General features: G+C 72.6%; 50 protein-coding genes (2 of these 50 running past the window's edge). 23 read left to right on the forward strand and 27 right to left on the reverse strand.

Annotated elements, in window-relative coordinates; genetic code table 11:
* Nucleotides 1-1945, forward strand: partial view of a BTAD domain-containing putative transcriptional regulator gene (locus ACFWBB_RS06180; protein WP_385267610.1) — the 3' portion only. Its footprint begins 1034 nt before the window's first position; 1945 of the gene's 2979 nt are visible here — the last part of the coding sequence; its start codon lies off the left edge, out of view; the stop codon is at nucleotides 1943-1945.
* Nucleotides 1946-2161: 216 nt separating this feature from the next.
* Entirely contained in the window at nucleotides 2162-2347 is a 186-nt protein-coding gene (locus tag ACFWBB_RS06185) for a hypothetical protein (protein ID WP_385267612.1), read from the forward strand.
* Between the two features lie 78 nt (nucleotides 2348-2425).
* On the opposite strand, the gene ACFWBB_RS06190 is transcribed toward ACFWBB_RS06185, so the two are convergent.
* Complete coding sequence (locus ACFWBB_RS06190) at nucleotides 2426-3994, reverse strand: FadD3 family acyl-CoA ligase (RefSeq protein ID WP_385267783.1); 1569 nt, start codon at nucleotides 3992-3994, stop codon at nucleotides 2426-2428.
* 119 nt (nucleotides 3995-4113) lie between these two features.
* Between ACFWBB_RS06190 and ACFWBB_RS06195 the strand changes: the two genes are divergently transcribed.
* From ACFWBB_RS06195 to ACFWBB_RS06205, 3 genes are read left to right on the forward strand one after another with little or no spacing between them, the layout of a single operon-like run.
* Complete coding sequence (locus ACFWBB_RS06195; RefSeq protein WP_385267614.1) at nucleotides 4114-5271, forward strand: lipid-transfer protein; 1158 nt, start codon at nucleotides 4114-4116, stop codon at nucleotides 5269-5271.
* Nucleotides 5272-5295: 24 nt separating this feature from the next.
* Nucleotides 5296-5712 carry a Zn-ribbon domain-containing OB-fold protein gene (locus tag ACFWBB_RS06200; RefSeq protein ID WP_385267616.1) on the forward strand — a complete coding sequence of 139 codons (417 nt, stop codon included), beginning with the start codon at nucleotides 5296-5298 and terminating at the stop codon, nucleotides 5710-5712.
* Nucleotides 5709-6482: an enoyl-CoA hydratase/isomerase family protein gene (locus ACFWBB_RS06205; RefSeq protein ID WP_385267618.1), complete on the forward strand. Its 774-nt coding sequence runs from the start codon at nucleotides 5709-5711 to the stop codon at nucleotides 6480-6482. Before ACFWBB_RS06200 ends, ACFWBB_RS06205 begins: the two co-directional genes overlap by 4 nt.
* A gap of 178 nt (nucleotides 6483-6660) precedes the next feature.
* On the opposite strand, the gene ACFWBB_RS06210 is transcribed toward ACFWBB_RS06205, so the two are convergent.
* The 3 genes from ACFWBB_RS06210 to ACFWBB_RS06220 all read right to left on the reverse strand — a co-directional run bounded on the left by ACFWBB_RS06210 (nucleotide 6661) and on the right by ACFWBB_RS06220 (nucleotide 10706).
* On the reverse strand, nucleotides 6661-7173 hold the full coding sequence (locus ACFWBB_RS06210; protein ID WP_385267620.1) for a hypothetical protein: 513 nt from the start codon (nucleotides 7171-7173) through the stop codon (nucleotides 6661-6663).
* Nucleotides 7174-7432: 259 nt separating this feature from the next.
* A complete protein-coding gene (locus tag ACFWBB_RS06215) occupies nucleotides 7433-9805 on the reverse strand; it encodes a PQQ-binding-like beta-propeller repeat protein (RefSeq protein WP_385267622.1) in 2373 nt (790 codons plus the stop codon).
* Nucleotides 9806-9983: 178 nt separating this feature from the next.
* The gene (locus tag ACFWBB_RS06220; RefSeq protein ID WP_385267624.1) at nucleotides 9984-10706 is read right to left on the reverse strand and encodes a VOC family protein; all 723 of its coding nucleotides are present in this window, start codon (nucleotides 10704-10706) and stop codon (nucleotides 9984-9986) included.
* Between the two features lie 134 nt (nucleotides 10707-10840).
* Here ACFWBB_RS06220 and ACFWBB_RS06225 point away from each other — a divergent pair, with 134 nt between their 5' ends.
* A complete protein-coding gene (locus tag ACFWBB_RS06225; protein WP_385267785.1) occupies nucleotides 10841-11476 on the forward strand; it encodes a TetR family transcriptional regulator in 636 nt (211 codons plus the stop codon).
* Between the two features lie 269 nt (nucleotides 11477-11745).
* Here the strand turns inward: ACFWBB_RS06225 and ACFWBB_RS06230 are convergent, their stop codons facing one another.
* Nucleotides 11746-12198 (reverse strand): Lrp/AsnC family transcriptional regulator, encoded by a 453-nt coding sequence (locus ACFWBB_RS06230; protein ID WP_385267626.1) that lies wholly within the window; start codon nucleotides 12196-12198, stop codon nucleotides 11746-11748.
* An 82-nt stretch (nucleotides 12199-12280) separates the two neighbouring features.
* On the opposite strand from ACFWBB_RS06230, the gene ACFWBB_RS06235 reads away from it, so the two are divergent.
* Nucleotides 12281-12895, forward strand: a complete 615-nt coding sequence (locus tag ACFWBB_RS06235; RefSeq protein WP_385267628.1) for a LysE family translocator — start codon at nucleotides 12281-12283, stop codon at nucleotides 12893-12895.
* Nucleotides 12896-13030: 135 nt separating this feature from the next.
* On the opposite strand, the gene ACFWBB_RS06240 is transcribed toward ACFWBB_RS06235, so the two are convergent.
* Together ACFWBB_RS06240 and ACFWBB_RS06245 are read right to left on the reverse strand one after the other, a co-directional pair.
* Complete coding sequence (locus ACFWBB_RS06240) at nucleotides 13031-13504, reverse strand: nitroreductase family deazaflavin-dependent oxidoreductase (protein WP_385267630.1); 474 nt, start codon at nucleotides 13502-13504, stop codon at nucleotides 13031-13033.
* A complete protein-coding gene (locus ACFWBB_RS06245) occupies nucleotides 13501-14736 on the reverse strand; it encodes an acyl-CoA dehydrogenase family protein (protein WP_385267632.1) in 1236 nt (411 codons plus the stop codon). Before ACFWBB_RS06245 ends, ACFWBB_RS06240 begins: the two co-directional genes overlap by 4 nt.
* A gap of 113 nt (nucleotides 14737-14849) precedes the next feature.
* Between ACFWBB_RS06245 and ACFWBB_RS06250 the strand changes: the two genes are divergently transcribed.
* The 3 genes from ACFWBB_RS06250 (at nucleotide 14850) to ACFWBB_RS06260 (ending at nucleotide 17961) form a co-directional block, all read left to right on the forward strand.
* Nucleotides 14850-16067 carry an acetyl-CoA acetyltransferase gene (locus ACFWBB_RS06250; RefSeq protein WP_385267634.1) on the forward strand — a complete coding sequence of 406 codons (1218 nt, stop codon included), beginning with the start codon at nucleotides 14850-14852 and terminating at the stop codon, nucleotides 16065-16067.
* A 201-nt stretch (nucleotides 16068-16268) separates the two neighbouring features.
* A complete protein-coding gene (locus ACFWBB_RS06255; protein ID WP_385267636.1) occupies nucleotides 16269-17270 on the forward strand; it encodes an expansin EXLX1 family cellulose-binding protein in 1002 nt (333 codons plus the stop codon).
* Nucleotides 17271-17295: 25 nt separating this feature from the next.
* Nucleotides 17296-17961: a pyridoxal 5'-phosphate synthase gene (locus ACFWBB_RS06260; protein ID WP_385267638.1), complete on the forward strand. Its 666-nt coding sequence runs from the start codon at nucleotides 17296-17298 to the stop codon at nucleotides 17959-17961.
* 18 nt (nucleotides 17962-17979) lie between these two features.
* Here the strand turns inward: ACFWBB_RS06260 and ACFWBB_RS06265 are convergent, their stop codons facing one another.
* From ACFWBB_RS06265 to ACFWBB_RS06280, 4 genes are all read right to left on the reverse strand, one after another.
* Nucleotides 17980-18330, reverse strand: a complete 351-nt coding sequence (locus ACFWBB_RS06265) for a helix-turn-helix domain-containing protein (protein WP_385267640.1) — start codon at nucleotides 18328-18330, stop codon at nucleotides 17980-17982.
* A 95-nt stretch (nucleotides 18331-18425) separates the two neighbouring features.
* Nucleotides 18426-19325 carry a GNAT family N-acetyltransferase gene (locus tag ACFWBB_RS06270; protein WP_385267642.1) on the reverse strand — a complete coding sequence of 300 codons (900 nt, stop codon included), beginning with the start codon at nucleotides 19323-19325 and terminating at the stop codon, nucleotides 18426-18428.
* Between the two features lie 60 nt (nucleotides 19326-19385).
* Nucleotides 19386-19985 (reverse strand): GNAT family N-acetyltransferase, encoded by a 600-nt coding sequence (locus tag ACFWBB_RS06275; protein WP_385267644.1) that lies wholly within the window; start codon nucleotides 19983-19985, stop codon nucleotides 19386-19388.
* Nucleotides 19986-20010: 25 nt separating this feature from the next.
* Nucleotides 20011-20496, reverse strand: coding sequence for a Zn-ribbon domain-containing OB-fold protein (locus ACFWBB_RS06280; RefSeq protein WP_385267646.1), 486 nt, complete (start codon nucleotides 20494-20496; stop codon nucleotides 20011-20013).
* Nucleotides 20497-20718: 222 nt separating this feature from the next.
* Between ACFWBB_RS06280 and ACFWBB_RS06285 the strand changes: the two genes are divergently transcribed.
* From ACFWBB_RS06285 to ACFWBB_RS06310, 6 genes are all read left to right on the forward strand, one after another.
* A complete protein-coding gene (locus ACFWBB_RS06285) occupies nucleotides 20719-22380 on the forward strand; it encodes a subtype B tannase (RefSeq protein WP_385267648.1) in 1662 nt (553 codons plus the stop codon).
* Between the two features lie 255 nt (nucleotides 22381-22635).
* Nucleotides 22636-23853 carry a flavin-containing monooxygenase gene (locus ACFWBB_RS06290; RefSeq protein ID WP_385267650.1) on the forward strand — a complete coding sequence of 406 codons (1218 nt, stop codon included), beginning with the start codon at nucleotides 22636-22638 and terminating at the stop codon, nucleotides 23851-23853.
* A 214-nt stretch (nucleotides 23854-24067) separates the two neighbouring features.
* Complete coding sequence (locus tag ACFWBB_RS06295) at nucleotides 24068-25543, forward strand: flavin monoamine oxidase family protein (protein WP_385267652.1); 1476 nt, start codon at nucleotides 24068-24070, stop codon at nucleotides 25541-25543.
* Between the two features lie 147 nt (nucleotides 25544-25690).
* The gene (locus tag ACFWBB_RS06300; protein ID WP_385267654.1) at nucleotides 25691-27916 is read left to right on the forward strand and encodes an acetate--CoA ligase family protein; all 2226 of its coding nucleotides are present in this window, start codon (nucleotides 25691-25693) and stop codon (nucleotides 27914-27916) included.
* Nucleotides 27917-27938: 22 nt separating this feature from the next.
* Entirely contained in the window at nucleotides 27939-28754 is an 816-nt protein-coding gene (locus ACFWBB_RS06305) for an enoyl-CoA hydratase/isomerase family protein (RefSeq protein ID WP_385267656.1), read from the forward strand.
* Nucleotides 28755-28807: 53 nt separating this feature from the next.
* Nucleotides 28808-29407, forward strand: a complete 600-nt coding sequence (locus ACFWBB_RS06310; protein ID WP_385267787.1) for a flavin reductase family protein — start codon at nucleotides 28808-28810, stop codon at nucleotides 29405-29407.
* Between the two features lie 20 nt (nucleotides 29408-29427).
* Here the strand turns inward: ACFWBB_RS06310 and ACFWBB_RS06315 are convergent, their stop codons facing one another.
* Both ACFWBB_RS06315 and ACFWBB_RS06320 read right to left on the reverse strand, forming a co-directional pair.
* A complete protein-coding gene (locus ACFWBB_RS06315; protein WP_385267658.1) occupies nucleotides 29428-30969 on the reverse strand; it encodes a multicopper oxidase family protein in 1542 nt (513 codons plus the stop codon).
* A 156-nt stretch (nucleotides 30970-31125) separates the two neighbouring features.
* Nucleotides 31126-32454 (reverse strand): MFS transporter, encoded by a 1329-nt coding sequence (locus ACFWBB_RS06320; RefSeq protein WP_385267660.1) that lies wholly within the window; start codon nucleotides 32452-32454, stop codon nucleotides 31126-31128.
* A gap of 446 nt (nucleotides 32455-32900) precedes the next feature.
* Here ACFWBB_RS06320 and ACFWBB_RS06325 point away from each other — a divergent pair, with 446 nt between their 5' ends.
* The gene (locus ACFWBB_RS06325; protein ID WP_385267789.1) at nucleotides 32901-33887 is read left to right on the forward strand and encodes a GlxA family transcriptional regulator; all 987 of its coding nucleotides are present in this window, start codon (nucleotides 32901-32903) and stop codon (nucleotides 33885-33887) included.
* Here the strand turns inward: ACFWBB_RS06325 and ACFWBB_RS06330 are convergent.
* From ACFWBB_RS06330 to ACFWBB_RS06345, 4 genes are all read right to left on the reverse strand, one after another.
* Entirely contained in the window at nucleotides 33771-35129 is a 1359-nt protein-coding gene (locus ACFWBB_RS06330; protein ID WP_385267662.1) for an MFS transporter, read from the reverse strand. The genes ACFWBB_RS06325 and ACFWBB_RS06330 overlap by 117 nt on opposite strands.
* A 48-nt stretch (nucleotides 35130-35177) precedes the next feature.
* Nucleotides 35178-36227, reverse strand: coding sequence for a Zn-dependent alcohol dehydrogenase (locus ACFWBB_RS06335; RefSeq protein WP_385267664.1), 1050 nt, complete (start codon nucleotides 36225-36227; stop codon nucleotides 35178-35180).
* Nucleotides 36228-36249: 22 nt separating this feature from the next.
* A complete protein-coding gene (locus tag ACFWBB_RS06340) occupies nucleotides 36250-37398 on the reverse strand; it encodes an acyl-CoA dehydrogenase family protein (RefSeq protein WP_385267666.1) in 1149 nt (382 codons plus the stop codon).
* A gap of 103 nt (nucleotides 37399-37501) precedes the next feature.
* On the reverse strand, nucleotides 37502-38413 hold the full coding sequence (locus ACFWBB_RS06345; RefSeq protein WP_385267668.1) for an SDR family oxidoreductase: 912 nt from the start codon (nucleotides 38411-38413) through the stop codon (nucleotides 37502-37504).
* Between the two features lie 102 nt (nucleotides 38414-38515).
* Here ACFWBB_RS06345 and ACFWBB_RS06350 point away from each other — a divergent pair, with 102 nt between their 5' ends.
* On the forward strand, nucleotides 38516-39442 hold the full coding sequence (locus ACFWBB_RS06350; protein ID WP_385267670.1) for a cyclase family protein: 927 nt from the start codon (nucleotides 38516-38518) through the stop codon (nucleotides 39440-39442).
* A gap of 520 nt (nucleotides 39443-39962) precedes the next feature.
* Here the strand turns inward: ACFWBB_RS06350 and ACFWBB_RS06355 are convergent.
* The 4 genes from ACFWBB_RS06355 to ACFWBB_RS06370 form a co-directional block, all read right to left on the reverse strand.
* Nucleotides 39963-40484 carry an ATP-binding protein gene (locus ACFWBB_RS06355; RefSeq protein WP_385267791.1) on the reverse strand — a complete coding sequence of 174 codons (522 nt, stop codon included), beginning with the start codon at nucleotides 40482-40484 and terminating at the stop codon, nucleotides 39963-39965.
* Nucleotides 40485-41034: 550 nt separating this feature from the next.
* Complete coding sequence (locus tag ACFWBB_RS06360) at nucleotides 41035-41919, reverse strand: acyl-CoA dehydrogenase family protein (RefSeq protein ID WP_385267672.1); 885 nt, start codon at nucleotides 41917-41919, stop codon at nucleotides 41035-41037.
* A 10-nt stretch (nucleotides 41920-41929) separates the two neighbouring features.
* On the reverse strand, nucleotides 41930-43063 hold the full coding sequence (locus tag ACFWBB_RS06365) for an acyl-CoA dehydrogenase family protein (protein ID WP_385267674.1): 1134 nt from the start codon (nucleotides 43061-43063) through the stop codon (nucleotides 41930-41932).
* A gap of 34 nt (nucleotides 43064-43097) precedes the next feature.
* A complete protein-coding gene (locus tag ACFWBB_RS06370) occupies nucleotides 43098-44294 on the reverse strand; it encodes an amidohydrolase family protein (RefSeq protein WP_385267676.1) in 1197 nt (398 codons plus the stop codon).
* A 260-nt stretch (nucleotides 44295-44554) separates the two neighbouring features.
* On the opposite strand from ACFWBB_RS06370, the gene ACFWBB_RS06375 reads away from it, so the two are divergent.
* Nucleotides 44555-46063, forward strand: a complete 1509-nt coding sequence (locus tag ACFWBB_RS06375; RefSeq protein WP_385267678.1) for a class I adenylate-forming enzyme family protein — start codon at nucleotides 44555-44557, stop codon at nucleotides 46061-46063.
* A 156-nt stretch (nucleotides 46064-46219) separates the two neighbouring features.
* On the opposite strand, the gene ACFWBB_RS06380 is transcribed toward ACFWBB_RS06375, so the two are convergent.
* Entirely contained in the window at nucleotides 46220-46732 is a 513-nt protein-coding gene (locus tag ACFWBB_RS06380) for an EF-hand domain-containing protein (protein ID WP_385267680.1), read from the reverse strand.
* A 271-nt stretch (nucleotides 46733-47003) separates the two neighbouring features.
* A complete protein-coding gene (locus ACFWBB_RS06385; protein WP_385267682.1) occupies nucleotides 47004-47384 on the reverse strand; it encodes an STAS domain-containing protein in 381 nt (126 codons plus the stop codon).
* Nucleotides 47385-47703: 319 nt separating this feature from the next.
* Between ACFWBB_RS06385 and ACFWBB_RS06390 the strand changes: the two genes are divergently transcribed.
* Complete coding sequence (locus ACFWBB_RS06390) at nucleotides 47704-48312, forward strand: sigma-70 family RNA polymerase sigma factor (RefSeq protein WP_385267684.1); 609 nt, start codon at nucleotides 47704-47706, stop codon at nucleotides 48310-48312.
* On the forward strand, nucleotides 48309-49691 hold the full coding sequence (locus ACFWBB_RS06395) for an anti-sigma factor family protein (RefSeq protein WP_385267686.1): 1383 nt from the start codon (nucleotides 48309-48311) through the stop codon (nucleotides 49689-49691). The genes ACFWBB_RS06390 and ACFWBB_RS06395 overlap by 4 nt, the downstream gene beginning before the upstream one ends.
* 338 nt (nucleotides 49692-50029) lie before the next feature.
* On the opposite strand, the gene purU is transcribed toward ACFWBB_RS06395, so the two are convergent.
* Together purU and ACFWBB_RS06405 are read right to left on the reverse strand one after the other, a co-directional pair.
* Entirely contained in the window at nucleotides 50030-50914 is an 885-nt protein-coding gene (purU, locus tag ACFWBB_RS06400) for a formyltetrahydrofolate deformylase (protein WP_385267688.1), read from the reverse strand.
* A gap of 115 nt (nucleotides 50915-51029) precedes the next feature.
* Nucleotides 51030-51530 (reverse strand): hypothetical protein, encoded by a 501-nt coding sequence (locus ACFWBB_RS06405; RefSeq protein ID WP_385267690.1) that lies wholly within the window; start codon nucleotides 51528-51530, stop codon nucleotides 51030-51032.
* A gap of 118 nt (nucleotides 51531-51648) precedes the next feature.
* Between ACFWBB_RS06405 and ACFWBB_RS06410 the strand changes: the two genes are divergently transcribed.
* A complete protein-coding gene (locus ACFWBB_RS06410) occupies nucleotides 51649-52977 on the forward strand; it encodes an ABC transporter substrate-binding protein (RefSeq protein WP_385267692.1) in 1329 nt (442 codons plus the stop codon).
* 99 nt (nucleotides 52978-53076) lie between these two features.
* On the opposite strand, the gene ACFWBB_RS06415 is transcribed toward ACFWBB_RS06410, so the two are convergent.
* Both ACFWBB_RS06415 and ACFWBB_RS06420 read right to left on the reverse strand, forming a co-directional pair.
* A complete protein-coding gene (locus tag ACFWBB_RS06415; RefSeq protein ID WP_385267694.1) occupies nucleotides 53077-54975 on the reverse strand; it encodes a hypothetical protein in 1899 nt (632 codons plus the stop codon).
* Nucleotides 54976-55187: 212 nt separating this feature from the next.
* A complete protein-coding gene (locus ACFWBB_RS06420) occupies nucleotides 55188-56573 on the reverse strand; it encodes a transcriptional regulator (protein ID WP_385267696.1) in 1386 nt (461 codons plus the stop codon).
* Nucleotides 56574-56907: 334 nt separating this feature from the next.
* Between ACFWBB_RS06420 and ACFWBB_RS06425 the strand changes: the two genes are divergently transcribed.
* A protein-coding gene (locus tag ACFWBB_RS06425) for a bifunctional DNA primase/polymerase (protein WP_385267698.1) crosses the window boundary here: on the forward strand, nucleotides 56908-57108 show its 5' end (the start). The gene runs 462 nt beyond the window's last position; only the first 201 of its 663 coding nucleotides appear in the window; it begins with the start codon at nucleotides 56908-56910; the stop codon falls past the right edge of the window.

Genomic DNA, 57108 nt, shown 5'->3' on the forward strand with positions numbered 1-57108 from the left:
CGTGGCCCATCAGGCACGGCCCGCCTTCCCCGACGGGCAGTTGTACGTCGACCTCCAGGGCGCGGGGCCGCGGTCGGCGGAGCCGGAGACGGTCCTCGGGTCGTTCCTGCGCGCCCTGGGCACCGCGGACTCGGCGATACCGGACTCCCTGGAGGAGCGGGCGGCGCTGTACCGCTCGGTGCTGGACGGCCGCCGGGTGCTGGTGCTGCTGGACAACGCGAAGGACGCGGCCCAGATCCGCCCCCTGCTGCCGGGCACGGAGGGCTGCGCGGCGCTGGTCACCTCGCGGGTGCGGATGGTGGACCTGGCGGGAGCGCATCTCGTCGACCTGGACGTGATGTCCCCCGAGGAGGCCCTCGCCCTCTTCACCCGGATCGTCGGCGAGGAGCGGGTGGCGTCGGAGCGCAAGGCCGCGCTGGACGTGGTGGCCGCGTGCGGATTCCTGCCGCTGGCGATCCGTATCGCGGCGTCCCGGCTGGCGGCCCGCCGCACCTGGACGGTCTCCGTCCTCGCCGCCAAACTGGCGGACGAACGGCGCCGGCTGGACGAGCTCCAGGCGGGCGACCTGGCGGTGAAGGCGACGTTCGAACTCGGCTACGGCGCCCTGGAGCCCGCCCAGGCCCGCGCGTTCCGGCTGCTGGGTCTGGCGGACGGCCCGGACATCTCCCTGGCGGCGGCCGCGGCGGTCCTGGACCTGCCGGTCGACGACACCGAGGACCTGCTGGAGTCCCTGGTGGACACCTCCCTGCTGGAGTCCGCGGCCCCCGGCCGCTACCGGTTCCACGACCTGGTCCGGCTCTACGCGCGTGCGTGCGCGGACCGGGACGAATGGCCGCCCAGCGAGCGCGGGGCGGCGCTGTCGCGGTTGCTGGACTTCTATCTGTCGACGACCTCCGGCGTCTACGCCATCGAGCGTCCCGGGGACCGGCTGGTGAACGACCTGGAGCCCACGGAGTACCCGGGGGCGCGCTTCACGGAAGGGGCGACGGCTCTCGACTGGCTGTACACGGAGGCGGCTCCGCTCCTGGCCTGCGTACAGCAGGCCGCGGGCACCGACAGGACGCGGCGGGCGGTGGACCTGCTCTGGGCCGCGAAGGATCTGACGGAGTCCGGCGCGAACTCGCGTCAGTACGAGACCACGGCCAGGGCGATGTGTGACGCGACCCGGACGACTGGGGACCTGCGGGCCGAGGGGCGGGCCCGGACGGTGCTCACCGACGTACTCCTGGTGTCCGGGCGGATTCAGCAGGCGGAGGACGAGGCGCGGCTCGCCATGGAACTCGCGGCTTCGGTGGCGGATTCCACCGCTGTGGCGTGGGTGGCCAACAACCGCGGGCTCATCTGCCTGCATCAGCGCCGGTACGCGGAGGCCAGGGTTCTCTTCGACCAGGCCATCGACGGCTTCCGGGCCGCCGGCAACAAGCCCGGCGAGGCATCCGCCCTGTCCAACCTCTCCCGTGCGCAACTCGGCGTGGGAGACGTCGCGGCGGCCGTCGAGATCGCCCGGCACGGCCTGGCCCTGTACCTCGAGATGGGCAGGACCATGAGGCTCGCCAACGGCCATTTCGCCGTGGGTGTCGCGCTCACCACGGCGGGCCGGCACAGCGAGGCACTGGACCAGTTCTCCGAGGCCCTGGGCATCTTCGGCGCACACCGGCAGCGGTTGTGGGAGGGCGCGACCAACTACCGCATCGCGGAAGCGCACATGGCCGCCCGGCGTCCCGCCCGAGCGGCGCAGCACGCCGAACAGGCGCTGGCCCTCGGTTCCATCGGCGGCGACCGCATGCGGGGCAACATCCTGACGCTCCTCGGACGGGCCCTCTCCTCGCTCGATCAGCCCGACCGGGCGAAGGCGTGCTGGCGCGAGGCTCTCAACCTCCTCGAACAGAACGGCGCCTCGGAGGCCGACGACGTGCGGGAACTGCTGACCTCGGCTCCGGCGTAGCCGGCGGAGCATGCCCGGCCCCGGGCTGTGGCGGCGTTCAGCATTCGTTTATCTCCACCCGGCACTCTCGTCTCTGTCGGACCGTCGCGTCGGGGGGCAGACGGTCAGGACAGGAGCCCGGTCGGTTAATGTGCGGCTCCGAACGCCCGTCCGGCGGCCCTCGGGGGAGCAACCGGACGGGCGTTCCTCACTCGTCACCACAGCAGAGGAATGCCCATGAGCGACACCAAGAAGGAAGCGGAGGCCCTCCCCCAGGAGAGCGCTCCGGCCTCGCAGGTCACGGACGAGACGATCACCACGCTCGACAACCACATGCCGAGCGAGCCGGCCGCGGACGTCATCACCACGATGGACAACCACATGCCGGCCCCGCCCGCCCTGGGCCTGGACGGCGGCAAGTAGGCACCGGCCGACGGGGGCCCGGCCGCGGCGGCACGAGGGGAGCCGCCGCGGCCGTGGTGTGTCCGGGAGCCCGTCGGGTCACCGGGCCCGCAGCGCCCCCTTCACCACCTTGCCGCTCGCGTTGCGCGGCAGTGCCGTCACGAACTCCACCGCTCTCGGCACCTTGTAGTTGGCCATCTCCCGGCGGGCCCAGGCGATCAGGTCCTCGGCCGTGGACACCGCGCCCGGGCGGCGCACCACGTACGCCTTGCCCACCTCGCCCAGGCGTGGATCCGGGACGCCGACCACCGCCACGTCGGCCACGTCCGGGTGCAGGCCGAGGCGTTGCTCTATCTCCGCCGGGTAGGCGTTGAAGCCGCCGACGATGAACATGTCCTTCAGGCGGTCGGTGATCCGGAGGTTGCCGGCGGCGTCCAGGACGCCCACGTCGCCCGTGCGCAGCCAGCCGTCCGGGGTCAGCGCCTCCGCCGTCGCCGCCTCGTCCTCGTAGTAGCCGCGCATGACGTTGAAGCCCCGGACCAGGACCTCCCCGGGTTCGCCCGGCGCCGCGTCCACCCGCACCTCGGTGCCGGGGATCGCGCGGCCCGACGTCGAGGCGATGACCGTGGGGTCGTCCCCGCGACGGCACATCGTGACGACACCGCTGGCCTCCGAGAGGCCGTACGCCGTCAGGACGGTCTCCACGCCCAGTTCGCCCCGCAGGCGTTCGACGAGCCGCAGCGGCACCACGGCCGCGCCCGTCACCACCAGCCGCAGCGCCGACAGGTCGTACGTGTCCCGTGCCGCGTGGTCCAGGAGCGACTGGTGCAGGGTCGGCGGGCCGGGCAGGACCGACACCCGTTCCGAGGCCACGTTCGCCAGGACCGTGTCCACGCTGAACACGGGCTGGGGGATCATCGTCGCGCCCCGCATCAGACAGGCGATCACGCCCGCCTTGTAGCCGAAGGTGTGGAAGAAGGGGTTCACGATCAGGTAGCGGTCGCCCCGCCGCAGCCCCGCGAGGTCCGACCAGACGGCGTACGCCCGCAGGGTCTGCGCGTGGGTGATCACCGCGCCCTTGGGGCGGCCCGTCGTGCCCGAGGTGAAGACGATGTCCGAGGGCCACTCCCCCGACACCTCGTCCGCCCGCGCCCGGACCTCCGCCGCCCCGATGCCGTCCCCGCCCGCCAGGAAGTCCTTCCAGGTGCGGAAGTCCGCCGGGGCGTCGTCCGAGAGCACCACCACCCGCTCCAGCGCGGGAAGTCCGGGCAGCGGGCCTGCTCCGGCGCCCTCCGCCGCCGCCCGCCGCAGTGACGCCACGTACGACGTCCCCAGGAAGGTGCCGGTCACGAAGAGCAGACGCGCCCGGCTGCGGCGCAGCACGTCGGCCGCCTCGGTGCCCTTGAAGCGGGTGTTCAGGGGCACGAGTACGGCTCCCGCCCCGACCGCGCCCAGCGCCGCCACCATCCAGTCCAGGGAGTTCGGCGCCCAGACGGCCACCCGGTCCCCCGCCCGCACCCCGTGCGCCAGGCAGGCCGCCGTCGCGCGTTCGATCCGGGCGCCGAGCTCGGCGTAGGAGATCCGGGTACGGCCCTCCACCACCGCCTCGGTCGCCGCGTACCGCTCGGCCGCCCAGCGGACCAGGCCGGGGATCGTTCCCCACTCCATGTCACCACGCACGACCAGCCTCCCCACCGGCAGCCTTCCCAGTTGCTGACTACCCGTCAGATTAGCGGTAACCTGACGGACTGTCAGCAGCGCAGTCGCCGTGTGGAGGTGCGTGCAGCATGCCCGCAGGGACCGGACTCAAGGACGCCACCGCCATCGTCGGCATCGGCCAGACGTCCTTCGCCAAGCACCTCCCCGAGGACGAGCGGACCCTCGCCTGCCGGGCCGTCCTCGCCGCCCTCGACGACGCCGGGATCGCCCCCGGCGAGGTCGACGCCCTCGCCTCCTACACCATGGAGGAGACGGACGAGGTCGAGCTCGCCAAGGCCGTCGGGTTCGGTGACCTGACCTTCTTCAGCAGGATCGGGTTCGGCGGCGGCGGCTCCTGCGCCACGGTCGCCCACCTCGCCGCCGCCATCACCTCCGGTCAGGCCACGGTGGGAGTCGCCTGGCGGTCGCGGAAACGGGGCTCCGGGCCGCGCCCGTGGACCAACACGGCCGTCCAGCTCCCCACCCCCGCCCAGTGGACCCGGCCCTTCGGTCTGCTGCGGCCCGCCGACGAGATAGCCATGCTCGCCCGCCGCTATCTGCACGAGTACGGCGCCACCCGCGACCACCTCTTCAACGTCGCCCTCGCCTGCCGCAACCGAGCCAACCAGAACCCCGCCGCCGTGATGTACGAACGGCCCCTCACCCGCGAGATGTACATGTCGTCCCGGTGGATCAGCGAACCCCTGTGCCTGTACGACAACTGCCTCGAGACGGACGGGGCGTTGGCCTGCGTGGTGGTGAGCAGCGAGCGGGCCCGGGACTGCCGCCGGGCACCCGTCTACGTCCACTCCGCCGCCCAGGGCCTGCCCGCCCAGCACCACGGCATGGTCAACTACTGGAACGACGACCCCCTCACGGGACCCGCCTGGGCAGCCGCCCGGCACCTGTGGAAGCACGCCGACTTCACCCCGCCCGACGTCGACGTCGCGCAGATCTACGACGCCTTCACCCCCCTCGTCCCGCTCTCCCTGGAGGGATACGGGTTCTGCGGCCGGGGCGAGGGCGGGGCGTTCACCGAGGGAGGCGCCCTGGAGACCGGCGGACGGCTGCCCCTCAACACCGGCGGCGGCGGCCTGAGCGAGGCCTACGTACACGGCTTCAACCTCATCAACGAGGGCGTGAAGCAGCTGCGCGGGACCAGCACCGCCCAGGTGCCGGGCGCCTCGACCTGCCTCGTCACGGCCGGCGAGGGCGTCCCGACCTCCGCCCTGCTGCTCAGGAACTGAACGAACCGAGGAGTTGATCCCGCGATGCTCACCCCCGTCACCGACGCCGACGGCGCCCCCTTCTGGCAGTACGCGGCCCAGGGCGAACTCCGCGTCCAGGCCTGCGGCGACTGCGGCGAACCCCGCTTCCCGCCCCGCCCCTGCTGCCCGCACTGCCAGTCCTTCGCGAGTGAGTGGCGGCTGATGTCGGGACGCGGGCGGATCTGGTCCTATGCCGTCCCGCATCCACCCCTGCTGCCCGACTACGCCGCCCGGGCGCCCTACAACGTGATCCTCGTCGAGCTGGCCGAGGCGCCCCGCATCCGGATGGTCGGCAACCTGGTGAGCGAGCCGGGCGCCGCGCTCGACTCCCTCTCCCCCGACCGCGTCCGGATCGGCGCCCGCGTACAGGTCGTCTTCGACGGCGACGGGCTTCCGCAGTGGGTCCTGGAGCGGCCGTGAGCGTGCGCCTCGGTATCGACAAGGACACCGGCGTCGCCGTCGTCACCCTCGACCGCCCGGCCCGGCTCAACGCCATCGACCTCGAGACCGTCCGCGAACTGAAGCGCATCTGGCGGGAGTTGCGGTTCGACGAGTCGGTACGGGCCGTCGTCCTGACCGGGGCAGGGCAGCGGGCGTTCAGCACGGGCCTCGACCGGGACGCCGTCGTGCCGCAGCCCGGCTCCCCCTATATGCAGGACGATCCGCTGCTCACCGTCGGGCCCAAGGCGAACGACCTGTGGAAGCCGGTCGTCGCCGCCGTGGAGGGGATGGCCTGCGGGGGCGCCTTCTACCTGCTCGGGGAGTGCGAGTTCATCGTGGCCGGCGCCGACGCCGTGTTCTTCGACCCGCACACCACGTACGGGATGGTCAGCGCGTACGAGTCGGTGCTCCTGGCGCAGCGGATGCCGTACGGGGAGGTCGCGCGGATGATGCTGATGGGGACGGCGGAACGGATCTCCGCCCGGCGCGCCTTCAACGTCGGGCTGGTGTCCGAACTCACCGCCGCCGGCGGGGCGTTGGCCGCCGCCACCGCCTGCGCCGCCGTCGTCGCCGGGTATCCCCCCGCCGGGGTCCAGGGCACCGTGCGGGCGCTGTGGGCGGCGAAGGAGGCGGCCCGCGCGATGGGGTTCGCGCAGGCGCCGCATCTCATCTCGCTGGGGAACCTGCCCGCCGAACACCAGACGGAACTGTTCGTCGGCCGCTCGACCACCGAACCCCGGATCCGCTGAGGGTGCTCCCGGCTCCCGCGCGCGGATACCAACCGGTTCCACCCGGGCCCCACCCCCTGAAGAACTCGGGCGGCAAGGCACACCACTGCCTGGCAGAGAGCGTCCACCTGCTCTGGCGTCATGGCGTAGTCGTACGCGATGTCCTCGACGCTCTCTCCGGCGCGGTCGCTGCGTCCGGTCAGTTCGCCGATGCGTACGGCTCCGGCTCGCAGTGGTCGACCTTCGCGGCGACGCCCGGTCCGGACAGGTCCACCTGTACCGTCGCCGAGTCGTTCCCGGCGGCGTACGCGTCGGTGCTCCGCTGTTCCACCCGGCCCGAACCGGCGTCGAGGAAATCGACCGTGACGGTGAAGTAGCCGCCGGCCGCGTTCGGGTTGGTGACCTCGACCGTCGCGTACGCCTCGCTCGGCGTGGCGCAGTCGATCAGCTCCACCGTGGCGTCCTGGAGCGTCGTGGACGTGCTCGAGGAGCCGCCGCCGGAGGTGTCGTCCGTGTAGTCGTCATCGTCGTCGTAGTCGCGGTAGGTGCTGCCGGACGAGCCGCTGGACGTCGAACCCGAGGTCGACGACGAGCTGTCGTGGTCCTGGCCGGAGCTGCTGCACCCGCCTCCGCCGCCACTGTGACTGCTGCCGTGACCGTGGCCCCTGCTCGTCGAGAAACCGGTCAGCGCCAGTACGACGAACACGGCCACCGCTGTGAACTTGAGTTTCTGCCCCCGTCGATACATAAGAGCAGCCTAAGCAGCACCTGTCACGGCCATGTCACCGAGGGGCGACCGGCCGGTCCCCGGCGTAGCGTCTGCGGTGAGAGCGGCGAACGGGCCGCTCCCCGCAGCGGCGGCCGCCGTCCGGATCCCCTTCCGCACACCCGGCACGACGGCCGTCCCGGAACCGGAGCGACCGGCTCCCGTCCCGGACCGTCCCGGACCGGACCGGCCCGGAGCCGCCGGCTCAGGCCGTTCTCGCCGTGCCCGTGCCCTTCTCCGCGTCCAGCGCGTACACACAGCGGTCCTTGCTGGACGCGTAGACGACGCCGTCACGGACCACCGGGGAGCCGGTGATCTCGCCGCCGGTCGCCAGCTTCCAGCGCAGCCGGCCGTCGTCGGCCTTCAGCGTGTACAGCAGGTGGTCCGTCGAGCCGAAGTGGATACGGCCCTCCGCGACCGCGGGGGCGCCCACGATGTCGCCGCCCGCCTGGAAGCGCCACTTGGGCGTGCCGGTCACCGCGTCCAGGGTGTAGAGCCCCTTGCCGCTGCCGACGTGGACGTGTCCGGCGGCCACCAGCACCGGGTCGACGGACGCCCGGGCCTCGGTGGCGATCCGCCAGCGGTCACGGCCGTCGGTGGCGTCGATGGCGTACACGGTGCCGAGGTAGTCGGCGAGGTAGACGCCACCGCCGGTCACCGCCGGGCCGGGGACGAAGGTCGGCGGGGACAGGAACACCGCCGGCGCCTCGAAGTGCCAGCGCACCATGCCGCTCGCGATGTCGACGGCGAGGACCCGGGTGCCGGCGGCGAGATAGACGTAGCCGTCGGAGGCGGGGGTGACCCGGACCGGGACACCGCCGCAGGAGGCGGTGTCGCCGATGGGGTACGACCAGCGTTCCTCGCCCGTGCGGGCGTCCAGGGCTCTGAGCCGGGCGTCCTGCCAGACGAAGACCGTGCCCTCGTGCAGGGTGGGCCCGGCCTCGGGGGACTCGAAGTCGGTCTGGCAGCCGCTGATCTCCCAGAGCTTCTGCCCGGCCGAGGCCTCCCAGGCCTGGACGCCGCCGCCGCGCGTGCCGGTGATGACCGTGCCCCGGTCGGCCTTGAGCGAGTACACCCAGGCGTCCGTCGACAGCCGCCACAGGTCGCCGCCCTCGCGGGCGTCCAGGGCGAACAGGGTGGGCCCGTCGGAGGCGTGCACCCGGCCGTCCGCGACCGTCATCGACCAGGCCACGTCCCGCGTCTTGAAGCGACGCCGCCCCGTGGCCACGTCCAGGGCGTGTACCTCGAAAGAGGTGACGTAGACGAGGTCCCCGGCGACGGACGGCGTGCCCCACACATCGTTCGACATGCGAAAACGCCAGGGCCGCCAGCCCGCCGGGGTCTCCGGGGGCGCGCTCTGGGCGGCCGGCAGGGCGGTGTCCGCGCCGTTCACCCCGGGGCGCGGGCGGGACCAGCTGGCGACCAGGCCGGGCTCGGCCACCGGTGCCTTCACGGCGGCCGTGGCGCGTACGTCGGCGATGCGCGGGCCGGGCCCGATCGGCACGGCCGCGCCCGCCAGCCGGACCGGACCGGTGTCGGGGGCGCCGACGGCCACCGGTGCCGGGCGGGTGAGCACCACGGGGGCGTGGGACGGCGGGGGCGGTACGGCCGGCAGGGCGGGGCGGGCCATGCCCACGCCGCCGCCTCCACTGCGGGGGCTCGGGGGTGCCGGTTTCACCGGGCGGCCGCCGCGGCGCGTCTCGATGAGGGTGACCGCCTTCTCGGGCAGCCACGCCGACGCCGTACCGCTGTCGTCGGAGCCGGAGCCGAAGAGGTGGGGGGCGAGCTGGGCCTGGAGGTCGGCCGGGTTGGGTCGGGCCGTGGCGTCCATCTGCATACAGGACTCGATGAGCGGGCGCAGCTCGTCGGGGAGGCCCTCCAGGTCCGGGCCCTCGCGCAGCAGCATGAAGACCGTCTCGACCGGGTTGGCGCCGTGGAAGGGCGGATGGCCGGTGGCGGCGAAGACGAGCATCGAGCCGAGCGAGAAGACGTCGCTCGCGCCGGTCACGCTCCGCGAGTCCTTCGCCTGCTCGGGGGACATGTAGGCGGGGGTGCCGACGGCCACGTTGGTCATCGTCAAACGCGTGTTCGAGACACCGGACGCGATACCGAAGTCGATCACCCGGGGCCCGTCCTCGACGACGAGCACGTTGGACGGCTTGAGGTCACGGTGGACCAGTCCCGCGCCGTGGATCGACTGGAGCGCCTCCGCGACGCCCGCCGCCAGCCAGCGCACCGCCTGGGCCGGCATCGGCCCGCAGTCGTTCACTATTTCCTCGAGCGAGGGCGCGGGGACGTACGCGGTGGCCAGCCAGGGCACGGCGGCGCGGGGATCGGCGTCGACGACGGCGGCCGTGTAGAACCCGGAGACCGCGCGGGCCGCCTCCACCTCGCGCGTGAAACGCACCCGGAAGAGCTGGTCCTCGGCGAGCTCGGTCCGGACCGTCTTGATCGCCACGCGCCGGCCCGAGGCCGAGCGGGCCAGATAGACCAGCCCCATGCCGCCGGCACCCAGCCGTCCCAGCACCTCGAACGGCCCGATCCGCCGCGGATCGTGCTGCGTCAGCTGATCCACCACTTGCCTGCCACCTCCCCGTACGAACCGCGTCACCCACTTGTGCACACGGCCCCGTGCAGCGTCTCACCCACCGCACCGCCATGGCGGCACGCACCCTGATTCTTCCTGGCCGGGCGGCCGGTTGCGAACCCGGGAGCAATCGGGGTGTCTCATTTCATATATGCGCATACAGCACGGCTCAGCGCTGGAGAAGAGCGAACGACGCCCCTTGATTGTCCGTGACGACGGCCACAATTCCGTAGGACGCGGTGAACGGACCCGCCTGCACCCGCCCGCCGAGCCGGCTCACCGCGCCGAGGGCGCTCTCGCAGTCCGCAACCCCGAAGTGGACGAGGAAGTGCGACGGCATGACCTCCGGGAAGACATCGCCGACCGGCGCCCGTCCGAAGTCGGGCTCGGCGCCCGGGCCGAACAGCGCCTCGTGGAAGAGATGGCCGTAGAAGGTGTTGGCGGCCCCGGTGTCCCGGGCGTAGAGCTGCGCCCAGGCGAAGGCGCCGGGCTTGTGCCGTACGCCGAAGCCGGGGTGGCCGGCCGGCTGCCACAGACCGAACACCGCGCCCTCGGGGTCGGCGGCGAGCGCGGCGGTGCCCGCCCCGTCGACCGGCAGCGGCGCCATGACCACCTGCCCGCCGGCCCTCTGGATGCGGCGGGCGGTCGTCTCCGCGTCCGGGGTCGCGAAGTACACCGTCCAGACGGTGGGCATCCGGCCGTCCGCCTTGTGGGCGAGCGCCGCCACCGGAGCGCCCTCCAGCCGGGCCCAGACGGAGGAGCCGTACGCCGCCTCGAAGTCCCACCCGAAGAGCTCACCGTAGAACCGCTTGCCCGCGTCCACGTCGGGAAGCTGCGCGTCCACCCAGCAGGGGACGCCCTCTGCGTACACCGATGCCCTGTTTTCGGCCATGCAGCCAAACTAACGGCGGTTCACGCAAGCCGCAGACCAGGCACACCCGCCTCCACACCCCCGCACACCCCATTTGCAGTCGGCCGAATAGCGCTCCCATCACCCCTCGGTAAGCTGACGTCATGACAGGACAAGTGCGTACCGTCGACGGCCGCGTGGCCGGTCGGCGCGGGCAGGCGACGCGGCAGAAGCTGCTCGACTGCCTCAGCGAGATGCTCAGCTCCTCTCCGTACCGCGACGTCAAGGTCATCGACGTCGCCCGGAAGGCGGGCACTTCACCCGCGACCTTCTACCAGTACTTCCCGGACGTCGAGGGCGCCGTCCTGGAGATCGCCGAGCAAATGGCCTCCGAGGGCGCCGAGTTGACCAAGCTGGTCGCCGGGCGGTCCTGGGTCGGCAAGGCGGGCTGGCAGACGGCGCAGGAACTCGTGGACGGCTTCCTGGAGTTCTGGCGGAAGAACGACGCGATCCTCCGGGTGGTCGACCTCGGCGCGGCGGAGGGGGACAAGCGCTTCTACAAACTCCGCATGAAGATCCTCAACTCGGTGAACAACTCCCTGTCGGACGCGGTCGCCGAGTTGCAGTCCAAGGGCAAGGTCGACAAGGACGTGAACCCGGCCGCGGTCGCCGGTGCGCTCGTCGCGATGCTCGCGGCGGTCGCCTCGCACCAGAAGGGCTTCCAGACGTGGGGCGTCAAGCAGGCTGAACTCAAGCCGAACCTGGCACTACTGGTGCACCTGGGCATCACCGGCAAGAAGCCGACGAAGTAGCCCCGGCCCCCACTCTCTTTACGGTCAAGTCCTGTCTGCCAGGCGGCAGCTCACCGGGTGAGCTGCCGCCTGCCGCGCTGTCTGCCTCACGCGGGCACCGGTTCCGTGAGGCGCCGGCCTCATAGGGACGTCGGCCCCATACGGACGTCGGCCCCATACGGACGTCGGTCCATGTGGGCGTCGGTCCATGTGGGCGTCGGTCCATGTGGGCGTCGGCCCCATGTGGGCGTCGGCCCCATGTGGGCGTCGCTTTTCCGGGGATGTCGGTTTCACGCGGGCAGCGCGCGATCCTTCACCACGTGCTTCATCACCAGCGTCGACGTCAGCCGCTGCACCCCCGGCAGGGTGGCGAGGCGCTCGTCGTACAGCCGCTGGAAGGCCGAGAGGTCGGCGGTGGCCACCCGAAGCAGGTAGTCGGGCTCCCCGAACAGCCGCTGCGCGTCCAGGACGTGCTCCACCTCGCCCACCGCCCGCTCGAACTCGGCGACCGTGTCCCGGTCCTCCTGCCGCATGGAGACGAAGACCAGCGCCTCGAAGCTCAGCCCGACGGCGGCGGGCTCCACCACCGCCCGGTAGCCGCTGATCGCCCCGGACCGCTCCAGCTCCCGCAGCCGCCGGTGACACGGCGAGACGCTCAGCCGCACCCGCGCGGCCAGCTCGGTCACGGTCAGCCGCCCGTCCTGTTGCAGTTCGGCAAGAATCTTCCGGTCCACGTCATCCATGAGGCAGATCCTTCCCCAGATCACGATGATCCGCGAAAACTTCGGGAACACTTTCGGCCACAACGCGCCTAATGTCCCCACTATGGACTCGGGAACGCTGATTTCTTTCCTCGCCGTGGACCTGCTGCTGGTGTGCGTGCCGGGCGCCGACTGGGCGTACGTGATCTCCGCGGGGCTGCGCGGCCGTTCGGTGGGCGCGGCGGTGGGCGGCCTGGTGAGCGGGTACGCCCTGCACACGGCGCTGGCCGCGGCGGGCCTCGCGGTGCTGGTCGCGGGGTCGCCCACGCTGCTGACCGGGCTGACGGTGGCGGGCGCGGCGTATCTGGTGTGGCTGGGGTGGTCCGTGCTGCGGCGGCCGGGAACGCCGGGCGCGGGCGAGGAGATCACGGGAGGCGGTGCGCTGGTCTTCCTGCGCGGGGCGATGATCAGCGGCCTCAACCCCAAGGGCCTGCTGCTCTACCTCTCGATCCTTCCGCAGTTCCTCACCCCGGGGGCGGGCCGGCTGCCGGTGGCCGCGCAGACGACCGCCCTCGGGCTGCTGCACATGGCGTGCTGCGCCGGCGTATACCTGGCGGTGGGCGTCCTGGCCCGCAGGCTGCTGAGCGCCCGCCCGACAGCGGCACGCGCGGTGACCCGCACATCCGGGGCGGCGATGCTGGGCATCGGCACGCTCCTGCTGCTCCAGCACACGTTCTAGCCGCCGCGGCCGCCCGCTTCCGTTCCAGCACGCGTTCCAGCCCCCGCGGTAGCCGGCACGCGTTCTGGACCCGCGGCCGCTCCAGCACGTTCTGGACCGCGGGACTTTCCCACCCGCCCGGCCCGGCGGGCGGCTCTAGGTCCGGGGGGTGAGCCGGAAGAGCCGGATCTCCCGCTCCACCCTCGCCTGGTACGTCGCGTACGGCGGCCAGAAGGCCAGCAGGGCCTTCCAGACGTCCGCCCGCTCCTCCCCCGTCAGCAGCACGGCCCGCACCGGGATGTCCCTGCCCTTCCAGCTGATCTCGGCGTCCGGACGGGCGAGGAGGTTGCCGGTCCACGCGGGGTGCCCGGTACGGCCGAAGTTGGAGCCGATCAGGATCCAGCTCCCGCCGCCCTCCTCGGGCATACAGGCCAGCGGAGCACGACGCGGCAGCCCGCTCCTCGCCCCGGTGGACGTCAGGATCACCCCGGGCAGCATCTGGGCGCTGAGCAGCACCTTTCCCCGGGTGAGACGGTGGACGGCGCGGTCGAGGGCGGGGATGACATGCGGGGCGACCTTCGCGAAGGCCCGGGTCGAGGACACCTTCTGCACCATCCGGACGCCGATCACACCGACACCTCCGCCCGCTCGAAGAGCCTGGCCTCCTCGGCCGCGTGGGCCCGCAGCCGGTGCACCGGCCCGAACAGCAGCCCGTCGCCCGTGGCCCGCTTGAAGAACAGGTGAGCCTCGTGCTCCCAGGTGAAACCGATGCCGCCGTGCAACTGGATCCCCTCGGCGGCGGCACGCCACAGGGCCTCCAGCGCCTGAGCGAGCGCGAGCCCACCGACCCGCTCCCCGGGGCCGCCGACGCCACCTCGACCGCCCGTCGCCCAGGCGGCGTAGTACGCGGCGGACCGGGCCGCCTGGAGCTGTACGTACACATCGGCCAGCCGGTGCTGGACCGCCTGGAAGGATCCGATCACCCGGCCGAACTGTTCCCGCTGTCCCAGGTACTCGACGGTCCGCTCCAGCGCGCGGTCGGCGGCCCCGACCGCCTCGCAGGCCAGGAAGGCGGCGGCGAAGTCACCGACGCGGGCGAGGGCCGCCGGGACGTCCGATTCCTCGCTCCCGCTCCCGCTCCCGCTCCCGCCCACGTTTCCGAGCAACTCGGCCCGTACATCACGAAGTTGGAGCCGGGCCTGCGGACGCGTCGCGTCCAGGGCCGTCTGCCGGGTGCGTACGAGCCCGGCGGCGTCACCCGCCACGACGAACAGCAGGGCCCGCGAGCGTACGTACCCGCCGGTGTGCGCGGCGACCACCAGCGACCCGGCGCTGTGCCCGTCCAGCACCTGCGCGGCCTCCCCGTACAGCCGCCAGACCCCCTGGACCCGCCGGGCCTGGATCCCACCCGCACGCCCTCCGCCGGCCCAGTCGCCGCCCTGGGGGCCGGTCAGGGCGAGGGCGGTGGCGAGGGCCGGTGCGGGGACGGCGAGGGCGGCGGTCAGGGTGCCGTCGGAGATCCGGGGCAGCAGGTCGGCGCGCTGGGCGTCGGTGCCGAGGGCGAGGATCAGCGGCGCGGCGAGGACGGAGGTCGCCAGGAGCGGGGAGGGGGCGAGTGCGCGGCCGGTCTCCTCGGCGGCGAGGGCGAGGTCGGTGAGGGGGCAGCCGACGCCGCCGTACGCCTCGGGGATCGCGAGGCCGGGCAGCCCGAGCTGCTCGGCGAGGACGGTCCACAGGGCGGGATCGTGGCCGCCGGGGGTGTCCAGGGCGGCGCGGAGCTCCTCGGGGCCGCAGCGTTTGTGGAGCAGTTCGCGCAACGTGCGGCGGATCCCGTCCTGCTCGGCGGTGAAGCCGGGGTCCATGGCCACCCCTCTCATCCAGATCTGACGGGCCGTCATATTAGGCCGGGGGAACGGGAATGCCCAGAGAGACGGCACCTGTCAGGGCGGGCACTATCTGATGTACCGTCAGATTTATGGCACCCGCGCCCGCGCCCGTATCCGCATCCGCATCCGCATCCGTATCCGCGCCCGGTAACCGGAAGGTGGCCGTGGTCGGCGTCGCCCTCTCCGACTGCGGCCGGGTGGACGACGTCACCCCGTACGCCCTGCACGCCCAGGCGGCGCGGCGGGCACTGGCGGACGCGGGGCTCGACCGGTCACGGGTGGACGGGTTCGCGTCCGCCGGGCTCGGCACGCTGGCCCCCGTCGAGGTGGCGGACTATCTGGGTCTGCGGCCCACCTGGGTCGACTCCACCTCCGTCGGCGGTTCGACCTGGGAGGTCATGGCGGCGCACGCGGCCGACGCGATCGCCGCCGGGCACGCGAACGCGGTCCTGCTGGCGTACGGCTCGACGGCCCGCGCGGACGTGAAGGCGGGCCGCCGCACCGGCACCTTCGCCTTCGGCGGCCGCGGCCCGCTCCAGTTCGAGGTCCCCTACGGCCATACCCTGATCGCCAAGTACGCGATGGCCGCCCGCCGTCACATGCTCCAGTACGGCACCACGATCGAGCAGTTGGCGGAGGTGGCGGTCCAGGCCCGGGCGAACGCGGCCCGGAACCCCGACGCGATGTTCCGCGACGCGGTGACGGTGGACGACGTCCTGTCCGGGCCGATGATCGCCGATCCGTTCACGAAACTGCACTGCTGTCTGCGCTCCGACGGAGGCGCGGCGGTGCTCCTGGCGGCCGAGGAGTACGTGCGCGACTGCCGTACGGCCCCGGTGTGGATCCTCGGGACGGGGGAGCACGTCTCGCACGCCTCGATGTCCGAGTGGGACGACTTCACGGTTTCCCCGGCGGCGGTGAGCGGCCGGCTGGCGTTCGCGCGGGCGGGGCTGCGTCCGGCGGAGATGGACTTCGCCGAGATCTACGACGCGTTCACCTACATGACGCTGGTGACCCTCGAGGACCTGGGCTTCTGCGCGAAGGGCGAGGGCGGCGCGTTCGTGGAGAAGGGACGGCTGACGCTGTCCGGAGCGCTGCCGGTGAACACGGACGGGGGCGGCCTCTCGGCCCAGCATCCGGGGATGCGCGGGCTGTTCCTGCTGGTGGAGGCGGTGCGCCAGTTGCGGGGGGAGGGCGGGGAGCGACAGGTGCGGGGCCAGGACGGGGGCCTGCCCCGGCTGGGGGTCGCCTCCGGGACCGGGGGCTGGTTCTGCTCCTCGGGAACGGTGGTATTGGGACGGGACTGAGGTCCGCCGCCCGGGGCCTGTCCCAGCCGGTCACGTCCGGCACCTGGCGTTCCCAGCGAACGGACTCGTCGGGCCGTACGTACATGTGCTCAGGCGCGGCCGGTTTCCTGCGGTGGGCGGCAACCTTTTCCGTTCCGGCGGCCACTGACCTGTCGACAGCTGCACAGGACGTGCTCCCCCGAACCGCGTAAGGACTCATCCGTGGCATCCTCCTCGCACCGCCGATCCCGCCCCGAGCGGCGTACGGGCCGGGTGCCCGTCGTGACCGTGATCGCCGTGGCGGCCGTCGCACTCGTCGTGTCCCTGGCCGTGGTCTTCCGTCCCGACGGCGGAGGCGGCGACGGCGGGGCGAGCGCGGTCGCGCCCGTGGCCGGCGCCGCGCGCGCCGCGGTGAGCGGTTCACCGACGGCCACCGGGCCCGCCGTGTCACCGTCGGCCAAGCCGAAGCCGAAGCCGTCCGCGGGGTCCCCGAGCGCGACGGCCGGCACGACGGCCAAGGCCTCCGCCACCCCGTCCGGCACGTCGAGCGGGTCCTCCGCCGCGCACGCCGAGCCCGCCACGCGGGCCGCGTCCGGCGCGGCGCCCCTGGCGGGACGGATCCGGCCCGGCGCCGCCTACCAGGGGGTCGCCACCTCCTACGACATCGGGAACGGCGACGGCGCCTGCTCCTACGGCCCGACCTCCGACGTCATGACCGCGGCGATGAACACCGCCGACTACGAGACGTCCAAGGCGTGCGGCGCGTACGTACTCGTCCGGGCCGGGAGCGGCGCGACGATCACGGTCCGGATCACCAACGAGTGCCCGGCGCCCTGCGCGCCCGGCCAGCTCGACCTCAGCCATCAGGCCTTCACCAAGCTCGCCGCCCTCTCGGTGGGCCGGATCCCGGTCACATGGAGCCTGCTGAGCCCGAGCACGTCCGACACGATCTCGATCCGCTACAAGACCGGCTCCACCCAGTACTGGTGCGGCATCCAGGCGATCGGCCACCGCAACCCGCTGGCCCGCCTCGAAGTCCGTACGAGTGCGGGCTGGACCCGTCTGGCGCGCACCGGCTACAACTACTTCCTCTCCGAGCAGGGCGCCGGCTGCGGCGGCGCGATCCGGCTCACCGACGTCTACGGGGAGCAGCTGACGGTCGAGGGGATCGCCGTCCGGGCGAACGTGGTGCAGTCGACCCGGGTCCAGTTCGCCCGGCACTGACCGGCACTGACCGCATAATCGCTGCATGGCCACGGAACTTCATGAGCTGCTGAGGTCGCTGCGGGTGTGGGACCCGGCGGTGACCGAGCTACCGCCCTTCGCCCCGGAGGCGGCGCCCGCCGAGCCGCTGCCCCTGTTCACGCAGTGGTTCGCCGAGGCGGTGGCGGCGGGCGAGCGGGAGCCGCACACGATGACCCTCGCCACCGTCGGCGAGGACGGTCTTCCGGACGCCCGCATCGTGATGCTGCACGGCGCCGACGCGGACGGCTGGGCCTTCGCGACGCACGCCACCAGCCGGAAGGGCCGCCAGCTCGCCGCCCGCCCGTACGCGGCCCTCACCCTGTACTGGCCCGTGCTCGGCCGTCAGGTCCGGGTGCGCGGCCCGGTCACGTCGGCCCCCTCCGAGGAGGCCCAGGCCGATCTGCACGCCCGCTCGACGGGCGCCCTGGCCGCCGCGCTGACCGGACGCCAGAGCGAGGTGCTGACCTCGGCGGAGGAGCTGACGGGAGCGTCGGAGGCCGCCTGGGAACACGCCCGCCGGAACCCGACGGCCAAGTCCCCGACCTGGACGCTGTACCGACTGCGCCCGGACGAGGTGGAGTTCTTCCAGGGGGACGCTCAGCGGCGGCACGTACGACTGGCGTACGGCCGGGAGCCGGATGGGTGGGTCAGGGAACTCCTGTGGCCGTGAGCGGCGGATGCTCACAGCTCAGGCGGCGCGTTCCTCGAACACCACCGTGTTGTGCCCGCCGGAGACCACATGCAGGTCCACCGTGACGTCCAGCGCGGTCGCCAACCTGACCAGCAGGTCCGCGGTGAGGGGCGGCATTCCGCCGAGCTCAATGGTCTCGACGTCGCCAGGCGGCATCCCGAGACGCTCGCTCAAAGCGGCACGGGTCAGTGCGAGGGCAACACGACGGTCGTGCGGCTCCCCCAGGGTCGTCGGAGACCGGGCAAGGAGGTCGGTCTTCTCCTCCGCCCGGCGGTAGTGCTGCGGTGAGAGGTTCGCCAACCAGGCCCGCACCTCCGGCTCCAACTCGATCACGTAGGGCTTGGTCACTCCGGGAACCTGGTGAGTGCCCAGGGCAGAGATCTCGATTCCGCGGCCATGTCACTCATGCGTGCGCCCATCGCTGTCGGAAGCGTTCCCAGCGGCTACGCCTGCACCGCCTCGTCGGGCAGGAAGACACCTCCACACTCGAACTCGTACACCGCGAAGTCCGCCACCGGACGGTAGCCGATGCGCTGGTAGAGGCCGTTGCTCGTCGGGTTGGACAGGTCGGTGAAGAGGAGTACCTCCGGGGTCCCTGCGGCCAGCGCCGCGCGGCTGACCTCGGTGGTCACCGCGCCGGCGTAGCCCCGGCCGCGCAGTGCGGCCGGGGTGTAGACGGGCGCGACGCGGACCTGTCCGGCCACCTCCGGACTGACGCCGGCCATGGCGACCGGGGTGCCGTCCGCCGTCTCCCACAGGGTGACTCCGCCATAGGCGATCCGGGAGTCGGCCCAGGCTCCGGCGTCCTGATGGCTGCGCTCGCCGATACTCGCCCCGAACTCCTCGAACCAGCGCGTCAGCCGGGCCCGATCGGCGGTGGTGGCGATCCTCGGGGCCCCTTCGGGGACGGGTCCCGGTGCCCTCAACCCGGCCAGCCGGTAGAGGCGTTCGCGGCGAGGCAGCCCGGACCCCGTACCGGTGCGCCGCCGCCAGGCGTCGGCGAAGGCGGCTGCCGTCGCGCTCTCCGCCGAGACGCCGGGCAGGCGGTGTCCCGCGGAGGCGAGCCGGGCGGCGAGGGCGTCGGCCTGCTCCTCGGTGAGCGGAGTGACATTGAGCCAGTGCGGCGGGGTGTGGAAGAACACCGCGCCGACCTCGCCGTCGCTCCGCTCCAGCGCGCCGAACAGGGGGTCCTGCGTGCCGAACATGTGCGGGCCCCGGCGGCGCAGGCCGTCCAGCACCGTCAGCGGCACCGTGTGCAGCGCGGGCCGCGAGGCCAGGAAGTCGCCGGCGCGGTCGAGGAACGCGTCGAGGTCATGGGTGAGGTGCCAGTCGTCGGGGCGCATGCCCCATCGTCGCGCGCGAGCACCACGCCCCGCCTGCCAATTTCCGCACCCTCACGCGAACTACGGCGCCGGCTCCGTGTCCGTGGCCAGGCGGGCGTGCAGGTGGACGTCCCGGAAGGCGTCCCTGCGGCCCGTCTCCCACATCGCGTCGCGCAGGGTTCCCTCGTACCGGAACCCGCAGCGCTCGGCGATCCGGCAGGAGGCGTCGTGGCCGAGCGCGTGGCCCAGTTCCAGCCGGTGCAGACCCACCTCGTCGAACGCCCACCGGGCCGCGAGCAGCAGCGCGCGGGTGGCGACGTGCCGGCCCCGCGCCTCCGGCAGGACCCAGTAGCCGACCCTGGCGAAGCTCAGCACGTGGTCGATCATGTTGACGCCGATCTGCCCGAGGACCGCGCCGTCGGCCGTGTCCGTGACGCAGAACGCCATGGCACGTCCGGCGGCCACGTCGGCGCGCTTGCCCTCCAGGGACGCCCGGGCGCCGGCGGTGTCGGTGATCGTCCGCAGCGGGGTGTTCCAGCGCCGGAACTCCGGGTCCAGGTGCCCGCGCAGCCACGCGTCCACGTCGGTGGCGGACTCGGGGTCCCAGGGGCGCAGGGTCAGTCCGTGGCCGTGGAGACCGGTGGCGAGGGGGATCGGCTGCGGCTCGCGTATGTCGGTCATCCGGCAATTGAACACCTCAGGTCTTTCAGGGCGCGGGCCGCAGCGGCAGGAACACCGGTACCCCTTCCCGGAACGCGACCTCCAGCTCAAGTCCCGCCCGCAGCCCCGCCCGGGACTGCGCACGGGACTCCGCACGCTGTCCTGTCCGCGACTCCACCCGCGGCTCCCCCTCCCCCTCCCCCTCCTCTTCCGCCACCCCCACGATCTCCGTCGACATCCGCGGTCCCTCCGCCAGGTCGACCACCGCCGCGACGTACGGCGTCCGCTCCCCGAAGGGTGGCAGGTCGTTGCGGTGGACGACGGACCAGGTGTAGAGCGTGGCCCGGCCGCTCGCGTCCTCCCAGGTCACGTCCTCGCTCCAGCAGTACGGGCAGAACTCCCGGGGGTAGTGGTGGGCCCGCGCGCAGGCCCCGCAACGCCGGATCAGCAGCCTGCCCCCGGCGGCCGCGTCCCAGTACGCGCGCGTGAAGGCGTCGGCCTCGGGGATGTCGAAACGGTTGCCCTGTTCCATGGATCTGACGGTACGTCAGGTACCCGGTCCGGGGAACCCCACGCATTCCCCCTGAGAGAAACCTGTGCTCCGCCGGTGAAGCTGTGCGTCGCCCGTGAATGTCCCGCAGATTGTTGACGATTTTGTCGGCCGCGGCCTACGTTCACAACCGCAAGCCCGGACAGCGCGCACAGTCACCACCCCATCGGTCACATCCCACCCGGTTCCTGGAGAGGCAGCATCGTGAAGCACAGGGCAGTCAAGCGCAGGTCGGTCGTCTTGGGGCTCGGCGCCACGGCGGGTGCCGCGGCAGTGGGCGGCATCGCCCTGAACGCGCAGGCGTCCAGCGGCACGTCGACGTCCTCGTCCTCGGCCGCCGGTTCCCTGGCCTTCGACCCGGACGCCTACACGACGCTCACCACGACCGTCACGGACACCGCAGGCGCCGAGCACTCCGTGACGTACCACTTCTGGAAGGCGATCACCTACGTCGCCAAGCCGGTGGACGCCACCTACCAGTCGCTGATCGTCAGCGTGCCGGTGGAGATCGACGGCACCGCCGTGGACGCCACCGACGCACCGATCCTGTTCGCCAACTCCGTCGGCGGGTACATGCCGTCCTCCGTGGCGGACGCCACCGGGGTCGGCGCGGGCGGCATGGGCGGCGGGATGGGCGGCGGCGCGCCGAGCGGAGCGCCCTCCGCCGACGCGTCGGCCTCCGCGTCGGCGTCCGCCTCGGCTCCCGGCGCCAACGGGAACACCAACGCCACCGGCGGGGCCCTGTCCTCCAACCAGCTGCTGGCCCTGGCCGCCGGTTACGTCGTCGTCGAGCCCGGCGCCCGCGGCCGTACGCTCAAGAACTCGGCCGGCGAGTACTACGGCGTGGCTCCCGCCGCGATCGTCGACCTCAAGGCCGCCGTGCGGTACGTACGGGCGAACAAGGGCCGCATCCCCGGCAACACCGACCGGATCGTGTCCGCCGGCACCAGCGCGGGCGGCGCGCTCTCCTCGCTGCTCGGCGCGTCCGGCGACAGCCCGCTCTACGACAAGTACCTCAAGGAGCTCGGCGCGGCCGACGCCTCCGACGCGATCTTCGCGACCGGCGCCTGGTGCCCGATCACCGACCTGGAGCACGCCGACGGCTCCTACGAGTGGAACTGGGGCACCAACGCCCTCAGCACCGGCGCGCAGGTAGACCAGGCGGTGTCGAAGACGCTCCGGTCTCAGTTCGCCGAGTACCAGGCCGGACTGAAGCTCAGGGGCCTCGGCGGCTTCGGCACGCTGAACGCGCGCAACTACGACGAGTACCTGGTCAAGCAGTATCTGGAGCCGTCGGCCACCACCTACCTCACGGCCCTCTCGGACGCCGACCGAGCGACCTACCTCGCCGCCAACACCTTCATCACCTGGAAGAACGGCAGGGCCACCTTCTCCTGGGCGGACTTCCTCACCCATGTCGGCGCCCGCAAGAAGAACACCCCCGCCTTCGACGCCTTCGACCTGTCGGCGGGCGAGAACAACCTGTTCGGCAGGGGCACGGTCATCTCCCGCCACTTCACGGCGTACAGCCTGAAGAACGACACCACCGGGCTCACCGCCAAGCGCCTCGACAGCGACATCCCGGAGACGCTGCGGCTGATGAACCCGATGTACTTCCTGGCCGACAAGCCCAACGCGAGCCGCAGCAAGCACTGGTGGATCCGGCTCGGCACGAAGGACTCCGACACCTCGCTGACCGTTTCGGCCAACATCGCCGCCGCCGCGAACGGCCTCGGCGACGATGTCGACCACCTCTACTACTGGGACCAGGGCCACGGCGCCAACACCGACCCGGGTGACTTCATCACGTGGATCGCCAAGGTGACGGGCCACCGGGCGAAGGCCGGTACCAAGGTCAAGAAGTAGGGGTCCGCGTGCCTCCCGGCCCGTCCGGGAGGCATCCTGGACACGGCGACGTCAGTTTCCCGTCATAGTCACCGACGCCGTCCGCACGCGACGCCCGGCCCGAGCGCACCTGGGCCGGGCGTCGCACCTTTTCCCCACAACCAAGTGGCCTACGTCACCGGTCCCACCCGTACTTCCCCCACGCGTGATCGATCCGCAACCAATTCCGGTCTTGACCGAGACCCATCAACGGTCCGCGTGATTACGCTCGCGCTCATGGAAGACTCCGCACCGCGCCCGGCCCCCCAGGCGATCACCACCGCGAACCCGGCCGACCGCCCCGTCTACGTCATCGGCGGCGGCCCCGGCGGCCTCGCCACCGCGTACGCGCTGCGTAGCCAGGGCATACGGGCCGTCGTCGTGGAGAAGGCCGACGGGGTCGGGGCGTCCTGGCGGCGCCACTACGACCGGCTGCATCTGCACACCACCCGGCGCCTTTCGGCCCTGCCCGGGCTTGCGATACCGCGCCGGTTCGGGCGGTGGGTGGCGCGTGACGACATGGTGCGTTACCTCGAGAAGTACGCCGAGGTCCATGAGCTGGAGATCGTCACCGGCGTCGGGGTCTCCCGCGTCGAACGCACCCCGGACGGCACCGGCTGGCTGCTGCACGCCACCGGAGGGCGTGAGCTCGTCGGCTCGGCGGTGATCGTCGCCACCGGCTACAACCACACCCCGCACCTGCCGGAGTGGCCCGGCCGGGAGACGTACACGGGCGACCTGGCGCATGCCGCCGACTACCGCAGCGGCAAGGAGTACGCCGGCCGCGACGTCCTCGTCGTCGGCGTCGGCAACACCGGCGCGGAGATCGCCGTCGACCTGGCGGAGAGCGGAGCGGCCCGGGTGCGGCTGTCCGTGCGCACCGCCCCGCACATCGTGCGCCGCTCGACGGCCGGGTGGGCCGCGCAGTACACGGCCGTGCTCGTACGGCGGCTGCCGGTCCGCCTCGTGGACCGGCTCGCGCGCGCGATGGCCAAGCTCAGCGTGCCGGACCTGTCCGCACACGGCCTGCCCCGCCCCGACAGCGGCCTCTACTCCCGCGTCAGGCAGGGCGCCATCCCGGTGCAGGACGTGGGCCTGATCGACGCCGTGCGCAAGGGCCGGGTGGAGATCGTGGCCGCCGTGACGGGTTTCGAGGACGACGGGAAGGTCGTCCTCGCCGACGGCTCCCGGATCTCCCCGGACGCCGTCGTCGCCGCCACCGGGTACGTACGCGCCCTGGAGGACCTGGTCGGTCACCTCGGAGTGCTCGACGACCGCGGCAGACCCGCCGCGCACGGCGCCCGCGCCCCGAAGGACGCCCCCGGCCTGTACTTCACCGGCTTCACCACCCCCATCAGCGGCACGCTCCGCGAGCTGGCGATCGACGCGGAAAAGATCGCGAAGGCCGTACGCCGCCGGCTGCGGCAGTCGACCGGCGGCAGCCGGCCCCGGTAGTCGGCCCCGGTAGTCGGCCCCGGTAGTCGACGGATAGGCAACTCCCTTAATCCAGCTGCTCGTTACACCTGTGTCGGATGTAACGAGAGCGTTGTCCCGCGCCCTCCTGCGGAGCCAGAATGTGAGCCCTGTTCATCTTTTGGCTCCACCCGCTCTCGCTCCCGAAGCTCGACGGAGGACGCACGTGGCAAGTGAAAGACAGCACTCCCCAGGCATGTCCCGCCGTGCCCTGCTCGGCCGCACCGCCGCCGCGGCCGCCGGCGCCACCGCCCTGACCGCGACCGCCGCCGGTACGGCCGCCGCGGCCACCACCCGGGACGTGGACGTCGCGATCGTCGGCGGCGGACTCGCCGGCCTCACCGCGGCCCGCGACCTCGTGGCGGCCGGCCGGACGGTCACCGTCCTGGAGGCCCGCGGCCGGGTCGGCGGCCGGGTCGTCAACCTGCCCCTGTCGGGCGGCGGGGTCACCGAGGGCGGCGGCGAGTTCATCGGCCCCACCCAGGACCGCATCAAAGCGCTCGCCGACTCCCTGGGCGTGGCCACCTTCGCCACCTACAACACCGGCAAGAACCTCCTCTACAAGGACGGCAAGAAGACGCCGTACGCCACCGACGGCCTCCTCGGCTCGGTCCCGCCCGTCGATGTGGCCGGCCTCGCCAACGCCGCGATCGTGCAGGCCTCGCTGGACGACATGGCCAAGCAGGTGCCGGTCGACGCGCCGTGGACCGCGGCCAAGGCCGCCGAGTGGGACAAGCAGACCTTCGAGAGCTGGCTGAACGCCAACGCGGTAATCCCGTCGGCGAAGTTCCTCCTCGACGTGGCCTGCACCTCGGTCTTCTCGGCCGAGCCCCGCGAACTCTCGCTCCTGTTCGTCCTCTTCTACATCGCCGCCGCCGGCAACGAGTCGACCCCCGGCACCCTGGAACGCCTCACCGAGACCGCGAACGGCGCCCAGGAACAGCGCTTCGTCGGCGGCTCCCAGCTGGTGCCGGTCAGACTCGCCGCCACGCTCGGCGACCGGGTGGTGCTGAACGCCCCGGTGCGCACGATCGCCCGGTCCGGCGGCAAGTACGTCGTCACCGCCGACGGCATCACCGTGACCGCGAAGCGGGTCGTCGTCGCCGTACCCCCGCCGCTCGCCGCCCGCATCACGTACGACCCGCTGCTGCCCGCCGCCCGGGACCAGCTCACCCAGCGCCTGCCGATGGCCTCGGTCGGCAAGGCCATCGCCGTCTACGACACCCCGTTCTGGCGGACCGACGGCCTCAACGGCCAGGTCGTCAGCGACACCGGGGTGGTCAGCTCCACTTTCGACAACTCCCCGCCCGACGCCTCGTACGGCGCGCTGATGGGCTTCATCGAGGCCGACGAGGCGCGGAAGCTGGACGCGGCGAGCGAGGCGGAGGTCAGGGCGGCCGTGCTGAAGGACTACGTGACGTACTTCGGCGAGAAAGCCGCCTCCCCTTCCTCCTTCGTCCTGCAACGCTGGAACAACGAGGCCTACACCCGCGGCGGCCCCGTCTCGATCGCCGCGCCGGGTGTCCTGACGCAGTACGGCCCGGCCCTGCGCGAGCCGGTCGGCGGGATCCACTGGGCGGGGACGGAGACGTCCGTCCACTGGATGGGCTTCATGGACGGTGCCGTGCGGTCGGGCGAGCGGGTGGCGAAGGAGGTACTGGCGGTGCTGTAGTCACCGACCGGACCGCGCGCCGCCGGCTCCTCGTCCGCTCCTTTCTGTGTGCACGACCATTCCTGACGCTCCGTCAGGTATGTAACCTGACAGAGCGTCAGTTACTCGACAGTCACCCACGGCAGTCACACAGGAGCGGGCGGACCGATGCTTGGATCAACCCACGGCACCCTCACCACCGACTCCCGCCGGGCCCGGGTCATCGCGTGCGGCGAGCACCCCGGGCCCGCCGTCCACGGCCGGCCGGCCGACGCGGACGACCTCGACGTCAGCGGCCGTCCGCTCTACGCGGACGTCCCCGACCTGGACCGGTTCTTCCGGCCCGGGTCGGTCGCGGTCATCGGCGCCTCGGACGCCGAAGGACGCCCGAACACCGGTGTCACCCGGCAACTGGTGGACTGGGCCGAGCGGGTGGGGGCACGGCTGCACCCCGTGCACCCCACCCGCGAGACGGTCTTCGGCCTGCCCTGCTCGCCGTCCGTGGCCGACCTGCCCGAACAGGTCGACCTGGCCGTCCTGCTGGTGGCGGACCCGCTGCCCGTCATCGAGCAACTCGCTGAGACGAAGGTGAAGTTCGCCGTCGTCTTCGCGTCCGGATTCGCGGAGACGGGCGAGGAGGGCGCGGCCGCGCAGGCCCGTCTCGCGACGGCGGTGGCCCGGTCGGGCATCCGTCTCCTCGGCCCCAACACCAACCTCAACGCCTTCGAGCGGTTCCGGGACGATCTCACCGGCCCGGCGATCGCGCTGATCACCCAGTCCGGCCATCAGGGCCGCCCGGTCTTCGCCCTCCAGGAACTCGGCATCCGTCTCTCCCACTGGGCGCCGACCGGCAACGAGGCCGACCTGGAGACCTCCGACTTCCTCTCCTACTTCGCCGAGCGCCCCGAGGTCGGCGCGATCGCCTGCTACGTGGAGGGGCTGAAGGACGGCCGGTCCTTCCTCCTCGCCGCCGACCGGGCCGCCCGGCGCGGGGTGCCGGTGGTCGCGGTCAAGGTGGGCCGCACCGAGACCGGCGCCCGCACCGCCGCCTCCCACACCGGCAAGCTGACCGGCGCGGACGAGGTCGTCGACGCGGCGATGCGCCAGTACGGCGTGATCCGCGTGGACGGGCTCGACGAACTCCAGGACACCGCCACCCTGCTGGCCCGGGCACGGCCGCCGCAGGCCGAGGGGGTCGTCGTCTACTCGATCTCGGGCGGCACCGGCGCCCACGCGGCCGACCTGGCGACGGCGGCGGGCCTCACCCTGCCGACCCTGTCGGCCGCCAAGCAGGCCGAGCTGCACCAGTGGATCCCCGAGTACCTGAACGTGGCCAACCCGGTCGACAACGGCGGCCACCCGGTCGGGGACTGGCGCGGCCGGAAGATCATCGACGCGATCCTCGACGATCCGGCCGTCGGCGTCCTGATCTGTCCGATCACGGGCCCCTTCCCCCCGCTGAGCGACCGTCTGGTCCAGGACCTGGTGGACGCGGCGGAACGGACGGACAAGCTGGTGTGCGTGATCTGGGGCTCGCCGGTGGGCACCGAACCGGCGTACCGCGAGGTCCTCCTGGGCTCCTCCCGGGTGGCCACGTTCCGCACCCTCGCCAACTGCGTGACGGCCGTCCGCGCCCACCTCGGGCACCACCGTTTCGTACGCGGCTACCACTCCCCCTTCGACGAGGCCCCGCGCACCCAGTCGCCGTCCTACCGCAAGGCGCAGCTGCTGATGCAGCCGGGCCGGCAGCTGAGCGAGCACGCCGGGAAGCAGCTGCTGCGGGCGTACGGCATCCGGGTCCCGCGCGAGCAGCTGGTGACCAGCGCGGCGGCGGCGGTGCGGGCGGCGGGGCTGGTCGGCTACCCGGTGGTGATGAAGGCGTCCGGCGCGCAGATCGCCCACAAGACCGAACTGGGCCTGGTGAAGATCGGCCTGACCTCGGCGAGCCAGGTGCGCGACGCCTACCGCGAGCTGACCGACATCGCCCGCTACGAGGGCGTCTCGCTGGACGGCGTCCTGGTGTGCCAGATGGTCGAGCGGGGCGTGGAGATGGTGGTCGGCGTGACCCATGACGACCTGTTCGGCCCGACGGTGACGGTGGGCCTCGGCGGGGTCCTGGTGGAGGTCCTGCGCGACGCCGCCGTGCGGGTGCCGCCCTTCGGCGAGGACCAGGCCCGCGACATGCTGGCCGAACTGCGCGGAAGGGCGCTGCTGGACGGCGTCCGGGGCCGTCCTCCGGCCGATGTGGAGGCACTCGTCGAGGTCGTCCTGCGCGTGCAGCGGATGGCCCTGGAGCTGGGGGACGACCTCGCCGAGCTCGACATCAACCCGCTGGTCGTCCTGCCGTGGGGGCAGGGCGCGGTGGCGCTGGACGCGCTGGCGGTGTGCCGGTGAGGATCACTTCGCGGAACGGGGCATGACCGTGGCCGAGCCGTCCGAGCCGTCCGAGCCGTCGATACGTCACCGGACCGAGCACCAGGTCACCCACCTCACCCTCAACCGCCCGGAGGCTCTCAACGCCCTCACCCCCGGGCAGCGCGACCACCTGATCGCCCTGCTCGCCGAGGCCTCTGCCGACCCGGACGTACGGGCGGTGCTCCTCACCGGCACCGGCCGCGGCTTCTGCGCGGGAGCGGACCTGCGGGGCGGCTCCGCGTCCGGTGAGCGGGTGGCCGGCGATGTGGCCCGCACCCTGCGGCTGGGCGCCCAGCGGCTCGTCGCGGCCGTCCTCGACTGCGAGAAGCCGGTGATCGCCGCGGTGAACGGCACGGCGGCCGGCCTGGGCGCGCATCTCGCGCTCGCCTGCGATCTGGTCCTGGCCGCCGAGTCGGCCCGGTTCATCGAGGTGTTCGTCCGCCGGGGCCTCGTCCCGGACGGCGGCGGCGCCCATCTCCTTCCCCGGCTGATCGGTCCGCAGCGCGCGAAGGAGCTGATGTTCTTCGGTGACGCGCTCTGCGCGGCGGACGCCGAACGCCTAGGCCTGGTCAACCGGGTGGTTCCGGACGAGGAACTGGACAGGACGGCCCGCGAGTGGGCGGCACGCCTGGCCGCCGGCCCCACCCGCGCCCTGTCCCTCACCAAGCAGCTGATCAACTCCTCACTCGACACCGACCGCGCCACCGCCTTCGCCGCCGAGGCCGCCGCCCAGGAGATCAACATGACGACGGCGGACGCGAGGGAGGGCGTGGCGAGTTTCGTGGAGCGACGCGAACCGAGGTTCAGGGGCCGGTGAAGGAGTCCCGGCCCTTCCTATCTGACAGCCCGTCAGTTTCAATGGACCGCATGATGGGACATGCGGGAATGGCGGCCGCTGCCGTCCGCTACCTCCGGGCGGACCGCCCGGTCGAGGTGCTGCCACGCCCCGAACTGCGCTGCGTCCGGGAGGACGAACGGGCGCCGGTCGACCAGGACGAGTTCCGGCGCGTGCTGGGCAGCTTCGCGTCGGGCGTGACGGTCGTCACGGCGGCCGCGGCAGAGGGCGAGGACGCGGGCGTCGGCCCCGCCGGGTTCGCCTGCCAGTCCTTCTCCTCCCTCTCCCTCGACCCGCCCCTCGTCGCCTTCATGGTCGGCCGCACGTCCACCAGCTGGCCGCGCATCGCCCGCGCGGGCACCTTCTGCGTCAACGTGCTGAGCGCGGACCAGGGCCCGTTGTGCCGCGCCTTCGCGGCGAGCGGCACGGACAGGTTCGCGGGCGTCGCCCACGACGCGTCCCCGGTCTCGGGCGCGCCCCGCCTCACCGGCACCCTCGCCTGGATCGACTGCACGATCCACGCGGTCCACACGGGCGGCGACCACCTCATCGTGGTGGGCCGGGTGAACGCCCTGGGGACGGGCGAGGGCGCGGACGGACCGCCCCTGCTGTTCCACAGGGGCCGGTTCCTCTGATCCCCGGCAGCACTCGCCGCTCATTTCACGTAGTCGACGATCTGCATCATGCCCTCGTCGCCGTGCTGGAGCTGGTGGCAGTGCAGCATCGAGCGGCCGGTGAAGTCCTTCGCGCGCAACCGGAAGGTGACCGAACCGTGCGGCGGGACGGCGACGGTGTCGTGCCAGACCGGCGTGGCCAGCTTCCGGTTGTCGACGGCGGTCAGGAGGAAGTGGTTGGTGTGCAGGTGGAAGGGGTGATGGCTGTGGTTGTGGGAGTCGTTGACGACCGTCCACTCCTCGACCTCGCCCAGCCGGACGCGCTGGTTGACGAAGTCGGCGGAGAGGCGGCCCCAGGCGAGATCGGCACGGCCGGCCCGGGGGTCGGCGGGCGGCGTCTCACCGTCGCCCAGGATCCGGTAGGCGTTCGGGAAAGCGCCTGAGAAGACGTTCTCGTAGCTGCGGAAGGTCAGCATCCGGGTGCGGGTCGGCTCGGGCAGTCGGGTGGGCCGGCCGGGCAGGGCGGCCGGCAGCGACATCGAGCGGGCGGCGCCGGTGACGACGAGCGTCAGCAGGTGCTGGGAGGGCCCCCCGCCGGTCAGCTTGTAGGTGCCGGGCCTGCCGCCGCGGACCAGCAGGTCCACCCGTCCGCCCATGGGCAGCGTCACCCCGGTGGTGGCGACGGGTTTCATGAAGGTGATGCCGTCACAGGCGATCTGGTGCATCTCCTGCCCGCCCAGGCTCAGGAAGTGAGCGGTGAGGGCTCCGGCGTTGACGATCCGCCAGCGCTGGATCTCCCCCGGGGCGATCGTCAGAACGGGGTTCTTCGCCCCGTTGACCAGGAAGGTCGAGACGATGTCGTCGTAGACGCCGTGCGAGGTCAGATCCGGCACCCGTCCGCCGGACAGCTTGAGTTCGCTGACGCAGACGACGACCTCCTTGGCGGCGGCGATCTCGGGGACCTCGTCCACGTCCCCCTCGACGACGAGCACGCCCGCCATCCCGCTCAGCAGCTGGGTCGCGGTGGATCCGTGCAGGTGGGGGTGGTACCAGAACGTCCCCGCCGGATGATCCGCCGGGACGTCGACGATGCTGCGGTGGGTGGTCGTGCTCCCCGGCCTGGCGGCGGGTTCGAAGGCACGGAAGACGTTGTCCCCCTCGCCCGAGGGGTCCACGTGCAGGCCGTGGGTGTGCAGGTTGAAGGTGTTGAAGTGATGCGGGACGTTCATGTCCTGATGCGTCGCCTGCGTCGCCTCGGCGTTCGGCGGCAGCGCGTTGACCTGCGTGATCTTCAGGGAGTCCCCGGGGTGCACCCGTAGCGTCGGCCCCGGGACCGTCCCTTCGTAGGTGCGCGTGGACACACGGCCGACACCGGCGATGTCCAGCTCGGTGAACCGGACGGTCAGTTCGGTTTCCAGCCGCCCCGTGTCGGGCGAGGCGCTGCGCGTTTCCGGCTGTGGAAAGGAGGGGCGGGTGTCGGTCGTCCGCGCCATCGCGGGCGGACCCGCCGCGCCCGTGGTCACGACCGCCCCGGCAGCGAAGGGCAGGCTCTTCAGTACGCCACGACGGGACAGAGCTGTCATGAGGCGCCTCCACAGGCAGCAGACGGCAGGGCAACGACCGGAGCACCTCACATTACGGAAGGTAGTCACCTAATACGTGGAGTAGTCACCGGCGGGTTGCGCGACCCGGCGCCCGCCTTCACACCGTCGCCGTACGGGGACCGCCGGCGCCCGCCTTCACACCGTCGCCGGTACGGGGACCGCCGGCCTCCGCCGGATCACCAGCGCCATCAGCGCCGCCGCGGCGCACAGCGCCCCCGACGCGTACCAGACCATGTCGTACGAGCCGAACGTGTCCCGCGCCATGCCGCCCCCGAACGCCACCAGGGCCGCGCCGACCTGGTGGGAGGCCAGCACCCAGCCGAAGACGATGGCGCTGTCCTCGCCGTACTGCTCGCGGCACAGGGCCAGCGTGGGCGGGACGGTGGCGACCCAGTCGAGGCCGTAGAAGACGATGAAGAAGATCATCGGAGGGTGCACGGAAGGCGCCAGCAGCATCGGCAGGAACAGCAGCGACACACCCCTCAGCGCGTAGTACACCGCGAGCAGCCGGCGCGGCTCGAAACGGTCGGTGAACCAGCCGGAGGCGATCGTGCCGACCACGTCGAAGACCCCGACGACGGCGAGCAGCGAGGCCGCCGCCGTGACCGGCATGCCGTGGTCGTGGGCGGCCGGCACGAAGTGGGTCTGGACCAGGCCGTTCGTCGAGGCGCCGCAGATCGCGAAGGTGCCGGCCAGCAGCCAGAACGGGCCCGTGCGGACCGCCGAGAAGAGGACCCGCAGGGTGCGGCGGGCGGCGCCCTGCACCGGGGGCGGCTTCGGGACGAACTCCGCCGCGCCGTACGGCTTCTGGCCCACGTCGGCCGGATGGTCACGCAGCAGCAGCCATACGAAGGGGACGACGGCGAGCGCGGCCAGCGCGACCGTCACCGCCGCCGGGCGCCAGTCGTACCGCGTGACCATCCACGACAGCAGCGGCAGGAAGATCAGCTGGCCGGAGGCGGAGGCCGCGGTCAGGATGCCGCTGACCAGTCCCCGGCGCTCGGTGAACCAGCGGTTGGTGACCGTCGCGGCGAAGGCGAGCGCCATCGAGCCCGAACCGAGGCCCACCAGCAGGCCCCAGTACAGCAGCAGCTGCCAGGCCGTCGTCATCCACACCGTGAGGAGCGAGCCGACCGAGATCACGGTCAGGGCCACCGCGACCACCCGGCGGATGCCGAAACGGTCCATCAGTGCCGCCGCGAACGGGGCGGTGAGGCCGTACAACGCCAGGTTGACCGAGACCGCCGCGCCGATCGTGCCGCGCGACCAGCCGAACTCCTGGTGCAGCGGGTCGATGAGCAGCCCGGGAAGCGATCGGAAGGCCGCCGCGCCGATGATCGTGACGAAGGTGACGGCGGCGACGAACCAGGCGCGGTGGACCCGGCCACGGCGGCGGTCGCGGCCCTGGCCGGAAGCGGGCAGCTGCCCCTCGGCGGATGCCGGAGTTTCGGTTGTCTGGGTCACGTCATCGAGCTTCCGATACCGGATCCCAGGGGACGAGTGGCCCGAGGGACAGCATTCGCTAGGATCGGGCCATGAGCACCCGGCGGACCACGGCAATCGAGCAGACCTCGAACACCGGGCGAGCCACGGACACCGAACGGGCGACGGGCACCGGCCGGGCCACGGACGCGGAGCAGGCCACGGGAATCGAGCGGGCTACCAGCACCGGGCGGGTCAGGAGCGCCGGGCAGGTCAGGAGCGCCGGCCGGGCCACGAGCACCGGGCAAGCCACGAACGCCGGGCGAGGCACGGAAGTCGAGCGAGCCGCCGAAGTCGAGCAGGCCGCAGACGCCGAGCGAGCCACAGAAGTCGAGCAGGCCACGGACGCCGAGCAGGCCGCCGAACGGGTCTCGCGCACCGGGCGCGACTTCCGGCCCCATCGTGTCGTCGTCCTCGCCCTCGACGGTCTGCTCCCCTTCGAGCTGGGCATCCCGCACCGCATCTTCGGCCGTCCCAAGGACGCCGGGGGCCGGCACCTGTACGAGGTCGTCACCTGCTCGATCCGGCCGCCGGGTCCGGTCGAGACCGACGCCGACTTCGCCATCACCGTCACGAACGGCCCCGAGGCCCTGGCCGGCGCCGACACCGTGATCGTCCCGGCCTCCTACGAGCTCGGCCCGGTCTTCGAGGAGGGCGTCCTGACGCCCGACCTGGCCGCCGCGCTCGCCCACATCCGGCCCGGCACCCGGCTCGCCTCCATCTGCACCGGCGTGTACGTCCTGGCCGCCGCGGGCTTCCTCGACGGCCGCCCCGCGACCACACACTGGGCCGACGCCGACCGCCTCCAGCGGCTCTTCCCGGACATCGACGTCGACCCGGACGTCCTCTTCATCGACGACGGCGACGTGCTCACCTCCGCGGGCGTCGCCGCCGGGATCGACCTGTGCCTGCACATCGTGCGCCGCGACCACGGCACCGCCGTCGCCAACGAGGTCGCCCGCCGTACGGTCGTACCGCCGCACCGCGACGGCGGCCAGGCGCAGTACATCGAGCGCCCCGTGCCCGACCCGCAGCAGGCGACCACGACCGCCGCCCGCGCATGGGCGCTCGGCCGTCTCCACGAGTCGATCCAGCTGCGGGACATGGCCGAGCAGGAGGCCATGTCGGTACGGACGTTCACGCGCCGCTTCCGCGAGGAGGTCGGCATCAGCCCCGGCCAGTGGCTCACCCAGCAGCGGGTCGAGCGGGCCAGGCACCTGCTGGAGTCCAGCGACCGGTCCGTCGACCGGATCGCCAGGGACGCCGGTTTCGGCACCGCCCAGTCGATGCGCCAGCACCTACAGGCGGCCCTCGGGGTCACTCCCACCGCGTACCGCCGCACCTTCCGGACCGGGAGCGGTGCTCCGGGAGCCGACGGGAGCCGGGGGCACGGCGTCGCCGCCGCTCTGCGATGACCTCCCGGCGATGCGCACCTCTCCCCACCAGCCGACCGCCGTGAGGACGAGGGTCAGCCCCACGCCTGCCAGCATCGCCGTCGACGGCGCGACCACCTTCAGCAGGGCACCCGCGAGGGAGCCGGCCGCCGCGTAACCGGCGCCCGCGGCCGCGTACATGACGGAGTACCCGGCGGCGAGGACATGCGGCGGGAGCGCCTCGCGCAGGGACAGGTTGCGGGTGAGCATCGCGGCGGACTGGAGGGTGCCACCCACGACCAGTGCCGCCGCTGTCGCCGCCGCGCCAGGTGTCAGTGCGGCGAGCGTCACACAGACCGACGTCCCCGCCATCAGCACCACACTGCGGGTGCGCAGCCGTCCTGGCCAGGCCCGGAGGCCGTAGGCGAACGCGCCGAGCCCGCCGCCCACCGCCATCCCGGTCAGCAGCGGGCCGGACCAGCCGACGCCGATGCCCCGCTGTTCGAGCAGGGCCGGCAGGACGAGTTCGGAGAGCCCGAGCAGGGTGAGACTGGCCGCACCCGTGACGTACACGGGCCAGATGGCGGCCAGGACCCGCAGCGACGACACGCCCGCGCGACCCCCACCGCCCTGATCACCGGGGTCACCCGCGCGGCCCCCACCGTCCTGGTCCCCCGGGTCAGCCGCGCCGCCCGGGTCACCCGCGCCGCCCGCGCCCCAGGCGGCCGGGAGCAATCGCAGGCCCACGACCGACGAGGCCATCAGTGCGGCCGCGAGGAGCAGCGGGACGCGCGGCGCGACGCCGAGGGCGAGGCCGGCGACCGCCGCCGGGGCGACGGCCCACACCCCGGCCGTCAGCATCGACTCGACGGACAGTGCCTGCGCCGCGGCCCGTTCCGGCACCAGCGCGGTGAGCAGCGTGCGCAGACCACCGGTGGCGGCGGCCGGGGCGGCACCGGCCACGACCGCGAACCCGCCGAGGACCACCGGGTGGGCGTCCGGGAAGGCCCCCGGGCCCGCGAATCCGACGGCCCCGGCCGCCAGCCCGACGGCCAGGTGGGCGCGGGCCCGCTCGGGCCGCAGCCGCATCCCGAGGACGGGAGCCCCCACGATCTCGCCGATGACGTACGCCGCCGCGAGGACCGCGCCCAGCGAGTAGCCGCCCGGGCGCTCGCGCACCAGGAACACCAGCGCCAGTGGCGCCATGGCGACCGGCATACGCGCGCCGACGGCGGTGCAGGCCCAGATCAGGACCTGCCTGGAGGCGACATCGCGGTAGGTCATGACGGGACCGTAGGGGACGGCACCGGCACCGCCCCACGGGTTTTCCCGTCAGAAGGTGAGCACCGCCCGCGCCACCCGCCCCGCCTCCGCGTCCCCAACCGCCTTCTCGAAGTCCTCCACCGGGTAGGTCTGCGTGACGAGTTCGTCGAGCAGCAGCCGGCCCTCGCGGTACAGGTCGGCGTACAGCGCGATGTCCCGCTGGGGGCGCGAGGCGCCGTAACGGCAGCCCAGGATCGACTTGTCCAGGAACAGGGAGGAGACGAGGAAGGACGCCTCGGCGGTCGCGGGCGGCACCCCGAGAAGCACGGCCTGACCGTGCCGGTCGAGCAGGTCGACGGCCGTCCGGATCAGCTCGACCCGCCCCACGCACTCGAAGACGTGGTCCGCGCCCCTCGGCAGGACCTCCCGCACCCCGTCCGCCGAGGTCAGGAAGTCCGTCGCGCCGAACCGCCGGGCCACCGCCTCCTTCGCCGGGTTCGCGTCCACCGCGACGATCCGCAGCGCGCCCGCGATCCGCGCGCCCTGGAGCACGTTCAGCCCTATCCCGCCCGCCCCGATGACGACGACGCTCTCCCCGTGCCCCACGCGCGCGCGGTTGAGCACGGCCCCGACACCGGTCAGCACCCCGCACCCGATCAGCGCGGCGGAGGTCAGCGGAATGTCCTTGGGGATGCGGACCGCCTGAACGGCCTTCACCACCGTGCGCTCGGCGAAGGCGGAGTTGGCCGCGAACTGGTACACCGGGCTCCCCGCGCGCGTGAACGGCTTTTGGGGGCGTCCGATGGCCTGCCGGCACATCGTCGGCCGGCCGCGGTCGCACTCCGCGCAGGCGCCGCAGTTGGCGAGCGTGGACAGCGCCACATGATCCCCCGGCACGACATGGCCGACCCCCGCGCCGACCGCCTCGACGACCCCCGCGCCCTCGTGCCCGAGGACGACGGGCGCCGGGAAGGGAATCGTCCCGTCGACGACCGAGAGGTCGCTGTGGCACAGCCCGGCCGCCGAGATCGCGACGAGCACCTCCCCCGGCCCCGGATCGCGGACGGCCAGATCGTCGACGACCTCGGCCCGCTTCCCGTCGAACACCACACCTCGCATCGCGTCCCCTCCGTCCCGTCCGCTATCCCTTGGGCTGCCTGGGCAGGCCGAGCACCCGCTCGGCGATGATCGTGCGCTGGATCTGGTCCGAGCCGCCGTAGATGGTGTCGGCCCGGGAGAACAGGAACAGGTGCTGTGCGTCGTCGAGTTGGTACGGCGAGGACGGCGACCAGTCGGCGGGGCCGACGCTCGCCGCCGCCCCCCGCACCTGCACCGCCACCTCCCCGAGCCGCTGGTGCCAGCCCGCCCAGAGCAGCTTGGCCACGCTGGGCGCCCCCGGCCCGCCGGAGCCCCCCAGCGTCCGCAGCGCGTTCCACCGCATGGTGCGCAGCTCGGCCCACAGCCGCACCAGGCGCTCGCGTACGACGGGGTCGTCGGCCGCCCCCGTCCGTACGGCCGTACCGACGACCCGCTCCAACTCCTGTGCGAAGCCGATCTGCTGGGCGAGCATCGACACCCCGCGTTCGAAGCCGAGGAGGCTCATCGCGACCCGCCAGCCGTCACCCTGGGCGCCGACGACGTGCTCCACGCGCGCGTGCGCCCCGTCGAAGAACACCTCGTTGAATTCGCTCGTGCCGGTCAGCTGCCGGATGGGGCGGACCTCGATCCGTCCCGGCTGGTCCATCGGGACGAGAAGGAACGTCAGCCCGTGGTGCCGCCTCGACTCCGGGTCGGTGCGGGCCAGCACGAAACACCAGTCGGCCTCATGGGCGAGGGAGGTCCAGATCTTCTGCCCGGTGATCCGGTACGACCGTCCGTCGGCGGCGGGTTCGGCCCTCGTACGGATGCCGGCGAGGTCGGATCCCGCGCCGGGTTCGCTGTACCCCTGGCACCACAGTTCGGCCCCGGCGGCGATCGGCGGCAGAAAGCGCGCCTTCTGCTCCGCCGTGCCGTGCGCGAGGAGCGTGGGCGCGAGCAGGTTCTCCCCGATGTGCCCGGACCGCGCCGGGGCCCCCGACCGGGCGTACTCCTCGGCCCAGGCGACCTGCTGGGCAAGACTCCCGGTCCGGTTCCCGAACCCGCCCTCCGCCCACCCGATCCCGATCCACCCGGCGGCTCCGAGGACGCCTTCCCAGGCGCGGCGATCGGAAGCCTGCGGGGCGTGCTCGGCAAGCCAGTTCCGAGCCTCGGCCCGGAACTCCTCGTCCAGGGGACTTGCTCCGAAATCCACGGCACCGCCTCACGTCGGGGGCAAGCTGCCCGACTGAAGGGGCGCGGGGAACTGCGCGACCAGCCACAGACGACCCGCACCCGAAAGACCACAGGAAGCACGCTCAGGTGTTGGGCCGGCTCTTCTCCCGCGCGGCCCGCTCCATCTCCTCCAACCGCGCCAGCATCGGCATCGGATCAATCCCCACGGTCCCCGGCACCAACTCCGCGATGGTTTCCGGCGTCCAACCGCCGGAGGCATAGGCCGAACGCAGTTCATGCGGCTGCGCCCACACCGCGATCTTCGGCCCCGCGACGGTGTACACCTGCCCGGTGACCCCCGCGTCCCGCGCACGGTCCGAGAGCAGGTACACCACGAACGCGGCCACGTCCTCGGGTTCACCGATCTCCGCCAGCTCCATGGGCACGCCCGCGGACATCCGCGTACGGGCCACGGGGGCCACCGCGTTCGCGGTCACCCCGTACTTGTGCAGGCCCAGCGCGGCGCTCCGCACGAGCGAGATGATCCCGCCCTTGGCGGCGCTGTAGTTGGCCTGCGAGACGGAGCCCTGGTGGTTGCCGCTGGTGAAGCCGATCAGCGTGCCGGAGCGCTGCCCGCGCATCACCGCCGACGCCGCCCGGAACACCGTGAACGTGCCCTTGAGGTGGGTGGCGACGACCGGGTCCCACTCCTCCTCGGACATGTTGAACAGCATCCGTTCACGCAGGATCCCGGCCACGCACACGACCCCGTCGAGCCGCCCGTACGACGCGAGCGCGGTGTCGACGACCCGCTGCCCGCCGGCCATCGTCGAGATGTCGTCGGCGACGGCGACCGCCTCGCCGCCCGCCGCCTCGATCTCCTTGACGACACCCTGGGCGACCTCGCTGGTGGGTGAGGCGCCGTCCACCGAGACGCCGTGGTCGTTGACGACGACCCGCGCGCCCTCGGCCGCCGCCGCGAGCGCGACGGCCCGCCCGATGCCTCGTCCCGCGCCCGTGACGGCGACGACCTTGCCGGTCAGGAAGTTCCCCATGCCCGGCCCCCTCCCGCAGTTTCTGACGGACCGTTAGATTTGAGATTCGAGGTCTACATTGACCCGTCCGCCGGTCGGGGACAAGCCCCGGGGAGGCACGGAATGACACTGCCGGTCGAGTTCCACGACATCGCGAAGCGCGTCAACAACTGGGGGCGTTGGGGGGCCGACGACGAGATCGGCACGCTGAACCTCGTCACCGACGACGTCGTCCGCGCGGCCGTCGCCGAGGTCCGCACGGGCCGCCGCGTCCCGCTCGCCCTGCCGCTGCGGGAGGACGGCGTGCAGACCGGGCTGATCCCGGGGCGGGTCAACCCGCTGCACGCCATGGTGCAGATCAACCAGGAGATCTTCGGCCCGGGCACGGTGGCGTGCAGCGACGACGCCGTGACGATGGGCCTCCAGGCCGGCACCCACTGGGACGCGCTGACCCATGTCTCGCACTCGGGGAAGCTCTACAACGGCCGGCCGGCGGGCACCGTCACCGCGCACGGCGGCGCCGAGTTCAGCGGCATCGACAAGGCCCGGCACGTCGTCTCGCGCGGGGTGCTCCTGGACGTGGCACGCGCGCGTGGCGTCGACCGGCTGGACGGCGGGCACGCGGTCACTCCGGAGGATTTGGAGGCGGCCGAGGAGCTGGCCGGTACCCGGGTGCGCGCCGGCGACATCGTGCTCGTACGCACCGGCCAGGTCCAGGTCTACCTGGCCGGCGACAAGCAGGGGTACGGCTATCCGTCGCCGGGACTGTCCATCCGCACGCCGGAGTGGTTCCACGCGCGCGATGTGGCGGCGGTCGCCAACGACACCCTCACGTTCGAGATCTTCCCGCCCGAGATCGACGATCTGTGGCTGCCCGTGCACGCGCTCGACCTCGTGGAGATGGGGATGCTCCAAGGCCAGAACTGGAATCTCGAAAAGTTGTCCACAGCCTGTGGACAACTGGGCCGCTACGCGTTCCTGCTGTCGGCGATGCCCGAGCCGTTCGTCGGCGGGACGGGGACTCCGGTGGCTCCCGTGGCGGTGCTGTAGGAGCCGGCGCCCCTCACGTCGGCTGGCGGCGCGCGGCCGCCCGCCCCGAGCACGGCACCGCGCACCGCCATCCGACTCCGGCGCGTCCTCCCCCACCCCGCCTTCGCTCGAGCGGGAGGGACCCCCACCGACTCCCCTCGGCCCTGAGGGAACCGGCGCCGAATCGCGACCCACACTCGACGAGGGCCTCCGTCACCGAAACCCTCGTCGTCCCCTCGCGGCGAATCGCTGACCACAAGCGTGATCAAACGGACACGTCGCGTCAACACCCGAACGGAGATTTATTACTTACGTCCCCTTTGTGATGGGCGCGCACGGGAGCACAGACGGGCGCACCGATGCCGGTCCCGGACGGAAATGACAGCGCTTTCTGCGCCTGTGCACCGCGATCCGCGAGGCGTTCCGCGCCCGTGCGCCCCTCACCCGCCGCCCGCGTCCGCCGCCCACACCACCGCACACCCGACGATTCCCGCACGGCCGAAGGCTCCTGACGGCTGCCCACCCGCAGCTCGTCCGCCCCTCACACGGCCTCGTACGCGAGCCCTCCGTAGGCCGGCTCGGCCGGCCGGGGCTCCACCGGGACCGCAGCCCTGCGTTCCTCCACAGCCCGGCGCTCCGCCGCGCCCCCATCGTCCACCTCGGCCGCACCCGCTCCCGTACAGCGGTCCAGTTCGCACCAGATGCGCTTGCCCGCACCCTCGACGCTCCAGCCCCAGCGGTCCGCCAGGCCGTCGACGAGGGCCAGACCACGGCCGCCGGTCGCCTCGTTCCCCGCGCAACGGGGCACGGGGGCCCGGCCGCTGGTGTCGGCCACCTCCAGGCGGACCGTGGACGGCTCGGCCGCCCCGCCCGGCAGGGAGAGCCGCAGCACGGCCGGACAGCCGGTGTGCACGACGGCGTTGGTGACCAGTTCGGAGACGAGCAGGATGAGCGTCTCGGCGAGCGGCTCCTCGTCCCCTATCCCGGACCCGGCGAGGCGCGAACGGGCCCACCTCCGGGCTCGCCCCACCTCAGCGGGGTCGGGCCGGATCTCCAGCTGCACTTGAAGCACCTGCACCGCTCACACCATCCGAACCGGCGGACACATGGCCGTGCGCCACGCGAGCCACGCGAGCCGCGTGTGCACCATGACGACGGGGGCCACGATCGTAGCCATTTTCTGCATGGCCAGAACAACAGCCAGAGGCAGGGTGACGGAACGTGAATCCCTTACGAGACAGCTTGGTTGACGTACAGTCACCTCAACAAGCGCTTCGGGCATATTCCAGCGCGAAGGAGTACCCGTGCGGCATACTGTGCGACGCTCTTCGCGGGGAGTCGAACAGGCGGGCGCCAGAAGCCCGTCCGCCCTGCGAGTGGCGGCGCGCACCGCCGGATCCGGCACCGCCCCAGGGGCACCGCCGGCATGGCTCATGCTCGGAACCACTCGCATCCCACAGAAGGTACCGGAGAGGCCCGCCGACTCCAGGCCGTGACGGGTCACGCATCGGACACAACCCGATATCAACGCTGCGTGATTCCGGTCTGCCACGATCCGCGACACGCGCACGGCGGCCCGCCCCGGGCTCCGTTCGTCACCGCAGGCGGGAGCATCAGCGACCCGCTCCGGACAGCAGGTCGGCCGCGAGCAGCTCCTCACTCTCGGTACCGCCCCCCGCACGGCGGGTGCGCACCCAGGCCCGTTTCAGCAGCAGATGCACGTCCGCCTCCCAGGTGAAGCCCATGCCGCCGTGCACCTGGAGGCAGTCGCGCGCGCCGCGTACGGCGGCCTCGTCGGCGAGGAGCCGGGCGGCCGCGATGTCGGCGGGGTGGGCGGTGACGGCGGCCGCGTAGACCGCCGCGCGGGCCACCTCGACCCGCACCAGCGACTCCGCGCACAGGTGCTTGACCGCCTGGAAGGCGCCGATCGGCTGCCCGAACTGCTCGCGTGCCCGGGCGTGTTGCACGGCCGTCTCGCACGCGCGCGTGGCCGTCCCGAGCTGCTCGGCGGCGGTGAGGAGCACGGCGACCGGGTCGGCGGCCACCGAGGCTCCCAGGACGCGGTGCAGCGGCGTCAGCGGGTCCACCGACCGCAGCGGCACGGCCCCGTCGGCCCCGCCGCACACGACGTCGGCCTGCGCCAGCCACTCCACAAGACCGCCGCCGTCCACGGCCGCGACGACCGTCTCCCCGTCGGCCGCGCCGGGCACGCGTCCCGCCGCGAGGTGGGTGGCCACCAGCGGCCCCGGCAGCAGGACCCGGCCCGCCTCCTCGAACGCCAACACCGTCTCGGGCAGACCGAGTCCGACCCCGCCGTCCGCCTCGGGCAGCCGCAGCGCGAAGAACCCGGCCGCCCCCAGCTCCCGCCACAGCGTCCGGTCCAGTCGTCCCGGCCGGTCCACGGCGGCCCGCAGCGCCGCGCGGTCGAAGCGGCGCGCCAGCAGTCCCCGTACGCCGTCCCGCAGTGCCCGTTGATCGTCCGTCAGTCGGAAACGCATGGCGGAGAGTTCACCGTCCCTTCGGCAGCCCCAGGATCCGTTCGGCCACGATGTTCCGCTGGATCTGCGAAGTACCGGCCGCGATGGTGTACGAGAGGGAGGAGAGCCGGTCGCCTGCCCACGGGCGGTCGAGGTTGAGGGACTCGTCGCCCAGGACGTCCGCGGCCGTGTCGTACAGCTCCTGGCGGGCCTGCGAGTACCTCAGTTTGAAAACCGAACCCCCTACGCCCGGCGGGCCCCCCTTGATCTCCGCCTCGCTCACGTTCCACTGCGTCAGCCGCCAGAGCGCCCGGAACTCGGCGTTGAGGGCGCCCAGCCGCCGCCGCAGGACGGGATCGTCCCAGCGGCCGTTGCTCCGTGCCTCCAGGGCGAGTTCCGCCAGCACGCGCCGGCAGGCGACGACCTCGCCCACGAAGGCGGTGCCGCGCTCGAACGACAGCGTCACCATGGTCACCCGCCAGCCGTCGTTCTCCTCTCCCACCCGGTTGGCGACCGGCACCCGCACCTCGTCGAGGAACACCTCGGCGAACTCGGCGGTTCCGGCCAGGGTGCGCAGCGGCCGTACGGTGATGCCCGGGGCGTCCATGGGCATGGCCAGCCAGGTGATGCCCTTGTGCTTCGGCGCTCCCGGATCCGTGCGGACCAGCAGCTCGCACCAGTCGGCGACCTCGGCGTGCGAGGTCCAGATCTTGGACCCGCTCACCACGTAGTCGTCGCCGTCGCGCCACGCGCGTGTGCGCAGCGCCGCGAGGTCGGACCCGGCGTCCGGTTCGCTGAAGCCCTGGCACCACACCTCCTCGCCGCGCAGGACCGGAGGCAGCCAGCGCTCCCGCTGTTCGGCCGTTCCCTCGGCGGCGATCGTCGGCCCGGCGTGCAGCAGCCCGACGAAGCCCGCCCCCACGTAGGGCGCGCCCGCCTTCTCCGTCTCCTCCAGGAAGATCAGGCGGATGCCCGGCGAGGCCTGCCAGTGCACGTCGGCGTACCCGGCGTCGTACAGCGTCCGCTGCCAGCCGAGGTCGTGGGCGCGGCGGCCGGGCCAGTCGTCCGGGGACGGCTTCGGCGGGAGCGTGGGCAGTACCCTGCCCAGCCACTCGCGCAGCCGGGCCCGGAACTCCGCGTCCTCGGGGCTGTCCGAGAGGTCCATGGTCCCGATCCCCCTGCCCTGGTCCCGGCGCCGGCTACTTGTCGAGGTCCAGGTCCAGCATGCGGATCGCGTTGCCGCGCATCAGCTTGTAGACCGTCTCGTCGTCGAGGCCCTTGACGTGGTCGAGGGCGACCTCCTTGGTGTGCGGGAAGGTCGAGTCGACGTGCGGGTAGTCGGTCTCGAAGGTCGCGTTGTCGCGTCCCACCACGTCCAGGGACGCGACCCCGTGCTTGTCGCGGAAGAAGCAGCAGAAGATCTGGCGGTAGTAGTACGTGGACGGCGGCTCGGGGACGATGTCCCTGACCCCGCCCCACGCGCGGTGCTCCTGCCAGACGTCGTCGGCCCGCTCCAGGGCGTACGGGACCCAGCCCATCTGGCCTTCCGAGTAGGCGAGTTTGAGGCGCGGGAACTTCACCAGCACCCCGCTGAAGAGGAAGTCCATCATCGAGGCCATCGCGTTGTTGAACGAAAGGGACGCCTGGACGGCCGGAGGCGCGTCCGGTGAGGCGGCCGGCATCTGCGAGGACGAACCGATGTGCATGTTGACGACCGTCCCCGTCTCCTCGCACGCAGCGAAGAACGGGTCCCAGTAGCCGGAGTGGATCGACGGCAGCCCCAGGTGGCTGGGGATCTCGGAGAAGGTCACCGCGCGCACCCCGCGGGCCGCGTTGCGCCGGATCTCGGCGACCGCGAGCCCGACGTCCCACAGCGGGATCAGGCACAGCGGGATCAGCCGTCCGCCGCTGTCCCCGCACCACTCCTCGACCATCCAGTCGTTGTAGGCGCGCACACAGGCCAGCGCGACCTCCTTGTCGTGCGCCTCGGCGAAGGTCTGCCCGCAGAAGCGGGGGAAGGACGGGAAGCAGAGGGAGGCCTCGACATGGTTGAGGTCCATGTCCGCCAGCCGGGCCTTCGGGTCCCAGCAGCCGCGCCGCATCTCCTCCCGGGTGATGCCCTCCAGCGTCATCTCGTCGCGGTCGAAGCCGACGGCCGCGATGTTGCGCTTGTACGGGAACTTCAGGTCCTCGTAGATCCACCAGTCGGTGCGCTGGCCGTCCGGGTCCATCGTGATCTGGTACTTCCCGGCGACGTAGGCGAGCTCGCCGATCCCGGCGGTGAGCGGCTGCGGTCCCCGGTCCCGGTACTTCTTCGGCAGCCAGGTCGCGAAGAGGTGCGCGGGCTCGATCACATGGTCGTCGACGCTGACGATGCGCGGCAGTTCGGTACTCATGGCTTCCCCTCCGCCTGGCGGAACGCCAGTTGTCCGATGGACATGTCCGGTGCGCTGGTCCGATGGGCCGTCCGGGTGGTCGGCAGTCCCGCCGCCCGGCAGTCCCACCGTCCGGCCGCCACTATCTGATGGGTCGTCAGATCTGCTCTCCCCAGCAGGCTAGCCCCCGCCCCCTGGACCGACAAGGCGACCAGCCCTACGCTCTGCCAAAAAGCTGACAGCCCGTCAGGTAAGCCTGTGAGTCACGCCAGGGGGCCGACGTGAACGACACCGCCACCGCCCACGAGCTGAGCGCGTCCCGCACTCTCTGGGAGCTGCTCGCCCGCCGCGCCGACCTCACCCCGGACCGCCGGGTCCTCCTTCAGGACGACCGGGTCCTGACCTTCGGCGAGCTGCGCGAGCGCGCCGAGCGGGTCGCGGCCGGGCTCCACGACATGGGCGTACGCCCCGGCACGGTCGTCGCCTGGCAGCTGCCCACCCGCCTCGAGACGGCCGTCCTGGCCTTCGCCCTGGCCCGTCTCGGAGCCGTGCAGTCGCCCGTCATCCCCTTCTACCGCGACCGCGAGGTCGGCTTCGCGCTGCGGGAGTCGAAGGCGGAGTTCTTCGCGGTGCCGGGCGTCTGGCGGGGATTCGACCACACCGCGATGGCGCACCGGCTCGGCGCGAAGGGCGTCTTCGAGGCGTACGACGACCTGCCGGACGGGGATCCGGCCGTGCTTGCGCCACCGCCCGCCGAGGGCACGTCGGTACGCTGGATCTACTGGACCTCGGGGACCACCTCCGACCCCAAGGGCGTACTGCACACCGACCGTTCGCTGATCGCGGGCGGCTCCTGCCTCGCCCACGCGCTGCGCCTCACGGCGGCCGACGTCGGTTCGATGGCGTTCCCCTACGCACACATCGCGGGCCCCGACTACACCGTCATGCTCCTGCTCTACGGATTTCCCGCGGTGATGTTCGAGCACTTCGCGCTGCCGGACGCGCTGGCGGGCTACCGGCGGCACGGGGTGACGGTCGCGGGCGGGTCCACGGCGTTCTACTCGATGTTCCTCGCCGAACAGCGCAAGCGGCCGGACGCGCCCCTGATCCCCTCGCTGCGGCTGCTCGCGGGCGGCGGGGCGCCCAAGCCGCCCGAGGTCTACCACGCCGTCGTGCGCGAGATGGGGGTGCAGCTCACGCACGGGTACGGGATGACCGAGGTGCCGATGATCACCATGGGCGCGCCGGACGACACCGCGGAGAACCTCGCGACGACGGAGGGAAGGCCGCCGCAGGGCATGCGGATACGCGTGGTGGACGGGGAGGTGCGGCTGCGCGGGGAGGCCGTGTGCCAGGGGTATCTGGACCCCGCCCAGACGGCCGAGGCCTTCGACGCGGAGGGCTTCCTGCGCACCGGCGACCTGGGGCACCTGACCGGCAGCGGGCATCTGGTCCTCACCGGGCGGCTCAAGGACGTGATCATCCGCAAGGGCGAGAACGTGTCGGCGAAGGAGATCGAGGACCTGCTCGCCGCCCACCCGGCCGTCGGGGACGTGGCGGTGATCGGCCTGCCGGACCCGAACCGCGGGGAGCTGGTGTGCGCGGTGGTGGAACGGCCGCCGGGGGCCGGGGAACCGCTGACGCTGGAGGCGATGACCTCGTATCTGCGCGCGGGCGGCCTGTCGGTCCACAAGCTGCCGGAACGGCTGGAGGTGGTGGACGCCCTGCCGCGCAACGAGACCCTGCGCAAGGTGCTGAAGTACAGGCTGCGCGAGCGGTTTTCCCGGTGATGTACCGGTGGTTCCCGGACGTTCCCGATGGGGACGGGCGGTGCCGATGGGACCGGGCGTTCCCTATGGGACCGGGCGTTCCTGATGGGGACAGGCGGCCCCGATGGGACCGGGCGGCCCCGATGGGGACAGGCGGCCCCGATGGGACCCGGTGAGCTACTCGGCGATCGTGAAATAGCGGGCGAAGGCGGGGACGATCTCCGCCTCGCCGACCTTGCCGTCCGCGTCGGCGTCGAGGACGGCGGCGGCCCCCCGGGCGACCTCGTCGGGCGCTCCCAGGGCCCTGAGCACCCGCACGGTGTCCTCGACCGTGGCCCGGCCGTCGCCGTCGCTGTCGGCGATGTCCAGGGCCGCGTGCAGGAAGGGGCGGGCGATCTCGGCGAACCGCTCCGGGTTGTCGCGCAGGCGCTTGACCGCGCCGTTCACGAACTCGTCCCGGGTGATGCGCTGGTCGCCGTCCCGGTCGGCGATGCCGGCCATGCCCTGCCAGAACGCCTCGGCGCCCGCGTAGAGCGCCTGCCCCTTGTCGGACCGGGCCGCGGCGCCGAACTCGGCGAGCAGCGCCTTGGCCGCCGCGCCGAAGTCCGTCCGGTCGATGTAGCCGTTGCCGTCCTGGTCGAAGGTGGCGAACCGGGCGGCGATCCTGCGTTCGTACTCGCTGCTGACCATGTCTTCTCGGACCGCCTTACGTCATCGCGTGGAGATACTGCTGGGAGTGGTTCCGGCAGGGAGCGTACGACGCCGGCGACGCCCGGGCGTCGGGAAGGCGACGTCTGTGCCATGACCGGGTGAATTTCGGGACGCGGGTGTAGCGCAGCGGGACCTCGCCGACCCACGGGGAGAACGGGACCTCGCCGACCCACGGGGAGAACGGGATCTCGCGGACCCGCGGGAAGTACGGGACCCCGCGGGCCCCGGGAAGAACGGGATCTCGCGATCCTCATGCCGAGAGCGGTTCCGTCCCGTCGTCCACGGCGGCCGCCAGATCCCCGTAGACGTCGAAGAGGCGGCGGACGCCCAGCGCGCCCAGCACCCGGTTGACGTGGGAGTCCTCCGCCGCGCCCCGGGCGGGAAGTATCAGGCGCAGCCGTCCCCGGCAGGAGCGGATGAGGCGGCGGGAGGCGATGAGGACGCCGACGCCGCTGGAGTCGCAGAAGTACACCTCGGAGAGGTCCAGGACGAGACTGTGACGGCCCTCGGCCACCTCGTCGTGCACCTTCTGACGCAGCACCGGCGACGTCACCAGGTCCAGTTCGCCCGACACGAGGAGCACGGCCCATCCGCCCTGCTCCCCGCCGGTCACTTTGAAGGCCACCACCACGCCCTTCGCTCGCTGTAGCTCGCGGTAAAACGGAAGCCGTCCCTTCGCTTCCTGCAGCGCGGCTGCCCAGCGGCCGTGCCCCGAAACGCCGAGGGAAAAACAGAAGCAAAGGGAAAGAGGCTTGTTCCAGCCGTACCCGGTCCGGTTCGATCCTTGTCTGTCGGGTAGGGGCGGCCCTTACCACCCTCTCCCCGACTGGGGGCGCACATTGAAACAAAGGGGCGTGCGTTGTCGGACGTGCCGACTACATTCGAGGTGACGGTGGACGCACGCTGGACACACGCACGGCCACAGGGACGGGCAGGGGTGAGGGGGCCGCATGACGAAGAAGGACGGACCGCCCCGCTGGGACCGCAAGATGCAGCAGCGACTCGCACGCGGTGAGGCGGCCGCCCTCGGCGAGCTCTACGACCGGTTCGCCTCGCTCGTGCACGGCCTCGCCCACCGCGTGCTCGGGGACGAACGGGCGGCCGACGGCATCACCCGCGAGGTCTTCGCCGAGGTCTGGGAACACCCCGACGCCTACGACCCGAAGCAGGGCCCGCTGCGCACCTGGGTCGCCGGGCTGGCCCACCGCCTCGCCGTGCAGCGCCTGCGCGCCACCGAGACCGCCGCACTGGCCGAGACCGTCGCACCGGCTGAGGCCGGCCACGGCTCCGCCGAGGCGACCGAGGAACTGGAGCGCAGGGTGCGGCACGCCTCCGTCGCCGCCCGCGCCGACTACATAGTCCAGGCCATGCCCGCCCCGCTGCGCGCCGCCCTGGAGCTGGCCTACTTCCAGCGGCGCGACTACCGCCAGACCGCGGTCGACCTCGGCGTCACCGAGGACGAGGCCCGCCGACGGCTCCGCCTCGGCCTCCAGCTCCTGTCCACGGCCCACGACTCCGCGGCCCCCGGAGCGCCGCCCGGCTACGGAGGTGCGGCGTGAGCCCCGGCGACGACGGCGCCGGGAACGGCACGCCCCCGCCCCGCGAGCCCGACCGGCCGCCGCGCATCCCGCTTCCCCGCGCCTCCGTGGAGGACGGCGGGCTGCCGCTGCCCCCGGCGGAGCCGCCCGGCCCGGAACCGCTCAGGCTCGAGCACCCGGTGCTCAAGGCCCTGCTGGGCGCCTGGGCGCTGGCGGCCTGCTCGGCCGAGGAGACGGCGGCCGTCGAGGAGCACCTCGGCGACTGCGGGGCCTGCGCGGACGAGGCGCGGCGGCTGCGCGAGGCGGTCGGCCTGCTCCAGCGCCCGGAGAGCCTCGACCTCGACCCGGGCCTGCGCACCCGCGTCCTCGACGGCTGTCTGGACCGCCGCCCGCCCCGCATCCCGGTGCCCGTCTGGGCGGCGTCCTACGACGCCGAGACCGCGCGGCTCGACGCCCTGCTCCAGGATTTCGGGGACGCCGAGTGGCACGCGCCCGTGCGGCTGCGCTGGTTCCGGGGCGAGGGTGCCACCAGCCGCCGGACCACCGTCGCCGGAGTCATCGCCCATCTGCTCGCCGTGGACGGGCTGGTGGCCGTCGCCCTGGGGCTGGACGACCCGCTGACGGCGGGCGACAGGCCGGGCAAACCGGATGAGATCGATGCGGCGGACGGGCCGTACGGGTCGGGCAGACCGGCCGGGGCGGGTGGACCGGCCGGGGCGGCCGGTCCGGTGGACACGCCTGCGCGGCGCACCGAGGCGTTCTGGGCGGGCTCGCACTTCCCGCCCACCCGTTCCGTACGCGGCCCCTGGCGCGAACAGACCCACTCCCTCGTGCGGACGGTGTCGTTCACCGGTGGGGGTACCTCCCGCGCGGGCGAAGCCGAGCGTGGGGGAGGACCCGGCACCATGCCGGTGTCGTACGGCGGCTTCGAACTGCCGCTGCGCGACGCGATGCTGGACCGGGCGTTCGAGTGCTGGGTGCACGCCGAGGACATCGCGGAAGCAGTCGACTACCCCTACGCGCCGCCCGCCCCGCGCCACCTCCACGGCATGATCGACCTCGCCGCGCGGATGCTGCCCGAGACACTCGCGGCCCGCCGCCGCTCAGGGCTCGCCTCCCCCTCGCTCACCCGCCACCTGGTGACCGCCGGCCGCCCCGGCCGCAGCCTGCGCCTGGAGATCGAGGGCTCGGGCGGCGGCCAGTGGCTGATCCCCCTGGACTCCCCGGGCGCGGTGGGCTCCGCCGACCACGAGGTGGCCCATGTCGCCCTCGACGACGTGGAGTTCTGTCGCCTGGCCGCCGGTCACGTCTCCCCGGAGGAGGCGGCGGCAGGCCAGCTGGGCGACCGCGAGGCGATCAGGGACGTACTGTTCGCGGCGGCAGCGCTGAGCCGCATGTAGGACCCGCAGGCGTACCCCGGAAGGGGCCCGCGGAAGGGGGGCCCGGGAACAGAGCCCGGAGGCAGCCCCCGGAAGCGGAACCCGGAGCCAGGCCGCGGAAGCGGAGCGCCGGAAAAGAGCCCGGAAGCGGAACCCGGGGCTGGGCCCCACGAGCGGAACCCGGAGGCAGGCCCCACGAGCAGAACCACGAAGCAGGCCGCGCGAGCGGAACCCGGAAACAGGCCCCGCAAGCGGAACCCCGAAGCAGGCCGCGCGAGCAGAACCCGGAAGCGGAGTTCCGAGGCAGGTCTCAGGGGAGGCTTCGGAGGTGGGGTCCGAAGGCGGGGCCGGTGGTGGGGCTACGGGAAGACGACCGTTCGGCGTCCGTTGAGCAGGATCCGCCGCTCCGCGTGCCACTTGACGGCCCGCGCCAGCGCCTGGCACTCCACGTCCCGCCCGACGGCGACGAGCTGGTCCGGCGTGACGCCGTGCCCCACGCGCTCGACCTCCTGCTCGATGATCGGCCCCTCGTCGAGATCCGCCGTCACATAGTGCGCCGTCGCCCCGATCAGCTTCACGCCCCGGGCGTGCGCCTGGTGGTACGGCTTGGCGCCCTTGAAGCTCGGCAGGAAGGAGTGGTGGATGTTGATGATCCGCCCGCTGAGCTGCTTGCACAGGTCGTCCGAGAGGACCTGCATGTAGCGGGCGAGGACGACCAGTTCGACGTCCCGCTCCCGGACCAGCTCGAGCAGCTGCGCCTCGGCCTGCGCCTTGTTCTCCCTCGTCACCGGGATGTGGTGGAAGGGGATGTTGTACGAGCCCACCAGCTCGGCGAAGTCGGTGTGGTTGGACACCACGGCCGCGATCTCCACCGGCAGCGCGCCGATGCTGGCGCGGAACAGCAGGTCGTTCAGGCAGTGCCCGAACTTGCTGACCATGAGGACGATGCGCATCTTCTCGTCGGCCCGGTTGATCTGCCAGTCCATGTGGAAGGAGTCGCCGATCGCCGCGAAGCTCGCCCGGAGCTTGTCCACGGTCACGGGAGGCTCGGCCGAGAAGTGCACGCGCAGGAAGAACAGACCCGTGTCGTGGTCGCCGAACTGCTGACTGTCCTCGATGTTGCAGCCGGTCATGAAGAGATAGCTCGACACGGCGTGCACGATGCCCTGCTTGTCGGGGCAGGAAAGCGTGAGGACGTACTGGTCGGCGGCGGTCGCCGCGGCTCGGGTGGGCTGCGCGTTCATGCCCGACAGGGTCGCACACCGGCCACGGCCGTGGGCAACCGTCCCGCAGGACGGAACACGGCCTCCGGCCCGTTCCCCGCTCGCGGACCCGCCCGCCCCGCTCGCGGGACCGCGGCTACGCGGCCCGGGTCATGATGCGCAGCACCTCGAGGGTGCGCGGCGGCGCGTCGGCGTCGTCGCCGTCGCTCGCCGCCATCCGCACATGCGCGTCCCGTGCCGCACGGACCGCCTCCGGCCACGCCTGGTGGTCGACGTACGCGGAGACCGGGGCGTCCGGCCCGACCTGGTGCATGATCCGCAGCACGCGCAGCACGGCGGTGTCCACGAGGGCCGCCTCCTGCGAGTCGCGGAAGATCGTGCCGACGTACTTCTCGGCGGACCAGTTGTCGAGCCAGGTGTCCTCGACGAGGCGGTACACGGCGTCGGTGACGTCCCCGTACCCCTCGACGCCGGCCAGCCAGACGTTCTGCTGGAACGCCGGGTCGGAGAGCATGTGCAGCGCGGAGCGCACATTGCTGCGCCAGCGCCACCACGGCATGTCGTTGAGTGGCATGCCGCCCATGGTGGAGGAGCGACGGCCGCGACGGGAAGAGTTCTCCGAACCTTGCACGGTCATCGATCGTACGTTTCCCCGTCCCACCCACCGCACGGGCCCCTGTAATTCACCTTGCCGTCACCACTCGTTGACCGTGGGTCACTCCCAGGTTGGTGATGTGACGGAATCGTGTGTGCCCATGACCGGCAAGCGGCGCACGCCCACGCGAAGCACCTCCCTCCCCAGGTTCTTCCGCTTCACCAGGCCCGTCAGAGCGTCCGCCCTCGCGGCGGGTGCCCTGACCGCCTGCGCGTCGCTCGCCGTCGGCTGTGGGGTCGTCCCCGGCGTCTCGGGGGGTTCCGGGGACGACCCGATCGTCGTGATGACCTGGGCGCCCGAGGAGACCTCCGCCACCAACAAGCCGGGCATGCCGGCCTTCGCCAGCGCGTACGCCCGCTGGGTCAATGCGAGCGGTGGCCTGAACGGACGCAAGCTCAAGGTCCTGACCTGCAACGACCACAACAACAGCGTGTCCACGGCGGCGTGCGCCCGGCGCGCCGTCAAGGAGAAGGCGGTCGCTGTCGTCGGCTCCTACAGTCAGCACTCCGACGCCTTCTTCCCGCATCTGGAAGGCGCCGGCATCCCCTACATAGGCGGGTACGGCGTCACGAACTCCGAGTTCACCAGCCCGCTGTCCTATCCCGTCAACGGCGGCCAGCCCTCGCTGCTGGCCGGTCTCGGCAAGGAACTCGGCGCGACCTGCGGTTCCGTCTCGCTCGTCCGCCCCGACACCATCGCCGGCGACGCGCTGCCCCCGATGCTCGACGCCGGACTGACGGCGGGCGGGCACGACAAGGCCGAGGACCAGCGGGCGCCGGAGGACGCCACCGAGTATACGACCCAGGCCGCGGCCGCCCTGAAGAGCGCGACCGGCAACAGGACCGGGGACGGCAAGGGCTGCGTGGTGACCGCGCTCGGGGACCGCACCAGCACCTTCATGGACTCCTTCCGGCGCACCCGCCAGGACTACCCCGCCGTCCGCACCGGCACCGTCCTCGGCAGCGTCGACCAGACGGTGATCAACGCCGCCGGCGCCGCCTCCGGGCCGTTCGAGGGGGCCTACGTCACCGGCTGGTACCCGGTGGCCAGCGACCCCGCCTGGGCGCCGATGAAGAAGGTGATCAGCGAGCAGGCGTTCTCCGACACCCGGATCGACCCCACGGACACCGGCGTCCAGACCACCTGGATCGCCTACTCCGTGTTCCGGCAGGCCGTGGAGTCGCTGGACGGCGGCGAGGTGACCGCCGACACCGTGCGGGGCGCCCTGGACGACGGGCTGAAGGTCACCACGGGCGGACTCACTCCGACGCTGCGCTGGGAGTTCACCGATCAGCTCGCCTCCATCGGTTTCCCGCGTCTGGTCAACGCCGAGGTCACCCTCCAGGCCGTGCGCAAGGGCCGGCTGGTGGCCGCCAAGAAGGGCTTCGTGGACGTGACGAAGACCCTGGAGAAGGCCGACGTGAACTGACCGGCCCCCGGCCTGCGCCGACAAGCGGGGGGGGGCCGCCCCGCGTCCACGTACGGGTGGGCCCACCCGCCCGGCTGGACGGGTGGGCCGGCCCGCTTCCTACAGCTGGGTGGGCTGGCGCTGTGTCAGGTCGTACGTCTTCGCGATCCCGTTCCAGAGCTTCGCGGCCTCACTCTTCTGCGCGCTGGCCGTGCCGCTCGCGCGGTTGCCTTCCTGGGTCTCGGAGGTGGTGCGGGCCGAGCCCTTCTTGCAGCTCTTCTTCTTGTTGCCGGCGACCTGGTCGGCCCAGGCCGCGTAGTGGTTGTCGGCGGCCGCGGACGCCTGCCAGGCCTTGGTGAGGGCGGTGGTCAGCGCGGCGTGGTCCGGCAGCTGGTCGACCTTCAGCGCGGACAGCCTGGTGACCAGCTCGGTGCGCTGCTTCGCCGCGTCCCGCAGGTCCGTGGCGGACTGCGCCAGGTTGCCGCACGCCTTCACGTCGGCCACGGCACTGATCACGCTCGCCCGGCTGTTACCGCTGTCCGCCAGCAGTTTGTCGAGTTCTACGGCCTGCTGCTGGGCCGCGCCGCCGGCCGCCGACGAGGAACCGCCGACCGTGGGGGCCGACGCGGCGACGGTCTTGCCGTCGTCGCCCTTGTCACCGCCGCCCGCGAGCATCGCGCCCGCGCCGATGCCGACGACCGCGAGAGCCACGCCGATCGCCACGAACAACGGCACCCGCGAGCCGGTACGACCGCCCCGGCCGCCGCCGTCGTCACGCGCCGCGCGTCTCCCGCCCGCCGCCGGGTCACCGGGCGGGGTGTAGGAGGGCTGCTGGGAACGGGCGGCGGGCCCGGTGCCGTAGCCCTGTGCGCCCCCGTGTCCGCCGGGGCCGCCGTATCCGGGGGCGTCCGGCTCGGAGTAACGCGGGAGCTGCTGCGTGGACCCCGCCGGGCTGTCGCTGCCCGGCCCGCTGCGGAACAGGTTCTCGAACTCGGCGGGCGGCTGCCGGTCCCCACCGGCCTGCGCGGCGACCGGCGGGATGTACTGCGTGGGCTCGGAGTCGGAGTAGCCGCCGGGCTGCGCGCCGGGCTGCGTTCCCGGCGCGGGCATCGGTCCGCCGCCGGGGAAGGAACCCGAGTCCGGGTTCTGCCGGGTACGGCCCAGGAAGTGGGTCGACTCGGCCGGAACCTCGGGCGGCAGCGCGCCCGGTGCGACCGGCGGCAGGTACTGGGTGGCGCCCTCGTCGACCTGAGCGGCCGGCGGGACGGGCGGCAGATACTGCGTGGCCCCCTCGTCGACCTGAGCGGCCGGCGGGACGGGCGGCAGATACTGCGTGGCCCCCTCGTCGGCCCGAGCGGGTGCGGCGAACGGCGGCTGGTACTGACCCCGGCCGCCGTCCGCCGGGTCGGCCGGGACCGGCGGTATGTACTGCGTCGCGCCGTCGTCGAAGGCAGCGGCGGCAGGTGGCAGGGGTGCGCCCGGCGCCGGTGCGCTCTCCGGCGGGAGCGGGCCGGCGCCCGCCGGGGTGCCGCCGTTCCACGGGTCCGGCTGCCCGGCGTTCCACCCGGTCTGCGGCTGATGCTGCTGGTGTTGCTGGTACTGCTGCTCGTGCTGCCGGTGTGCCTGGCCCGTCCGGTCCGACTGCTGGTCCGCGGGGAGCGGCCAGCTCTGGCCCGGCTGCTGCGGGGCGGGCGTCTGCCCGCCGGGGCCCCAGGAATCCCCCCAGGTCTGCCCGCCGGCCGGCGCCTGCTGCCCGTACTGATCCTGGCCGTACTGGTCCTGCCCGTGCTGCTGAGCGCCGTACTGGTCCTGCCCGTGCTGCTGAGCGCCGTACTGGCCGGAGTACTGGCCCGACGGCGGTCCCGACGGCGGTTGGCTCGGCGGTCCCTGGCGGGCCGGCGGCCGTGACGCGCTCGTCGTCATTCCCGGCAGCAGGGGTTCCCCACCGTCGGAGGGCAGCACGATGCCTTCGCGCGCGGGCTGCGCCGAGGGCTCCTCGCCCTGTCCACTCTGCGTCACCGGGACTCCTACGAATGGGGGACCTTCGGAATCGTCGGTTCACGCTACCGGGTCCCCGGAACCCCGTGCCACGCAGCTCAGTCGTGATCTCCGTCCCGGCGGGGCCGGCGGTGACATCGGTAACAGATCCGGAGCGCCGTGCGCTGTATCCGCCGCTCCCCGTGCGGGATCCCGTTGTTTCCCGCGCGTTCACGCAGCGGCGCCCCATCCGTTCACGCCGCGGTCTGCAGCTCCAGCCGCGCCCCGAACTCCCTCACCACCGACTCGTCCCGGAAGGGTTCCAGTCGCTGTTGAAGATCGTCGAGATACTCCGCGCCCCGGTTGGAACGGAGCGTCTCCAGCAACTCGACGGCCTTCAGACCGGTGTTGCAGGCCTGTTCGATATCGCGCTGCTGCACCTGCGCGGTGGCCAGCAGGACGTAACCGATCGCGCGCCGGCGCGCACGGCTCTCCGGATGCCCGGCCAGGGACTGTTCGGCGCAGCGCGCCGCCGCCTCGGCCTGGCCCAGGTCGCGGTGGCAATGGGCCAACTCGTCGGCCAGATATGCCTCGTCGAAGTGCGCGATCCACGCGGGGTCGTCCCCGGCGGACGGATCGGCCGCCTCCAGTGCGGACACCGCCCGCCCGGACGCCGACTGCGCCCCGCGTACGTCACCCATCAGCGCGTGGCCGCGCGCCTCCGCCGCGAGGAACATCGCCTGCGCACGCGGTGTGACGCGCCCCCGCGCCCCTTCCTGCGCCGCGCGCGCCAACTGCGCGATCTCCCGCGGGTTTCCGAGCTGCGCGGCGAGGTGGCTCATGGAGGCGGCGAGGACGTACCCGCCGTACCCCCGGTCGCCCGCCGCCTGTGCGAGCCGCAGCGCCTGGATGTAGTAGCGCTGGGCGAGGCCCGGTTGACCGGTGTCGACGGCCATGTAGCCGGCGAGTTCCGTCAACCGGGCGACGGAGGCGAAGAGTTCCCGGCCGACCGCCTCCCGGTAGGAGCCGGCCAGCAGGCCCGAGACGACGCTGTTGAGGTAGTGCACCACGACCGGGCGCACATGCCCGCTGCCGTACTGGTGATCCAGGTCGACCAGCGCCTGGGTCATCGCCTTGACGGCCGCGACGTCGCACAGACCCACCCGGGGGCCGACCGACCGAGCCACCTGCGCGTCGGGGGAGGAGATCAGCCAGTCGCGGCTCGGCTCGACCAGCGCCGAGGCGGCCACGGAGGAACCGGAGAGGAAGTCGCGTCGGCCCACGTCACTGCGCCACAGCTCGCAGACCTGCTCGATGGCCCCCAGTACCGTCGGCGAGAACTGGAGACCCACGCCCGAGGCGAGGTTCTTGCCGTTGGCCATGCCGATCTCGTCGATCGTGACCGTACGGCCGAGCTTGCGGCCCAGCGCCTCCGCGATGATCGCCGGGGCGCGTCCACGCGGCTGCTGTCCCCGGAGCCAACGGGCCACGGACGTCTTGTCGTAGCGCAGGTCGAGACCGTGCTCGGCGCCGCACATGTTGACGCGGCGGGCGAGCCCGGCGTTCGAGCACCCCGCCTCCTGGATGAGCGCCTGCAGCCGTTCGTTCGGCTGCCGCGCGACTAGCGGCCTTGCGGCCATGGGCACTACCCCCTGTGGCTGCGGTGACCGGGGCGACGGGTGCCCGCCCACACACCGAGTTGACGTGTCTTCCACCGAAAAGTTCCGGCCGAGAAGATCAATGCCCCACAGCCATACCGAAAATGCGAGGCATGTGAGGATTGCCGAGAATTGCCGATGAATACAGAGAATTGCCGGGTTACCGGCGGAAGTCCGCCCCCTCTGCCTGGATACCCGCTCCCGCGCCCGATCCTCCCGCGCGCCCCCGCCCATGCACCCATGCGCCCCGGACGCGGAATCGATGCTCCTCCCCCGCGCAAAGTGGCGGGCGTAACCCCTGGTGACGGCTAGAGTTGTGTTCATCGTGGAAGAGACCATCGCGGGCACCGAAGCCACTCAAATCCCGAAGCAGCGCGGGGAATCGCTGCTCGAGACCGCTGTTCGTTACGCCGAGGAACGTCATTGGGACGTCTTCCCCGGCACCTGGCTGGAACCCGTCGACGGAGTGCAGCGCTGCTCCTGCGGCGACGGCGCGTGTGCGGCGCCGGGCGCGCAC

Source organism: Streptomyces sp. NPDC060000 (genome assembly GCF_042737375.1).
Classification (GTDB): Bacteria; Actinomycetota; Actinomycetes; order Streptomycetales; family Streptomycetaceae; genus Streptomyces.

Bases quoted from the DNA above. Each gene is read 5' to 3' on its own strand.
- ACFWBB_RS06345 (WP_385267668.1), bottom strand. From the start codon at position 38,413: ATGGGGAACTTCCTGACCGGCAAGGTCGTCGCCGTCACGGGCGCGGGA.
- ACFWBB_RS06405 (WP_385267690.1), bottom strand. From the start codon at position 51,530: ATGACCGTGCAAGGTTCGGAGAACTCTTCCCGTCGCGGCCGTCGCTCC.
- ACFWBB_RS06230 (WP_385267626.1), bottom strand. From the start codon at position 12,198: ATGGATGACGTGGACCGGAAGATTCTTGCCGAACTGCAACAGGACGGG.
- ACFWBB_RS06290 (WP_385267650.1), top strand. From the start codon at position 22,636: ATGGAAGACTCCGCACCGCGCCCGGCCCCCCAGGCGATCACCACCGCG.
- ACFWBB_RS06335 (WP_385267664.1), bottom strand. From the start codon at position 36,227: ATGCGAGGTGTGGTGTTCGACGGGAAGCGGGCCGAGGTCGTCGACGAT.
- ACFWBB_RS06370 (WP_385267676.1), bottom strand. From the start codon at position 44,294: ATGAGTACCGAACTGCCGCGCATCGTCAGCGTCGACGACCATGTGATC.
- ACFWBB_RS06350 (WP_385267670.1), top strand. From the start codon at position 38,516: ATGACACTGCCGGTCGAGTTCCACGACATCGCGAAGCGCGTCAACAAC.
- ACFWBB_RS06360 (WP_385267672.1), bottom strand. From the start codon at position 41,919: ATGCGTTTCCGACTGACGGACGATCAACGGGCACTGCGGGACGGCGTA.
- ACFWBB_RS06300 (WP_385267654.1), top strand. From the start codon at position 25,691: ATGCTTGGATCAACCCACGGCACCCTCACCACCGACTCCCGCCGGGCC.
- ACFWBB_RS06220 (WP_385267624.1), bottom strand. From the start codon at position 10,706: ATGGCCGAAAACAGGGCATCGGTGTACGCAGAGGGCGTCCCCTGCTGG.
- ACFWBB_RS06410 (WP_385267692.1), top strand. From the start codon at position 51,649: ATGACCGGCAAGCGGCGCACGCCCACGCGAAGCACCTCCCTCCCCAGG.
- ACFWBB_RS06245 (WP_385267632.1), bottom strand. From the start codon at position 14,736: ATGGACCCCGGCTTCACCGCCGAGCAGGACGGGATCCGCCGCACGTTG.
- ACFWBB_RS06270 (WP_385267642.1), bottom strand. From the start codon at position 19,325: ATGCGCCCCGACGACTGGCACCTCACCCATGACCTCGACGCGTTCCTC.
- purU (WP_385267688.1), bottom strand. From the start codon at position 50,914: ATGAACGCGCAGCCCACCCGAGCCGCGGCGACCGCCGCCGACCAGTAC.
- ACFWBB_RS06280 (WP_385267646.1), bottom strand. From the start codon at position 20,496: ATGGAACAGGGCAACCGTTTCGACATCCCCGAGGCCGACGCCTTCACG.
- ACFWBB_RS06275 (WP_385267644.1), bottom strand. From the start codon at position 19,985: ATGACCGACATACGCGAGCCGCAGCCGATCCCCCTCGCCACCGGTCTC.
- ACFWBB_RS06380 (WP_385267680.1), bottom strand. From the start codon at position 46,732: ATGGTCAGCAGCGAGTACGAACGCAGGATCGCCGCCCGGTTCGCCACC.
- ACFWBB_RS06310 (WP_385267787.1), top strand. From the start codon at position 28,808: ATGGGACATGCGGGAATGGCGGCCGCTGCCGTCCGCTACCTCCGGGCG.
- ACFWBB_RS06235 (WP_385267628.1), top strand. From the start codon at position 12,281: ATGGACTCGGGAACGCTGATTTCTTTCCTCGCCGTGGACCTGCTGCTG.
- ACFWBB_RS06330 (WP_385267662.1), bottom strand. From the start codon at position 35,129: ATGACCTACCGCGATGTCGCCTCCAGGCAGGTCCTGATCTGGGCCTGC.
- ACFWBB_RS06260 (WP_385267638.1), top strand. From the start codon at position 17,296: ATGGCCACGGAACTTCATGAGCTGCTGAGGTCGCTGCGGGTGTGGGAC.
- ACFWBB_RS06195 (WP_385267614.1), top strand. From the start codon at position 4,114: ATGCCCGCAGGGACCGGACTCAAGGACGCCACCGCCATCGTCGGCATC.
- ACFWBB_RS06365 (WP_385267674.1), bottom strand. From the start codon at position 43,063: ATGGACCTCTCGGACAGCCCCGAGGACGCGGAGTTCCGGGCCCGGCTG.
- ACFWBB_RS06315 (WP_385267658.1), bottom strand. From the start codon at position 30,969: ATGACAGCTCTGTCCCGTCGTGGCGTACTGAAGAGCCTGCCCTTCGCT.
- ACFWBB_RS06190 (WP_385267783.1), bottom strand. From the start codon at position 3,994: ATGGAGTGGGGAACGATCCCCGGCCTGGTCCGCTGGGCGGCCGAGCGG.
- ACFWBB_RS06295 (WP_385267652.1), top strand. From the start codon at position 24,068: ATGTCCCGCCGTGCCCTGCTCGGCCGCACCGCCGCCGCGGCCGCCGGC.
- ACFWBB_RS06305 (WP_385267656.1), top strand. From the start codon at position 27,939: ATGACCGTGGCCGAGCCGTCCGAGCCGTCCGAGCCGTCGATACGTCAC.
- ACFWBB_RS06420 (WP_385267696.1), bottom strand. From the start codon at position 56,573: ATGGCCGCAAGGCCGCTAGTCGCGCGGCAGCCGAACGAACGGCTGCAG.
- ACFWBB_RS06185 (WP_385267612.1), top strand. From the start codon at position 2,162: ATGAGCGACACCAAGAAGGAAGCGGAGGCCCTCCCCCAGGAGAGCGCT.
- ACFWBB_RS06250 (WP_385267634.1), top strand. From the start codon at position 14,850: ATGGCACCCGCGCCCGCGCCCGTATCCGCATCCGCATCCGCATCCGTA.
- ACFWBB_RS06390 (WP_385267684.1), top strand. From the start codon at position 47,704: ATGACGAAGAAGGACGGACCGCCCCGCTGGGACCGCAAGATGCAGCAG.
- ACFWBB_RS06200 (WP_385267616.1), top strand. From the start codon at position 5,296: ATGCTCACCCCCGTCACCGACGCCGACGGCGCCCCCTTCTGGCAGTAC.